Annotated in this window: 49 protein-coding genes and 2 tRNA genes (2 of these 51 cut by a window edge); 31 read left to right on the forward strand and 20 right to left on the reverse strand. The window is 61.7% G+C overall.

Annotated elements, in window-relative coordinates; all coding sequences use genetic code 11:
* Window positions 1-1,179, forward strand: partial view of a class I SAM-dependent methyltransferase gene (locus EV674_RS04790; protein ID WP_119012247.1) — the 3' portion only. 105 nt of this gene lie to the left of the window's left edge; 1,179 of the gene's 1,284 nt are visible here — the last part of the coding sequence; its start codon lies off the left edge, out of view; the stop codon is at window positions 1,177-1,179.
* A 101-nt stretch (window positions 1,180-1,280) separates the two neighbouring features.
* Here the strand turns inward: EV674_RS04790 and EV674_RS04795 are convergent, their stop codons facing one another.
* Entirely contained in the window at window positions 1,281-1,781 is a 501-nt protein-coding gene (locus EV674_RS04795; RefSeq protein WP_119012248.1) for a DUF192 domain-containing protein, read from the reverse strand.
* A 314-nt stretch (window positions 1,782-2,095) separates the two neighbouring features.
* On the opposite strand from EV674_RS04795, the gene EV674_RS04800 reads away from it, so the two are divergent.
* Both EV674_RS04800 and icd read left to right on the forward strand, forming a co-directional pair.
* Complete coding sequence (locus EV674_RS04800) at window positions 2,096-4,333, forward strand: NADP-dependent isocitrate dehydrogenase (RefSeq protein WP_119012249.1); 2,238 nt, start codon at window positions 2,096-2,098, stop codon at window positions 4,331-4,333.
* A gap of 85 nt (window positions 4,334-4,418) precedes the next feature.
* The gene (gene icd, locus EV674_RS04805) at window positions 4,419-5,678 is read left to right on the forward strand and encodes an NADP-dependent isocitrate dehydrogenase (protein WP_119012250.1); all 1,260 of its coding nucleotides are present in this window, start codon (window positions 4,419-4,421) and stop codon (window positions 5,676-5,678) included.
* Window positions 5,679-5,684: 6 nt separating this feature from the next.
* Here icd and EV674_RS04810 read toward each other — a convergent pair whose 3' ends face one another.
* Window positions 5,685-7,763, reverse strand: coding sequence for a sodium-translocating pyrophosphatase (locus EV674_RS04810; RefSeq protein WP_119012251.1), 2,079 nt, complete (start codon window positions 7,761-7,763; stop codon window positions 5,685-5,687).
* Between the two features lie 228 nt (window positions 7,764-7,991).
* Here EV674_RS04810 and ppa point away from each other — a divergent pair, with 228 nt between their 5' ends.
* Window positions 7,992-8,528, forward strand: coding sequence for an inorganic diphosphatase (gene ppa / locus EV674_RS04815; protein WP_119012252.1), 537 nt, complete (start codon window positions 7,992-7,994; stop codon window positions 8,526-8,528).
* Window positions 8,529-8,631: 103 nt separating this feature from the next.
* Here ppa and EV674_RS04820 read toward each other — a convergent pair whose 3' ends face one another.
* Window positions 8,632-9,822, reverse strand: coding sequence for a GNAT family N-acetyltransferase (locus EV674_RS04820; RefSeq protein ID WP_119012253.1), 1,191 nt, complete (start codon window positions 9,820-9,822; stop codon window positions 8,632-8,634).
* Window positions 9,823-9,911: 89 nt separating this feature from the next.
* Here EV674_RS04820 and EV674_RS04825 point away from each other — a divergent pair, with 89 nt between their 5' ends.
* Both EV674_RS04825 and EV674_RS04830 read left to right on the forward strand, forming a co-directional pair.
* Window positions 9,912-11,570: an NAD+ synthase gene (locus tag EV674_RS04825; protein ID WP_119012254.1), complete on the forward strand. Its 1,659-nt coding sequence runs from the start codon at window positions 9,912-9,914 to the stop codon at window positions 11,568-11,570.
* A 54-nt stretch (window positions 11,571-11,624) separates the two neighbouring features.
* Window positions 11,625-11,963 carry a P-II family nitrogen regulator gene (locus EV674_RS04830; RefSeq protein WP_119012255.1) on the forward strand — a complete coding sequence of 113 codons (339 nt, stop codon included), beginning with the start codon at window positions 11,625-11,627 and terminating at the stop codon, window positions 11,961-11,963.
* Window positions 11,964-11,967: 4 nt separating this feature from the next.
* Here the strand turns inward: EV674_RS04830 and EV674_RS04835 are convergent, their stop codons facing one another.
* The 6 genes from EV674_RS04835 to EV674_RS04860 are packed head-to-tail and all read right to left on the reverse strand — an operon-like array spanning window position 11,968 to window position 15,462.
* Complete coding sequence (locus tag EV674_RS04835; protein WP_119012256.1) at window positions 11,968-12,561, reverse strand: LOG family protein; 594 nt, start codon at window positions 12,559-12,561, stop codon at window positions 11,968-11,970.
* Entirely contained in the window at window positions 12,554-12,964 is a 411-nt protein-coding gene (locus EV674_RS04840; protein ID WP_119012257.1) for a diacylglycerol kinase, read from the reverse strand. Before EV674_RS04840 ends, EV674_RS04835 begins: the two co-directional genes overlap by 8 nt.
* 53 nt (window positions 12,965-13,017) lie before the next feature.
* Window positions 13,018-13,584 (reverse strand): RDD family protein, encoded by a 567-nt coding sequence (locus tag EV674_RS04845; RefSeq protein ID WP_119012258.1) that lies wholly within the window; start codon window positions 13,582-13,584, stop codon window positions 13,018-13,020.
* Between the two features lie 8 nt (window positions 13,585-13,592).
* Window positions 13,593-14,435, reverse strand: coding sequence for a DUF3106 domain-containing protein (locus EV674_RS04850; protein ID WP_119012259.1), 843 nt, complete (start codon window positions 14,433-14,435; stop codon window positions 13,593-13,595).
* 17 nt (window positions 14,436-14,452) lie between these two features.
* A complete protein-coding gene (locus tag EV674_RS04855) occupies window positions 14,453-14,896 on the reverse strand; it encodes a DUF3619 family protein (protein WP_119012260.1) in 444 nt (147 codons plus the stop codon).
* Window positions 14,893-15,462: an RNA polymerase sigma factor gene (locus EV674_RS04860; RefSeq protein WP_119012261.1), complete on the reverse strand. Its 570-nt coding sequence runs from the start codon at window positions 15,460-15,462 to the stop codon at window positions 14,893-14,895. Before EV674_RS04860 ends, EV674_RS04855 begins: the two co-directional genes overlap by 4 nt.
* A gap of 275 nt (window positions 15,463-15,737) precedes the next feature.
* On the opposite strand from EV674_RS04860, the gene EV674_RS04865 reads away from it, so the two are divergent.
* The 6 genes from EV674_RS04865 to pbpG all read left to right on the forward strand — a co-directional run bounded on the left by EV674_RS04865 (window position 15,738) and on the right by pbpG (window position 23,251).
* Entirely contained in the window at window positions 15,738-17,516 is a 1,779-nt protein-coding gene (locus EV674_RS04865) for an acetolactate synthase 3 catalytic subunit (RefSeq protein ID WP_119012262.1), read from the forward strand.
* A gap of 140 nt (window positions 17,517-17,656) precedes the next feature.
* Window positions 17,657-18,148, forward strand: coding sequence for an acetolactate synthase small subunit (gene ilvN / locus EV674_RS04870; protein WP_119012263.1), 492 nt, complete (start codon window positions 17,657-17,659; stop codon window positions 18,146-18,148).
* 53 nt (window positions 18,149-18,201) lie between these two features.
* Window positions 18,202-19,218, forward strand: a complete 1,017-nt coding sequence (ilvC, locus tag EV674_RS04875; RefSeq protein WP_119012264.1) for a ketol-acid reductoisomerase — start codon at window positions 18,202-18,204, stop codon at window positions 19,216-19,218.
* Window positions 19,219-19,394: 176 nt separating this feature from the next.
* Window positions 19,395-20,231, forward strand: a complete 837-nt coding sequence (gene pssA, locus EV674_RS04880) for a CDP-diacylglycerol--serine O-phosphatidyltransferase (RefSeq protein ID WP_119012265.1) — start codon at window positions 19,395-19,397, stop codon at window positions 20,229-20,231.
* A 214-nt stretch (window positions 20,232-20,445) separates the two neighbouring features.
* Window positions 20,446-21,984, forward strand: a complete 1,539-nt coding sequence (locus EV674_RS04885; RefSeq protein ID WP_119012266.1) for a 2-isopropylmalate synthase — start codon at window positions 20,446-20,448, stop codon at window positions 21,982-21,984.
* A 154-nt stretch (window positions 21,985-22,138) separates the two neighbouring features.
* Window positions 22,139-23,251 carry a D-alanyl-D-alanine endopeptidase gene (gene pbpG / locus EV674_RS04890; protein ID WP_119012267.1) on the forward strand — a complete coding sequence of 371 codons (1,113 nt, stop codon included), beginning with the start codon at window positions 22,139-22,141 and terminating at the stop codon, window positions 23,249-23,251.
* Window positions 23,252-23,287: 36 nt separating this feature from the next.
* Here pbpG and EV674_RS04895 read toward each other — a convergent pair whose 3' ends face one another.
* From EV674_RS04895 to aat, 3 genes are read right to left on the reverse strand one after another with little or no spacing between them, the layout of a single operon-like run.
* Complete coding sequence (locus EV674_RS04895) at window positions 23,288-24,088, reverse strand: IclR family transcriptional regulator (RefSeq protein ID WP_119012329.1); 801 nt, start codon at window positions 24,086-24,088, stop codon at window positions 23,288-23,290.
* Window positions 24,089-24,146: 58 nt separating this feature from the next.
* Entirely contained in the window at window positions 24,147-24,899 is a 753-nt protein-coding gene (locus EV674_RS04900) for an arginyltransferase (RefSeq protein WP_119012268.1), read from the reverse strand.
* The gene (gene aat / locus EV674_RS04905; protein ID WP_119012269.1) at window positions 24,896-25,651 is read right to left on the reverse strand and encodes a leucyl/phenylalanyl-tRNA--protein transferase; all 756 of its coding nucleotides are present in this window, start codon (window positions 25,649-25,651) and stop codon (window positions 24,896-24,898) included. The genes EV674_RS04900 and aat overlap by 4 nt, the downstream gene beginning before the upstream one ends.
* 156 nt (window positions 25,652-25,807) lie before the next feature.
* Here aat and phaR point away from each other — a divergent pair, with 156 nt between their 5' ends.
* Together phaR and rimO are read left to right on the forward strand one after the other, a co-directional pair.
* On the forward strand, window positions 25,808-26,374 hold the full coding sequence (gene phaR / locus EV674_RS04910; protein WP_119012270.1) for a polyhydroxyalkanoate synthesis repressor PhaR: 567 nt from the start codon (window positions 25,808-25,810) through the stop codon (window positions 26,372-26,374).
* A gap of 43 nt (window positions 26,375-26,417) precedes the next feature.
* On the forward strand, window positions 26,418-27,809 hold the full coding sequence (gene rimO, locus EV674_RS04915) for a 30S ribosomal protein S12 methylthiotransferase RimO (protein ID WP_119012271.1): 1,392 nt from the start codon (window positions 26,418-26,420) through the stop codon (window positions 27,807-27,809).
* Between the two features lie 244 nt (window positions 27,810-28,053).
* Here the strand turns inward: rimO and efp are convergent, their stop codons facing one another.
* Together efp and earP are read right to left on the reverse strand one after the other, a co-directional pair.
* Window positions 28,054-28,608 carry an elongation factor P gene (gene efp, locus EV674_RS04920; RefSeq protein ID WP_056642658.1) on the reverse strand — a complete coding sequence of 185 codons (555 nt, stop codon included), beginning with the start codon at window positions 28,606-28,608 and terminating at the stop codon, window positions 28,054-28,056.
* A 139-nt stretch (window positions 28,609-28,747) separates the two neighbouring features.
* On the reverse strand, window positions 28,748-29,944 hold the full coding sequence (earP, locus tag EV674_RS04925) for an elongation factor P maturation arginine rhamnosyltransferase EarP (RefSeq protein WP_119012330.1): 1,197 nt from the start codon (window positions 29,942-29,944) through the stop codon (window positions 28,748-28,750).
* 93 nt (window positions 29,945-30,037) lie between these two features.
* Between earP and uvrC the strand changes: the two genes are divergently transcribed.
* From uvrC to sbcB, 7 genes are all read left to right on the forward strand, one after another.
* Window positions 30,038-32,155 (forward strand): excinuclease ABC subunit UvrC, encoded by a 2,118-nt coding sequence (uvrC, locus tag EV674_RS04930; RefSeq protein ID WP_119012272.1) that lies wholly within the window; start codon window positions 30,038-30,040, stop codon window positions 32,153-32,155.
* Window positions 32,156-32,209: 54 nt separating this feature from the next.
* Entirely contained in the window at window positions 32,210-32,776 is a 567-nt protein-coding gene (pgsA, locus tag EV674_RS04935) for a CDP-diacylglycerol--glycerol-3-phosphate 3-phosphatidyltransferase (protein ID WP_119012273.1), read from the forward strand.
* A 275-nt stretch (window positions 32,777-33,051) separates the two neighbouring features.
* Window positions 33,052-33,351 (forward strand): HU family DNA-binding protein, encoded by a 300-nt coding sequence (locus EV674_RS04940; protein ID WP_374761666.1) that lies wholly within the window; start codon window positions 33,052-33,054, stop codon window positions 33,349-33,351.
* Window positions 33,352-33,366: 15 nt separating this feature from the next.
* A tRNA-Val gene (locus EV674_RS04945) sits at window positions 33,367-33,442 on the forward strand.
* Window positions 33,443-33,502: 60 nt separating this feature from the next.
* Window positions 33,503-35,428 (forward strand): SurA N-terminal domain-containing protein, encoded by a 1,926-nt coding sequence (locus EV674_RS04950; protein WP_119012275.1) that lies wholly within the window; start codon window positions 33,503-33,505, stop codon window positions 35,426-35,428.
* A 46-nt stretch (window positions 35,429-35,474) separates the two neighbouring features.
* Window positions 35,475-35,550 (forward strand) — tRNA-His (locus EV674_RS04955).
* 87 nt (window positions 35,551-35,637) lie between these two features.
* Complete coding sequence (sbcB, locus tag EV674_RS04960; RefSeq protein WP_119012331.1) at window positions 35,638-37,080, forward strand: exodeoxyribonuclease I; 1,443 nt, start codon at window positions 35,638-35,640, stop codon at window positions 37,078-37,080.
* A 21-nt stretch (window positions 37,081-37,101) separates the two neighbouring features.
* Here sbcB and EV674_RS04965 read toward each other — a convergent pair whose 3' ends face one another.
* Window positions 37,102-39,384, reverse strand: coding sequence for a TonB-dependent hemoglobin/transferrin/lactoferrin family receptor (locus tag EV674_RS04965; RefSeq protein ID WP_119012276.1), 2,283 nt, complete (start codon window positions 39,382-39,384; stop codon window positions 37,102-37,104).
* Window positions 39,385-39,602: 218 nt separating this feature from the next.
* On the opposite strand from EV674_RS04965, the gene EV674_RS04970 reads away from it, so the two are divergent.
* Window positions 39,603-41,336: a nitrite reductase gene (locus EV674_RS04970; protein WP_119012277.1), complete on the forward strand. Its 1,734-nt coding sequence runs from the start codon at window positions 39,603-39,605 to the stop codon at window positions 41,334-41,336.
* A gap of 197 nt (window positions 41,337-41,533) precedes the next feature.
* Here the strand turns inward: EV674_RS04970 and EV674_RS04975 are convergent, their stop codons facing one another.
* Window positions 41,534-42,763 (reverse strand): nucleoside recognition domain-containing protein, encoded by a 1,230-nt coding sequence (locus EV674_RS04975; RefSeq protein ID WP_119012278.1) that lies wholly within the window; start codon window positions 42,761-42,763, stop codon window positions 41,534-41,536.
* 267 nt (window positions 42,764-43,030) lie between these two features.
* Between EV674_RS04975 and EV674_RS04980 the strand changes: the two genes are divergently transcribed.
* The 3 genes from EV674_RS04980 to EV674_RS04990 all read left to right on the forward strand — a co-directional run bounded on the left by EV674_RS04980 (window position 43,031) and on the right by EV674_RS04990 (window position 45,410).
* Entirely contained in the window at window positions 43,031-43,735 is a 705-nt protein-coding gene (locus tag EV674_RS04980; protein WP_119012279.1) for a YebC/PmpR family DNA-binding transcriptional regulator, read from the forward strand.
* 67 nt (window positions 43,736-43,802) lie between these two features.
* The gene (locus EV674_RS04985) at window positions 43,803-44,963 is read left to right on the forward strand and encodes a GGDEF domain-containing protein (protein WP_119012332.1); all 1,161 of its coding nucleotides are present in this window, start codon (window positions 43,803-43,805) and stop codon (window positions 44,961-44,963) included.
* Between the two features lie 60 nt (window positions 44,964-45,023).
* Window positions 45,024-45,410 carry a VOC family protein gene (locus EV674_RS04990; protein WP_119012280.1) on the forward strand — a complete coding sequence of 129 codons (387 nt, stop codon included), beginning with the start codon at window positions 45,024-45,026 and terminating at the stop codon, window positions 45,408-45,410.
* 73 nt (window positions 45,411-45,483) lie between these two features.
* Here the strand turns inward: EV674_RS04990 and upp are convergent, their stop codons facing one another.
* The 3 genes from upp to hmpA form a co-directional block, all read right to left on the reverse strand.
* A complete protein-coding gene (upp, locus tag EV674_RS04995; protein WP_119012281.1) occupies window positions 45,484-46,113 on the reverse strand; it encodes a uracil phosphoribosyltransferase in 630 nt (209 codons plus the stop codon).
* A gap of 39 nt (window positions 46,114-46,152) precedes the next feature.
* Entirely contained in the window at window positions 46,153-47,127 is a 975-nt protein-coding gene (locus tag EV674_RS05000; protein ID WP_119012333.1) for a threo-3-hydroxy-L-aspartate ammonia-lyase, read from the reverse strand.
* 198 nt (window positions 47,128-47,325) lie between these two features.
* Window positions 47,326-48,507, reverse strand: coding sequence for an NO-inducible flavohemoprotein (hmpA, locus tag EV674_RS05005; protein WP_119012282.1), 1,182 nt, complete (start codon window positions 48,505-48,507; stop codon window positions 47,326-47,328).
* A 203-nt stretch (window positions 48,508-48,710) separates the two neighbouring features.
* On the opposite strand from hmpA, the gene norR reads away from it, so the two are divergent.
* Entirely contained in the window at window positions 48,711-50,306 is a 1,596-nt protein-coding gene (gene norR / locus EV674_RS05010) for a nitric oxide reductase transcriptional regulator NorR (RefSeq protein WP_119012283.1), read from the forward strand.
* A 228-nt stretch (window positions 50,307-50,534) separates the two neighbouring features.
* Here norR and EV674_RS05015 read toward each other — a convergent pair whose 3' ends face one another.
* Window positions 50,535-52,046, reverse strand: coding sequence for a helicase HerA-like C-terminal domain-containing protein (locus EV674_RS05015; RefSeq protein ID WP_119012284.1), 1,512 nt, complete (start codon window positions 52,044-52,046; stop codon window positions 50,535-50,537).
* 66 nt (window positions 52,047-52,112) lie between these two features.
* Here EV674_RS05015 and EV674_RS05020 point away from each other — a divergent pair, with 66 nt between their 5' ends.
* The 5 genes from EV674_RS05020 to siaB form a co-directional block, all read left to right on the forward strand.
* Window positions 52,113-52,832, forward strand: coding sequence for a YebC/PmpR family DNA-binding transcriptional regulator (locus tag EV674_RS05020; RefSeq protein ID WP_119012285.1), 720 nt, complete (start codon window positions 52,113-52,115; stop codon window positions 52,830-52,832).
* A complete protein-coding gene (gene purD, locus EV674_RS05025) occupies window positions 52,829-54,112 on the forward strand; it encodes a phosphoribosylamine--glycine ligase (RefSeq protein ID WP_119012286.1) in 1,284 nt (427 codons plus the stop codon). The genes EV674_RS05020 and purD overlap by 4 nt, the downstream gene beginning before the upstream one ends.
* The gene (hemF, locus tag EV674_RS05030; protein WP_119012287.1) at window positions 54,109-55,050 is read left to right on the forward strand and encodes an oxygen-dependent coproporphyrinogen oxidase; all 942 of its coding nucleotides are present in this window, start codon (window positions 54,109-54,111) and stop codon (window positions 55,048-55,050) included. The genes purD and hemF overlap by 4 nt, the downstream gene beginning before the upstream one ends.
* Window positions 55,051-55,129: 79 nt before the next feature.
* Complete coding sequence (gene siaA / locus EV674_RS05035; RefSeq protein WP_306418961.1) at window positions 55,130-57,139, forward strand: biofilm regulation protein phosphatase SiaA; 2,010 nt, start codon at window positions 55,130-55,132, stop codon at window positions 57,137-57,139.
* A gap of 27 nt (window positions 57,140-57,166) precedes the next feature.
* Window positions 57,167-57,208 carry the 5' end (the start) of a biofilm regulation protein kinase SiaB gene (siaB, locus tag EV674_RS05040; protein WP_119012288.1) on the forward strand. 513 nt of this gene lie beyond the right edge of the window, so the window shows 42 of its 555 coding nt (coding positions 1-42); it begins with the start codon at window positions 57,167-57,169; its stop codon lies off the right edge, out of view.

The following is a 57,208-nucleotide window of genomic DNA, read 5'->3' on the forward strand; positions in this document are numbered from 1 at the left end:
CAACTCAAACTGCGCGAATGGCACCAGCTCGCTGCATTGCTCATGGGCCGCATCGGTAGTGTGGGCAACGCCTACGTCCGGGGTGAGCTCGACATTGAAGGGCGCTTGCGCGATGTGATGGACGTTGCCGCCGAACTGGCGCACAGCCCACTGCAGACTGCGCCTCCGACGCCCTGGACCCGCGTGCTCCGGCGGGCTCGCTCACGCCGCCTGCACCAGCGGCACCGCGATGCCGAACAGGTGCGTTTTCATTACGACCTGAGCGACGACTTCTTCGCGCTGTGGCTGGACTGTCGGCGGGTGTATTCGTGCGCCTACTACCAGAATCCAGCCATGACGCTGGCCCAGGCCCAGGAGGCGAAGCTCGAACACATCTGCCGCAAGCTGCAGCTCCAGCCTGGGCAGCGCTTCCTCGACATCGGCGCAGGCTGGGGCGGCTTGCTGCTGTGGGCTGCCGAACACTACGGTGTGCAGGCTCTGGGCATCACGCTCTCGCGCGACCAGCACGCCCATGTGCAGCGTCTGATCGAACAAAAGGGCCTGCAAGGCCGGGTGGAGATCCGGTTGCTGGACTACCGTGACCTGCCACCCACCGAGCGTTTTCACCGCATTGCCTCCATCGGGATGTGCGAACACGTCGGCATGGCCAATCTGGACGGTTACTTCGTACAGCTTTGGCAGTTGCTGGAGCCTGGCGGTCTGCTGCTCAACCACAGCATCACGGCGGGCAGCGTGCACAGCAACCCGATGGGGGCGGGTTTGAGCGAGTTCATTGAAACGCACATCTTCCCGGGCGGGGAGCTGGTGCATGTGTCGGAGCAGGCGCGCAGCCTCAGCGCCTGTGGTTTGGAGTTGCTCGATGCCGAGAACCTGCGGCCCCACTACGCGCGCACGTTGTGGGACTGGTCCCTTGCGCTGGAAAGCCAGCTGGGCCGGGCACGCGAACTGGCTGGTGAAACCGCTGTGCGGGCCTACCGCCTGTACCTGGCGGGCAGCGCCACGGCTTTCGAGCGCGGCTGGCTGTCGCTCTATCAGTTGCTGGCCTCACGGCCAGACGGCAATCTCGGCACCGGCGAGCTGCGCGGCGCGCAGTGTGGCTACCCTTTCAACCGTGCCCATATGTACAGGGAACCCCCTTTGCCCATGTTCTGCGGTGCGGGCCAAGCCACCAGCGTGTAAAGGGCGGGTTTTGATTGGCGGTGGTTGGTGGCCCGGTGGGCCGCAAACGCCTGATCCCTGCTGGCTTGGTGCGGATGTTGCAGCGCCACACGCTTTCAGCCTCAGCGCTTGAATGGTGCGCCGCTGAGCTTGAAGCCTGCCTTGATGTCTTTGTGCGCAAACCAGCCTTGGTTCATCTCCAACACGTAGCGCACCGGCTTGGTCGAGCAGTGCGAGTCCAGCGTCTGGGGCTGCATGTCAGCCAGATTGACGATGGTGCCATCGTCGGCCACAAACGCGGTGCTCAGGGGCAGTAGCGTGTTCTTCATCCAGAAGCACTGCGTGGCGGGCTGCTCAAAGACGAACAGCATGCCCTCGTGCAGGGGCATGTTTTGCCGGTGCATGAGCCCGGTCTGGCGCTCTTGCGGTGCCTGGGCCACTTGGGCATCAATGCGGTGCATGCCTGCGTTGAGTTCCACGCGGGGCAGGTTCAGTTGCGGGCCGTCTTGCGCGCTGGCGGTGGCCAGGGTGAAGGGCAGCACGCTGGCCAGCACGGCGGTGCGGACATGGGAACGCCAGGAGCGCGACGCGGCAGTGCGGGAGGCTGCGGTTGACAAATACATGGTGCAGGCTTTCAGGCAAAAAGTGCTGGCAGGAAGGGGTAACAGCGCCACCAGCACAGTGGCTGGTACGCAGGCGTGCCATTGTGAATCAGGCATGCCAGCGGCGTCTGGGTGGGCGTAGGCACGGCTTGGGTGAGTTGGGTGCAAAAAAATTTCGCCAGAAATATGACAAATTTCATATCGTAAGATTGGGGCGCCCGAAAACCGGTTTGCGTGCTGGCCCCTGAAGCAAAATCAGCCCGCATTCCGCGCCCCTGACTGCCGGCCTGTGACGCAGACGGTAGCGTTTACATACTTATTCCTGGAGATAAGCGATGAGTACCCAGCAACCCACCATCATTTACACCCTGACCGACGAGGCGCCTCGTCTGGCCACGGCATCCTTTTTGCCCATCGTGCGCACGTTTACCGCACCCGCAGGCATCAACGTGGTCGAGAGCGATATTTCGGTCGCTGCCCGGGTGCTGGGGGAGTTTCCTGAATACCTGGCAGACGATCAGAAGGTGTCCAACAACCTGGCCGAACTCGGTCGCCTGACGCTGCTGCCCGACACCAACATCATCAAGCTGCCCAACATCAGCGCCTCGGTGGGCCAGCTGATTGCCTGTATCAAAGAGCTGCAAAGCAAGGGCTACGCGGTGCCCGACTACCCCGAAGATCCCAAGACCGACGAAGAAAAAGCCATCCGTGCGCGCTACGCCAAGTGCATCGGCAGCGCTGTGAACCCCGTGCTGCGCGAAGGCAACTCTGACCGCCGCGCACCCAAGGCCGTCAAGGAATACGCCCGCAAGAACCCGCACAGCATGGCCGAGTGGAGCCAGGCCTCGCGCTCGCACGTCTCGCACATGCACGCTGGCGACTTCTACCACGGCGAAAAGTCCATCACCCTGGACCGCGCCCGTGACGTGAAGATGGAGCTGATTACCAAGAGCGGCAAGACCATCATCTTGAAGCCCAAGGTGTCGCTGCTGGACCGCGAAATCATCGACAGCATGTTCATGAGCAAGAAGGCGCTGGTCGAGTTCTACGAAAAAGAAATCGAAGACGCGCACAAGACGGGCGTGATGTTCTCGCTGCACGTCAAGGCTACGATGATGAAGGTGTCGCACCCCATCGTGTTCGGCCACTGCGTGAAGATTTTCTACAAGGATGCGTTTGCCAAGCACGGCAAGCTGTTTGAAGAGTTGGGCGTGAACGTGAACAACGGCATGGCCAACCTGTACGAAAAAGTGGCCACCTTGCCCACAGCCCAGCGCGAAGAAGTGCTGAAAGACCTGCACGCTTGCCACGCCACCCGCCCTGAACTGGCCATGGTGGACTCGGCCAAGGGCATCACCAACTTCCATTCGCCCAACGACATCATCGTGGACGCCTCCATGCCCGCCATGATCCGCAACGGCGGCAAGATGTGGGGCGCCGATGGCCGCCTGAAGGACGTGAAGGCCGTGATGCCCGAATCGACCTTTGCCCGTATCTACCAGGAGATGATCAACTTCTGCAAATGGCACGGCGCCTTCGATCCCAAGACCATGGGCACCGTGCCCAACGTCGGCCTGATGGCCCAGCAGGCCGAAGAGTACGGCTCGCACGACAAGACGTTTGAAATCTCGGAAGACGGCGTGGCCAACATCACCGACTTGGCCACCGGCGAAGTGCTGCTCAGCCAGAACGTGGAAGCGGGCGACATCTGGCGCATGTGCCAAGTCAAAGACGCCGCCATCCGCGACTGGGTGAAGCTGGCCGTGACGCGGGCGCGCAACTCGGGCATGCCGGTGGTGTTCTGGCTGGACGCCTACCGTCCGCACGAAGCGCAGCTCATCACCAAGGTCAAGATGTACCTGCACGAGCACGACACCACCGGTCTGGACATCCAGATCATGAGCCAGGTGCGCGCCATGCGCTACACGCTGGAGCGCGTGATCCGTGGTCAGGACACCATCAGTGCCACCGGCAACATCCTGCGCGACTACCTCACCGACCTGTTCCCCATCATGGAGTTGGGCACCTCGGCCAAGATGCTCTCTATCGTGCCCCTGATGGCTGGTGGCGGTATGTACGAGACCGGCGCGGGCGGCTCTGCGCCCAAGCACGTACAGCAGCTGGTGGAAGAAAACCACCTGCGTTGGGACTCGCTGGGTGAGTTTTTGGCGCTGGCCGTGTCGCTGGAAGACCTGGGCATCAAGAAGAGCAATCCCAAAGCCAAGGTGCTGGCCAAGACCCTGGACGCTGCCACAGGCAAGCTGCTGGACAACAACAAAAACCCATCGCCCAAAACCGGCCAATTGGACAACCGTGGCAGCCAGTTCTACCTGGCCATGTACTGGGCCCAGGAACTGGCAGCGCAGACCGACGACGCCGAGTTGGCACAGCAGTTTGCCCCGCTGGCCCAGCAGCTGGCTGACAATGAGGCCAAGATCGTCGAAGAGCTGAACGCCGTGCAGGGGCACCCCGCTGACATTGGCGGCTACTATCAGCCTGACTTGGCCAAACTGGACGCGGTGATGCGCCCCAGCCCCACGCTGAACGCTGTCCTGAAGACCGTGCAAGCCTGAGCCTGAGACGGCTGTGAGATGAAGCACTTGGCCCCGCGTGTCGGGGCCAAGTGCTTGTCTGTTTGTTTTATTGGAGTCCCCATACATGACCACCTACCAGCACATCCAGGTGCCTGCTGAAGGCCAGAAAATCACCGTCAACGCGGATATGTCCCTCAATGTGCCGGACCAGCCCATCATTCCGTTCATTGAGGGCGATGGCACGGGTGCCGACATTACGCCTGTGATGATCAAGGTGGTCGATGCCGCCGTGGCCAAAGCCTATGGTGGCCAGAAAAAAATCCAGTGGATGGAGGTGTATGCCGGTGAGAAGTCCACCCGGGTGTACGGCCCCGATGTCTGGCTGCCCGAAGAAACCCTGAGCGCCGTGCGCGACTACGTGGTGTCCATCAAGGGCCCACTGACCACGCCCGTGGGCGGCGGCATCCGCTCGCTCAACGTGGCACTGCGCCAGCAGCTGGACTTGTACGTCTGCCTGCGCCCCATCCAGTATTTTGACGGTGTGCCTTCGCCCGTCAAAGAGCCGCACAAGACCAATATGGTCATCTTCCGTGAAAACTCGGAAGATATTTATGCAGGCATCGAGTTTGAAGCCGGATCTGACAAGGCCAAAAAGCTCATCGCGTTTTTGCAGAACGAGATGGGCAGCCAGAAAATCCGCTTCCCCGACACCTCGGGCATCGGCGTCAAGCCCGTCTCGCGCGAAGGCACAGAGCGCCTGGTGCGCAAGGCCATCCAGTACGCCATCGACAACGACAAGCCCAGCGTGACCATCGTGCACAAGGGCAACATCATGAAGTTCACCGAAGGCAGTTTTCGGGATTGGGCCTACGCCCTGGCCGCCAGGGAGTTTGGCGCTGAACTGATCGACGGCGGCCCGTGGATGAAGTTCAAGAGCCCCAGAACGGGCAAAGACATCACCATCAAAGACAGCATTGCCGATGCCTTCTTGCAGCAGATTTTGCTGCGCCCGGCGGAATATTCGGTCATTGCCACGCTGAACCTGAACGGCGACTACATCTCTGATGCCCTGGCTGCGCAGGTGGGCGGCATTGGCATTGCGCCGGGCGCCAACCTGTCTGACACGATTGCGATGTTCGAGGCCACCCACGGCACCGCACCCCGGTACGCGGGCAAAGACTACGTCAACCCCGGCTCTGAAATTTTGTCCGCCGAGATGATGCTGCGCCACATGGGTTGGACGGCGGCGGCTGACCTCATCATCAGTGCCATGAAAAAGTCGATTGCCAGCAAAAAGGTGACCTACGACTTTGCCCGCCTGATGGACGGTGCCATGCAGGTGAGCTGCTCGGGTTTTGGCAAAGTAATGATCGATAACATGTGAGCCCCTTCAACCCGCGTGGAGCTTCACCACCAACGGCACGATGAGCAGTGCCACGATGTTGATGATCTTGATGAGCGGGTTGATGGCCGGGCCAGCGGTGTCTTTGTAGGGGTCGCCCACCGTGTCGCCGGTGACGGCGGCCTTGTGCGCCTCTGAGCCCTTGCCGCCGTGGTGGCCGTCTTCGATGTATTTCTTGGCGTTGTCCCAGGCGCCGCCGCCGGTGCACATCGAAATGGCCACGAACAAGCCGGTGACGATGGTGCCCATCAGCAGCCCGCCCAATGCTTTCGGGCCCAGCAGCAGGCCGACGGCAATCGGCACCACTACGGGCAGCAGGCTGGGGACGACCATTTCCTTGATGGCGGCGCTGGTCAGCATGTCCACCGCACGGCCATATTCAGGCTTGGCCGTGCCTTCCATGACGCCGGGGATGTCGCGAAACTGGCGCCGTACCTCGACCACCACGGCGCCAGCCGCGCGGCCTACCGCTTCCATGGCCATGGCGCCAAACAGGTACGGAATCAGCCCGCCGATGAACAGGCCGACGATGACCATCGGGTCACTCAGGTTGAAGCTGATGGCCTGGCCGTAGCTCTCGAGCTTGTGCGTGTAGTCGGCAAACAGCACCAGCGACGCCAGACCCGCCGAGCCGATGGCGTAGCCCTTGGTGACGGCCTTGGTGGTGTTGCCGACGGCGTCCAGCGGGTCGGTCACGGCGCGCACCTCGGGGGGCATGTCAGCCATTTCGGCGATGCCGCCGGCGTTGTCGGTAATCGGCCCGTAGGCATCCAGTGCCACCACGATGCCGGCCATGGAGAGCATGGCGGTGGCGGCGACGGCAATGCCATACAGGCCCGCCAACTGGTACGACACCAGGATGGCGATGCAGACAAAAATCACCGGCCAGGCGGTGGAGCGCATCGACACGCCCAGGCCCGCAATGATGTTGGTGCCGTGGCCGGTGGTCGATGCCTGCGCGATGTGCTGCACCGGGGCGTATTGCGTGCCGGTATAGAACTCGGTGATCCAGACCAGCGCGGCCGTCAGCACCAGGCCAGTGGCGCAGGCGCCAAACAGCCGCAGCTGGCTGGCGCTGACGGCAATGGCGTTGTCGGGTATGAGCCAGTGGGTGACGAACCAGAAGGCGATCAGCGAGAGCACGCCGGCCACGGCCAGGCCTCGGTACAGCGCGGGCATGACGTTTTTCATGCCGGGCGAGGCCTTGACGAAAAAGCAGCCGATGATCGACGCGACGATGGACACGGCGCCCAGCGCCAGCGGGTAGAGCACGGCGCTGACCGGGGCGCTGGCCACCATCAGCGCGCCCAGCACCATGGTGGCGATCAGGGTGACGGCGTAGGTCTCGAACAGGTCGGCCGCCATGCCGGCGCAGTCGCCCACGTTGTCGCCCACGTTGTCGGCGATCACGGCAGGGTTGCGCGGGTCGTCCTCGGGGATGCCGGCCTCGACCTTGCCCACCAGGTCGGCGCCCACGTCGGCGCCCTTGGTGAAGATGCCGCCGCCCAGTCGGGCAAAGATGGAAATCAGCGACGAGCCAAAGGCAAAACCAATCAAAGGGTTGAGTTGGCTGGCCAGCGTGGCATCGGCCACCGGGTGGTTGCCCACCAGGTACCAGTAAAACCCGGTCACGCCCAGCAGGCCCAGGCCCACGACCAGCATGCCCGTGATGGCGCCGCCGCGAAACGCCACGTCCAGGGCCGGGCCGATGCCTTGCGTGGCCGCCTGCGCGGTGCGCACGTTGGCGCGCACCGATACGTTCATGCCAATAAAGCCGCAGGCGCCCGAGAGCACAGCGCCAATGATGAAACCGACGGCGGTTTTAACGTCCAGAAAGACGCCGATGAGGAGGGCCAGCACCACGCCGACGATGGCAATGGTTTTGTATTGCCGCGCCAGGTAGGCCGCAGCGCCCGCCTGGATGGCGGCGGCGATCTCTTGCATCCGGGCGTTGCCCGGGTCTTTGGCAAGGATCCAGCCACGGGCCCAGATGCCGTAGGCCACCGCGATCAGCCCACACACCAGGGCCAGGAGAAGGGGGGAAGTCAGCGCTGTCGTGGCGGCCATGCTTTGCTCCGGTGGTATCGCGGGAACCGCGAAACGGGAGCCACAACGCACGGGTTATGCCTCCGCTGCGTTGCTTCCTCGCCCACCATGCCGGGGGGCGATTGGCCAACCGGGCCAATTTACCGCTGAAATCGGGCTTTGCAAGCGGGCTGAAAGGGGCGAGCCGGTAAAATCAGGGTTAATCCCGACGGGGATTCTTGGCCTTTATCAACCACACGACCGACAACCATGTCCCTCAACAACGTCACTCCCGGCAAAAACATTCCCGAGTCTTTCAACGTGGTCATTGAAATCCCCATGGATTCTGACCCGATCAAGTACGAAGTGGACAAGGAATCGGGCGCTATTTTCGTGGACCGTTTCATGACCACGGCCATGTACTACCCCTCCAACTACGGCTACGTGCCCCAGACCCTCAGCGGCGACGGCGACCCGGTGGACGTGCTGGTCATCACCCCCTACCCACTGCTGCCCGGCGTGGTGGTGCCCTGCCGTGCGCTGGGTATCCTGAAGATGGAAGACGAAGCTGGCATCGACGGCAAAGTGCTGGCCGTTCCCACCAACAAGGTGCTGGCCATGTACTCGGCCTGGAAAGACATCGGCGATGTGAACCCCATGCGCCTCAAAGCCATCAGCCATTTCTTTGAGCATTACAAAGACCTGGAAGAAGGCAAGTGGGTCAAGGTGCTGGGCTGGGAAGGCATTGAGGCCGCCCACAAAGAAATCACCGACGGTCTGGCCAACTACCAGCAGTCCCAAGCCTGATCCTGGGCGGCGCAGACTGCCCGCCACATCCCCCAAAAAAAGCCTGCCGGCCTGTGCCCGCAGGCTTTTTTTCATGGGTGCAGGCCAGTAATGGCGGGGCAGGTTATGGCTGTTTCAGCGGGCTGCGCGATTGCAAATGTTCCAGGTACTGCGCAACGCCAGTGCTTTCGCGCTCCAGAAAGCGATCCACCGCGTCGGCGAAGGCCGGATGTGCCAGCCAGTGTGCGCTGTGGGCGGGCACTGGGAGCAGGGCGCGGGCCATTTTGTGTTCGCCCTGGGCGCCGCCTTCAAAACGCTGTATCCCGTGCGCGATGCACCACTGCAAGGGCTGGTAGTAGCAGGCCTCAAAGTGCAGGCAGTCCACGCGCTCCAGGGCGCCCCAATAGCGGCCATAAGCGATGGGGGTAGGTGATTTGAGATCATTTTGGCCCCCAGCGCTTGCTGGGTCAGCGCTTACAGCTATCAAACTGCTAGCAATGGCACGACCCGCCCGCTCGGCAATGAACAGCACCCAAGTCTCTGCCATGTCGCTGTGCATGTGCGCAAAGAACGCGCGTGACAGGTAGGGCAGATTGCCGTGTTCCAGGTAGGTGCGCTCGTAGCAGCGGTAAAAGAAATCCCAGTCGGCGGGTGTGATGTCGGCACCGCGCAGCCAGCGGAAAGTGACGCCCGCTTCGGTCACACGGCGGCGCTCCTGGCGGATTTTTTTGCGCTTTTCCTGGGTCAGGCTGGCCAGGAAATGCTCAAAGTCGGTGTAGTCGGCGTTGCGCCAGTGAAACTGCACCGTGTGGCGTTGCAGCAGCCCCTCGGCAGTGCAGGCGATCAGATCGCCATCGCTGGCGAACAGCACGTGCAGCGATGACAGGCCCTGGCCTGCGCACCAGTCGCGCAGGGCCGCCACCAGAGCGCGGCGCAGGGTGGCATCGCGTGCCAACAGCCGCGCACCGGGCACGGGGGTGAAAGGCACGGCCACCACGGCCTTGGGGTAATACGCCAGACCGTGCGCGTGGTAGGCGTTGGCCCAGGCGTGGTCGAACACGTATTCGCCATACGAATGGTCTTTGATATACACCGGGCACGCTGCCACCAGCACACCCGCCTGCCAGAGGGTGAAAAACTGCGGCGCCCAGCCCGTGGCCGCAGTGGCGCTGGCGCTGGTGTGCAGGGCCGCCAGGTATTCATGGCGCATGAAGGGCGTGGCGTGTGGCTGTGCGGCCAGCAGCTGGTTCCAGGCGCTGGCGTCAATGTCCAGCACGGTGTTGAACACGCGGGTGATAATTGCGCCTTCAGCCACGGCCGCTCCTGTAGCGGCAGTCTGCCACCTGACCAGGCCCGGTGGGCAAGGCACTATCCATTTCGGCCACGGCGACCGTTTTCCATTCCATGACGCTCTCCATTTGCACTGCGCAGCTTAATTTTGTCGTGGGCGATATGCCCGGCAATGCCCAAAAAATCATTGACGCTGCCCGCCAGGCCCATGCGGCTGGCGCACAGCTGTTGCTGACGCCCGAGCTGGCCATCTGCGGTTACGCCGCTGAAGACCTGTTCTTGCGCCCGGCTTTTCTGGCCGCTTGCGATGATGCCGTGAAAACCGTGGCCCGCGAGACCGCAGGGTTGAACGGCCTGGCCATCGTGCTGGGCCACCCCCAACGCGTTACCGGCCATGCCAGCGCCCGTCCGTCTTGCCACAACGCGGCCAGCGTACTGCGCCATGGCCTGGTCGAGCACACCTACGCCAAGTGGGAGCTGCCCAATTACAGCGTTTTTGACGAACGCCGCCATTTCACACCGCTGCGCCAGCCCTGCGTTTTCGAGGTGGCGGGTGTGCGTGTGGGCTTGCTGATTTGCGAAGACGCCTGGCTGGAGGCGCCCGCGCGCGCTGCGGCACAGGCCGGGGCCGAGCTGCTGGCGGTCATCAACGCCTCGCCCTTCCACGCGGGCAAAGCCGCCGAGCGTGAGCAGACCATGCGCGAGCGCGTGCTGCAAACCGGGCTGCCACTGGTCTATGCCCATATGGTGGGCGGCCAGGACGAGTTGGTGTTCGATGGCCGCTCTTTTGCCCTGAACACCGATGGCATCGTGGCAGGCCGTGCCCCCGGATTTATAGAAAAACTGGTGTTTACGCAGGCGCAGCGGGCGCAAGCAGCTATCAAAATAGAAGCGGATGTGGCTCCCCAAGCCACGCTGCACGCCGAGCTGTGGGACGCGCTGGTGCTGGCTGTGCGCGACTATGTCGGCAAAAACCGCTTTCCGGGCGTGCTGCTGGGCTTGTCGGGCGGCATGGACTCGGCGCTGGTGCTGGCCATTGCGGTCGATGCGCTGGGGCCGCAGCGTGTGCGCACGGTGATGATGCCGTCGCCCTACACAGCGGACATCAGCGGCATGGATGCCAGCGAGATGGCGCAGCGCCTGGGTGTGCACTACGAAGAAATCGCCATTGCGCCGCAGTTTGAAGCCTTCAAAGCGGCGCTGGCCGCTGACTTTGCCGGGCGCGCTGAAGACACCACCGAAGAAAACCTGCAAGCGCGCATCCGGGGCACGCTGCTCATGGCCTTGTCGAACAAGTTCGGCGCCGTGGTGCTGACCACCGGCAACAAAAGCGAGTTGGCCACGGGCTACTGCACCTTGTACGGTGACATGGCCGGTGGTTTTGCCGTCATCAAAGACGTGCCCAAAACCATGGTGTATGCGCTGGCACGCTGGCGCAACCTCAACGACCCCTACGGCACCGGCCACAACCCCATCCCCGAGCGCATCATCACCCGGCCCCCCAGCGCCGAGTTGCGTCCCGACCAGAAAGACCAAGACAGTCTGCCGCCTTATGAAGTGCTCGACGCGATCGTGGAGCGTTATATGGAAAATGACGAGCCCATAGCGGCCATCATTGCTGCCGGATTTGCGTCCGCCGATGTCGAGCGTGTCACGCGCCTGATTCAGGTGAATGAATACAAACGCCGCCAGGCGCCGCTGGGGCCCCGGGTGACGCAGCGCAGTTTTGGCAAAGACTGGCGCTACCCCGTTACCAACCGCTTTCGCGCCTGAGCGCACGCAGCCCGTGGCGCTGCACCGAATTACATGTTCCCAGGAGTTCTCACTATGAAAATGATCACCGCCGTCATCAAGCCCTTCAAACTGGAGGAAGTCCGTGAGGCATTGGCCGATTGCGGCGTCACGGGCCTGACGGTCACGGAAGTCAAAGGCTTTGGCCGGCAAAAAGGCCACACCGAACTGTACCGGGGTGCCGAGTACGTGGTGGACTTTTTGCCCAAGGTAAAAATTGAAGTGGTGGTCAAGAGCGAGGACCTGGATCGCTGCGTGGACGCCATCGTGAATGTGGCCCGCACCGGCAAAATCGGCGACGGCAAGATTTTCATTACCCAGGTGGAGCGCGTGGTGCGCATCCGTACCGGCGACCTCGACGAATCGGCGATTTAAGCCCTCAAATCACTGCTTGCAGCGCTGTCTCTGGTGCATCGGTGCGTATGTCTTGCACCAGAGAGCGCAGCAGGACATCGGTTTCCTGGCCGGTTTGTACCAGTCCCATTTGCCATTCACCGATGAAGCCGCTGGCAACGCTGTGCTGCAGAAAGGCCAGCATGGCGTCGTAATAGCCCGCCACGTTCAGCAGCCCGATAGGCTTGTCGTGGTAGCCCAATTGGCGCCAGGTCCAGACTTCAAACAGTTCTTCAAAGGTGCCTATCCCGCCGGGCAGGGCCAAAAAGGCATTGCTGCGCTCGGCCATCAAGGCTTTGCGTTCGTGCATGGTGCGCACGATGTGCAACTCGTCGCAGGCGTGGCGCGCATGTTCTTTGTCCACCAGCGATTGCGGGATCACGCCCACCACGCGGCCACCAGCGGCCTGGGTGGCATCGGCCACGGTGCCCATCAGCCCGCTGCGCCCGCCGCCATACACCAGTTGCCCACCGTTGGCACCTATCCAGGTGCCGACAGCGCGCGCCGCCTGGGCAAACAGTGCGTTCTCGCCAGGGCGCGAGCCGCAATAAACACAAATCGAAAAAGCCGGTTCAGCCATGGAGAAACCTCTGGTAAATCGCGCTGGCCCAAATGCCCACGCACAGCAACAAACTGAGTAAAACGGCGGCGCTTCCCATGTCCTTGGCCCGTTTGGACAGTGCGTGCCATTCGGGCCCGATGCGGTCAATGGCCGCTTCAATGCCACTGTTGAGCAGCTCTACCACCATCAGCAGCACAACCGAGCCTGCCAGCAGGGCCACTTCAGTCCAGCCACGACCCAGCCACACCGACAAGGGCAACAGCACCAGCGCTGCGCTGGCCTCTTGGCGAAAGGCCGCTTCACCCCAGCCAGCGCGCAGCCCGTCCAGCGAATAGCGCGTGGCATGCCACAGGCGGTGCAGGCCGGTGCGGTTTTTCTGGGCGTTGGTGGGTTCGTGTGGAGCGGGAGGGGGGTGCGACATGGGCGGAGTTTTGCGCCAGCTGCCTGAAGGTGCTGGAGGCCGTGAAGGTGTTTTCAGACGGGTTTGTTTCTTCGGGCCGCATCGAAATGCACCAGCCGGGTGCCTGCCAGTGCATCGTGCAAAAACTGGCGCTGCGGATGAAAGCGGCTCAGAATGGCCCAAACCGCTACCCAGCCCAATACGATGACCGTGATTTCCGGGCCTGAAAGCGCAAAGGGCGCAACGCCCAGCAAGGGTGGCAGAAACCACAGCCAGCTCAAGACGTAGCGCCACAGTGCGCGCCCTTGGCTCAGTGGTTGGCCTTGTGCATCAACTGCGCGGATGTGCCAGGTTTTCATGGCCAGTGTTTGCCCTTTGGCCCAAAACCAGGTGAAGTAAATGCCAAACACCACAAACAAAAAGCCTTGCAGTGCGTGCCGGTTGTCCAGCGCGTGGCGCGTTTGGCTGAGGGTGCTGAACAAATAGCCCGCAATGAAGACCACGCCAAACATCAGCAGCCCCTCGTAGAGCCAGCATGCCATGCGCCGTGGCAGGGGCGGAGCTTGCAGCAAGGTGGATTCAGGGGCTGTCGGCCCAGCCTGGGGGTGCTGCCGGGATGGGCGCGATGGCGAGGCGTGCATTCAGAAAGTCAGTGGAAATTAGGCGAATCGGGCTCGGAGGGAGGCGGTAGCTCCGCAGGGGCAGAACCCGATGGTAATGGGGGCAGTGGCAGTGGCGTAGCGATAGGGACAGAAATCGGTACGGTTTCAACCACGATGGGTTCTGCCGTGTGTGTGCGTGTGTCCGTGGCTGGCTGGGATGGTGCAGTGCGCGCTATACGGCTGGGCGGGGGAGGAATTTTGGGGGGGTTCAGCGGATTGGCATCGCTGGCAGTGGCCGCGGGCACCTGGGCCAGTTTGCGTGCAGGCACAGGTCGCAGCGCTGTGGCAGCCCCCGTAGGACGGGGGGTAGCGCCCGCAGCCAAACGCTTTTTTTCTTCGCTGCTCAAGGCTTGGTAAGCCTCCCACTGCGCACGTTTGTTGTCGGGAGCCAGTTTGTTGGCAGTTGCGAAATTCAGACGCGCCTGGTTGCGCTGCTGCGCACTGAGATTGGCCCATTCGGTCATGCGCTCATGCAGCTTGGCTTGCTCGGGGGCAGGCAAACTGGCGAAACTTTGTGCCAACACCAGCCAACGGCGTTTTTGCAGCTCACTCAGAAAAGACCAGCGCTCTGCCAATGGGCGCAGCGCCAGTTTTTGTGCCGCCGTGAGTTCCATCCAGCCGGGGCCAGAGGCGGGGACGGCTGCATCTGTGGGACGCATATCGTTGGTGGCTTGCTTGCTGGTCAGGGCCCCTACAGGCAGCACGGTGCCAGGGGCCATGCGTACTTGCTGCAAGACTTGCCAGCCACACAGGGTCAGCGCACCCAGCAGCACCAAGGCTGCGCAGATGCTGGGGCTAAAGCGGGAGGGGGCGGAGTCCAGTACGTGCATGCAGGCGTGCGCAGTTGTCAGTGGTTTTGTGTGCCGCCTGCTTTGAGGAATTGCACAAATCCAGGGTCTGCGTAGGCTGCGGGCGGCAAATCATCGGTGAGCAAGGCGGCATCCACTTCGGCTACTTCTGCCGTGCTGTATGCGTCTTGCGAAAAGTTGATGACCACCAGACCCACCATCAGTGCCATGGCCGGAACTGCGCCTAGCAGGGAGCGCCACCAGCCACTGCCACCGCCCAGCCAGCCCAGCGCGGCGCTGGCGCCTGTTTGCACCACTGTAGGTGCCGTCTGGTGTACTGGAACGGCTTTTTTGCGTTGGGCCAGTGCCTGTACGCGCGCCGCCCGCAGGCGCTCCGAAATATCGTGGGGTAGCTCTCCTGTGCTGTCGTCCAGGCGCGCAGCCAAGCGGCGTGCATAGACGTCGCAGGCAGATTCGTGGGGGTGCGATTGCAAAGTGTTCATGGTTCTATTCCTTTGGCCTTCAGGGCTTTGCTGAGGGCTTGGACGGCGCGAAAGCAATGGGTTTTGACACTGCCCTCAGAGCAACCCATGGCGGCTGCGGTTTCAGCCACGTCCATCTCTTCCCAATAACGCATCAAAAACGCCTCCCGTTGACGTGGAGGCAGTGCCTGGATTTCTATTTCAATATCGCGCAACGTTTGACTGCGCCGGGCCAAGTCTTCAGCGCTTTGGGCGCGCTCGCCATCGTCAGGCCCTGCCCATGCTTCCAGCAGGTCGAAGTCGCCGGCATCGTCACCGGGCGCTTCAAAGTCACTGAGGTGGGAAAACAGGGCGTTGTGCCTTTTTTGGCGCCTAAACCAGTCCAGCGTGCAGTTGGACAAAATGCGCTGAAACAGCATTGGCAGCTCGTTGGCGGGTTTGTCGCCGTAATGCTCCGACAGTTTCATCATGCTTTCCTGCACGATGTCCAAAGCCGCTTCCTCGTTGCGCACGTGGTAATACGAACGCTTGAACGCGCGTTTTTCCACGCTTTTAAGGAAATCGGAAAGTTCTTGTTCGGTAGCCAAGAGGTGTCGCTGAAAGAGGTCGTCTGGCGCGCGGCGGGCCTGGGGCGCACAAGCACGGGATTATCGCACCGGGATGGCTTTTTTTGGCGCCCGTCCCATATTCGTATGTTGCAGTGCGATAATCCGCGCCGTACATCAAAAAAGCAAACGGGTCACGGTCCGGCGGGGCACTCTTCTCGTCCATGGCCTTGGTCTCAAGTTCCAAGCCGGCTTCACAAGAGTTCGCGCAAGGAGCACCGAAGGTTTTTCGTTAGAGAAATTCACAAAGGTTCATCATGGAAATCACCAAAGCGGAAATCTCTTCCGCGGCTGCTGCTCAAAACGCATCCAATACCCCCGAGCTCATGGGCTCCGAGATTCTCGTCAAGTCGTTGCAGGCTGAAGGCGTGCAGTACATCTGGGGTTACCCCGGCGGCGCAGTCCTCTACATCTACGACGCCATTTATAAGCAAGACACCATCCAGCACGTGCTGGTGCGCCACGAGCAGGCAGCGGTGCATGCTGCCGATGGTTTTGCCCGCGCCACTGGCGAGGTGGGCGTGGCCCTGGTGACTTCTGGCCCCGGCCTGACCAACGCCGTCACCGGCATAGCCACCGCTTACAGCGACAGCATCCCGATGGTCATCATCTCGGGCCAGGTGGCCACGGCAGCCATTGGCTCCGATGCCTTCCAAGAGTGCGATACCGTGGGCATCACCCGCCCCATCGTCAAGCACAACTTCCTGGTCAAGGATGTGCGTGACATGGCCGACATCATGAAAAAAGCCTTCCACATTGCCCGCACCGGTCGCCCCGGCCCGGTGGTGGTGGATGTGCCCAAGGATGTGTCGTTCAACAAGACCGCCTACCATGGTTACCCGGAATCGGTCGCCATGCGCTCGTACAACCCGGTGCGCAAGGGGCACGGTGGCCAGATTCGCAAGGCACTGCAATTGCTGCTGAATGCCAAGCGCCCCTACATTTACACCGGCGGTGGTGTGTTGCTGGGCAATGCCTGCAACGAACTGCGCACGCTGGTCGATATGCTGGGCTACCCGGTCACGAATACCTTGATGGGGCTGGGTGCTTACCCCGCCACCGACAAGAAGTTCCTGGGCATGCTGGGCATGCACGGCACCGTCGAGGCCAACTACGCCATGCAGCATTGCGATGTGCTGTTGGCCGTGGGCGCCCGCTTTGACGACCGCGTGATTGGCAACCCCAAGCACTTTGCCTCGGTGGAGCGCAAGATCATCCACATCGATATCGACCCCTCCAGCATCGCCAAGCGCGTGAAGGTGGATGTGCCGATTGTGGGCGACGTGAAAGACGTGCTGACCGAACTGATCACCATGATCAAGGAGGGCCAGCAGCGCCCTGATGCCCAGGCTCTGGGTGCCTGGTGGGACACCATCGAAGGCTGGCGCGTCAAGGATTGCCTGGCTTACGACCGCGCCAACACTGAGGTCATCAAGCCGCAAGCTGTGGTTGAAACCCTGTGGAACATGACCAAGGACGATGACTGCTACATCACCTCGGACGTGGGCCAGCACCAGATGTTTGCCGCGCAGTTCTACAAGTTCAACGAGCCGCGCCGCTGGATCAACTCGGGTGGCCTGGGCACCATGGGCGTGGGCCTGCCGTATGCGATGGGCATCAAGCTGGCCAAGCCGCAGGCCGATTGCTGGTGTATCACCGGCGAAGGCTCCATCCAGATGAACATCCAGGAGCTGTCCACCTGCCAGCAGTACGGTACGCACGTCAAAGTGATTTCGCTGAATAACCGCTACCTGGGCATGGTGCGCCAGTGGCAAGAGCTGATCTACCAAGGCCGCTACAGCCACAGCTACATGGATGCGCTGCCCAACTTCGTCAAACTGGCCGAGGCCTACGGCCACGTCGGCATGCTGATTGAGCGCCCTGAAGACGTGGAGCCCGCCCTGCGCGAGGCCCGTGCCATCAAGGACCGCACCGTGTTCATGGACTTCCGCACCGACCCGACCGAAAACGTCTGGCCCATGGTGGAGGCGGGCAAGGGCATTACCGAAATGCTGCTGGGTTCGGAAGAGCTTTAAGCTAAATCGGCCTCCAGCGCTTATCTAGTAAGCGCTAGCAGCTATCATTTTGATAGTTATTTTTTAGACGAATCTATTGCCTGCCAAGCCCGCTGTTTACCGGCAGCGGGGGAGGGCAGCAAAAAGAGGAATCCATTGCCATGAAACACATCATTGCCGTCCTGCTCGAAAACGAACCTGGCGCGCTGTCGCGCGTGGTGGGCCTGTTTTCGGCCCGTGGTTACAACATCGAGTCGCTGACCGTTGCGCCCACCGAAGACCCCTCGCTGTCGCGCATGACCATCCAGACCACTGGCTCGGATGACGTGATCGAACAGATCACCAAGCACCTCAACCGCCTGATCGAAGTGGTCAAGGTGGTCGATCTGACCGAAGGCGCCTACACCGAGCGCGAGCTGATGATGGTCAAGGTGCGCGCTGTGGGCAAGGAGCGCGAAGAGATGAAGCGCATGGCCGACATTTTCCGTGGCCGCATCATCGACGTGACCGACAAGAGCTACACCGTCGAATTGACCGGCGACCAGAGCAAAAACGATGCTTTCCTGCAAGCGCTGGACCGCACCGCCATTCTGGAAACCGTGCGCACCGGCGCCAGCGGCATTGGCCGTGGCGAGCGCATCCTGCGCGTGTGAGTTGTGCCTGTTTTGACTTTCCGTTTTTAACGATTTAACCCCCTGGAGCCAACATGAAAGTTTTCTACGATAAAGACTGTGACCTGAGCCTGATCAAGGGCAAGACCGTGGCCATCATCGGTTACGGCAGCCAAGGCCATGCCCACGCCCAGAACCTGAACGAAAGCGGCGTGAAAGTCGTGGTCGGTCTGCGCAAAGGTGGCGCTTCCTGGGACAAGGTCGCCAAGGCTGGCCTGACCGTGATGGAAGTCAACGATGCCGTCAAAGCCGCTGACCTGGTCATGATCCTCTTGCCCGATGAGAACATCCCCGAGGTGTACAACAACAACGTCGCCCCGAACATCAAGCAAGGCGCTACGCTGGCTTTTGCCCACGGTTTCAACGTGCACTACAACCAGGTGGTGCCCCGCGCCGATCTGGACGTGGTCATGGTCGCCCCCAAGGGCCCTGGCCACACCGTGCGTTCCGAATACCTCAAAGGCGGCGGCGTGCCCACGCTGATCGCGGTGTACCAGGATAAGTCCGGCAAGGCCCGTGACCTGGCCCTGTCCTACGCTTCGGCCAACGGCGGCGGCAAGGGCGGCATCATCGAAACCAACTTCAAGGAAGAAACCGAAACCGACCTGTTCGGCGAACAAGCCGTGCTGTGCGGCGGTGCCGTCGAGCTGGTGAAGATGGGTTTCGAGACCCTGACCGAAGCTGGCTACGCCCCTGAAATGGCCTACTTCGAATGCCTGCACGAGCTGAAGTTGATTGTTGACCTGATGTACGAAGGCGGCATTGCCAACATGAACTACTCCATCTCCAACAACGCGGAGTATGGCGAGTACGTGACCGGCACTGAAGTCATCAACGACAAATCGCGCGAAGCCATGCGCGCTGCCCTGAAGCGCATCCAGACCGGCGAATACGCCAAGATGTTCATCTTGGAAGGTAAGACCAACTACCCGAGCATGACGGCCCGCCGCCGCCTGAACGCCGAGCACCAGATCGAAGTGGTGGGCGAGAAGCTGCGCGCCATGATGCCCTGGATCGCCAAGAACAAGCTGGTGGACCAAACCCGCAACTGATCCGGGCTGCTTGCTGTCCTGATTGCCAAAGGCCACTTCGGTGGCCTTTTTCATTGGCCGACGTGCCCTTGCGCGGCGCTACACTGCGATCTGCCTCCAGCACCGACTGGTGGGTTAAGATACTATGATTTTTATAGCTGCTCGCGCACGATGGACGTGCGCTGGAGGTCAATTTGATGCATGACGGCAATGGAGCCAAAGACGTCCCTGAGGTTCTGGTGCGCAAGCGCCGCAAAGGGATTTACATCTTGCCCAACCTGTTCACCCTGGCGGCGCTGTTTGGGGGGTTTTATGCGATTGTCATGGCCGTCGACGGGCGTTTTGACATGGCTGCTATCGGTGTGTTTTGTGCCATGGTGCTCGACAGCCTCGATGGCCGCGTGGCTCGCATGACCAACACGCAAAGCGCTTTTGGCGAGCAAATGGACTCACTGTCCGATATGGTGTCTTTTGGCGCGGCGCCTGCGCTCATCGCTTACGTCTGGGCGCTCAAGGATTTGGGGCGCTGGGGCTGGATTGCTGCTTTTGTGTATTGCGCTTGTGCGGCGCTGCGTCTGGCGCGTTTCAATGTCAACACCGGGGTGGTGGACAAGCGTTACTTTCAGGGGTTGCCATCGCCGGCGGCGGCCGCGCTGGTGGCTGGTTTGATCTGGCTCATGAGCGAACTGGGCGTGCACCGGGGGGCTGATGCCGCCTGGCTGACGTGGCGGCAGATTGCCTGGGTCATGTTTGGATTTACGTTGTACGCCGGCCTGACCATGGTGACCAATGTGCCGTTTTACAGCTTCAAAGATGTGCAGATGAAGAAAAGCGTGCCTTTTGTCGTGATTGTGCTGATCGCACTGGGTATTGCGGTGATCAACATCCATCCGCCGATTGCCTTGTTCGGGGTGTTTGTGCTGTACGGCCTCAGTGGTTACGGCGTGTACGCCTGGCGCAAGGCCAAGGGGGTGCAAACCAGCGTCATCAGTACGTCCACGGATGAACCCGACGAGCGGGGGCTGCACAAGTAAGCAGTGCGGCACTGCAGCAACTGTGCTACATTGGAACGCATGAAAACGTTTGCTCTGGCCCTACTGCTATCTTCCTTCGGGCGGAGGCAGTAAGGCGCGTGCGCACACTTTTTCCTCAAAGGCCCGTATGCACCCGCAACGGGCCTTTTTGTTTTGGGCACCAGAATTTTTGACCTTGCGGGCAACCCGTTAACAAAACACCAGGAGAAAACACATGGCCGACCAATTGATCATTTTCGATACCACCTTGCGCGATGGCGAGCAGTCACCCGGTGCGTCGATGACCAAAGACGAGAAGTTGCGCATTGCCCGCCAGTTGGAACGCTTGAAGGTGGACGTGATCGAGGCAGGTTTTGCTGCCAGCTCCAACGGCGACTTTGATGCCGTGCAGTTGATTGCCAACCACATCAAGGATTCCACCATCTGCTCGCTGTCGCGCGCCAACGACCGCGACATTGCACGTGCTGCCGAGGCTTTGCAAGGTGCCAACCGGGCACGCATCCACACTTTCATTGCCACCTCGGCGTTGCACATGGAGAAAAAGCTGCGCATGACGCCCGAACAGGTGCTGGAGCAAGCCAAGCAATCGGTACGTTTTGCCCGCAACCTCTGTGGCGATATTGAGTTCAGCCCTGAAGATGGCTACCGCAGCGATCCGGATTTTTTGTGCCGCGTGATCGAGGCGGTGATTGCTGAAGGCGCCACTACCATCAACGTGCCCGACACGGTGGGTTACGCCGTTCCCGAGTTGTACGGCAATTTCATCAAAACTTTGCGTGAACGTGTGCCCAACAGCGACAAGGCCATCTGGTCGGTGCATTGCCACAACGACTTGGGCATGGCGGTGGCCAACTCGTTGGCTGGGGTCAAGATTGGAGGTGCGCGCCAAATTGAATGCACGATCAATGGTCTGGGTGAGCGCGCTGGCAATTGCGCCCTGGAAGAAGTGGTCATGGCTGTCAAAACGCGGCGCGATTATTTCAACCTTGATCTGAATATTGACCCCCAGCACATCGTTGCTGCCAGCCGCATGGTCAGCCAGATCACCGGGTTTGTGGTGCAGCCCAACAAAGCGGTGGTGGGAGCCAACGCCTTTGCCCATGCCAGCGGTATTCACCAGGACGGCGTGCTCAAGGCGCGCGACACCTACGAAATCATGCGCGCCGAGGATGTGGGTTGGAGCAACAACAAGATTGTGCTGGGCAAGCTCAGCGGTCGCAATGCGTTCAAGCAGCGCTTGCAAGAGCTGGGGGTGAGTCTGGACAGTGAGGCTGAAATCAACTCTGCCTTCGCACGTTTCAAAGAGCTGGCCGATCGTAAAAGCGACATTTTTGACGAAGACATTCTGGCGTTGGTCAATGACGAGAGTGTGAGCGCGGAGAAGGAGCAGTACGGTTTTGTTTCGTTGTCGCAGCACAGCGAAACGGGCGAGATGCCGCACGCCTGTGTGGTTTTCACCGTGGGTGGTAAAGAGGTGAAAGCGGAGTCGGTTGGCAATGGGCCGGTGGATGCATCCCTCAAAGCCATTGAATCCCATGTGCAAAGCGGCGCCGAAATGGTGCTGTATTCGGTCAACGCTATCAGTGGCTCCACGGAGAGCCAAGGGGAAGTGACCGTGCGCTTGCAAAACAGCGGTCGGGTGGTCAATGGTGTGGGCGCTGATCCCGATATCGTGGTGGCCTCGGCCAAGGCTTACCTCAGTGCGCTCAACAAGCTGCACAGCAAGGCCGATCGTGTGGCCGCGCAGGGTTGAAAGCGCTTAGGTCACTACAGTAAGTGTCGTGTCAATCGGGGTTTCAGCCCTATAATTTGACACAATCGATTCAAAAGTCAGGTGAGGCATAAGCCTCACCTGACTTTTTGATTGCAATACATTGACACATTTTGCCGTTTGGAGACACGTCGTGATGCTCCGCCGTCCTAACGCAGTGCTGCGTTCTTTCTTTCAAGCATTGACCATCGGTGTGCTGGGTTTGGCGATTTCGCTGCCCACTGCGCATGCGGCAGAGCGCAAAAAATCGCCTTCCAAAAAACAACAGGTCAGTTCTGCTGCGGCCAAGCAAGCCAAGCGCACGCCCGTGCGTGTGGTTGCGCGTAAAGCCGCTGTTGGTGTCAAGGCTTCGCGTGTTGCTGCGGCCAGTGCCAGAACCCCCGTGCGCGCGGTGGCTGCTGCGGCGGCGGTGGAGCCAGCCCGGCTTTCGTTTGGTGAGCTGGCAGGTTTGCACAAGGTCAGTGATCCGCTTGATCTCAAATCGAGTGTGGCCTTGGTGATTGATCAAGATACACACGAAGTTCTGCTCAGCAAAAACGACCATGCGGTCTTGCCCATTGCATCGCTGACCAAGCTCATGACGGGGTTGCTCATCATGCAAGCGCGTTTGTCGATGGATGAGCACATCACCATTACCCAGGATGACGTTGATACAGAAAAAGGCAGTCGGTCACGCCTGATGGTAGGAACTACGCTGACCCGTCGGGAGATGCTGCATCTTGCGCTGATGTCGAGTGAAAACCGTGCTGCCCATGCGCTGGGGCGCACCTATCCTGGCGGGTTGGCCGTATTTGTCAACCAGATGAATGCCAAGGCGCGCGCTTTGGGCATGATGGACACCCGTTTTGTGGAGCCTACCGGACTGTCCAGCAACAACCAGTCCAGTGCGCGTGATCTGGCTGTGCTGGTGAACGTTGCGCACAGCGATCCTATATTGCGTGAGTTTTCCACTTCGCCCGGCTACGAGGTGGCGGTGGGCAGCAGAACATTGCAATACAACAACACCAACCGTTTGGTAAAGAGCCCTTCGTGGGACATTGGCTTGCAGAAAACCGGCTATATCTCTGAGGCAGGACGTTGCCTGGTGATGCAGACGCAAATTTCCGGGCGCAAGCTGATCATGGTGTTCTTGGACTCTGCTGGAAAATTCAGCCGTCTGGGAGATGCTGAGCGAGTACGCAATTGGGTGGAGTCTATGCCCGCACTGCGCTCCACCGTGTCTCAAGCGCAGATGCGCAGCGCCAACTGACACAATACCAAAGCTGCGCTGTGCCGCAGCTTTGGTTTATCGCAATTGGGTGGGGGCGCCAGGGCCGGGATAGCCCAGTGCCAGTGAAATTTCGTTGGCTGTTGCCTGTAGTTTAGAGAGCCAGCCTTCGTCCAGCCTGTCTGCAGGGGCTGAGATCGAGAGTCCTGCCACCAGCTTGCCTTGGTCGTCGTAAACGCCCGCAGCCATACAACGAACACCCAGCTCAAGCTCCTCGTTGTCCCGGGCTACGCCATGTTGGCGTGCCTTGGCCAGTTCGCGCTCCAGTGTCGGCAATTGTGTGATGCTGTTGCGGGTGTGGCCTGCGAGGCCGGTGCGCATGGCGTAATTGCGCACATGTTGGGGGTCGTCTGCTGCCAGAAAAAGCTTGCCGGTGGAGGTCAGGTGCAGTGGTGCACGGCCACCAATGGCGCGCACCACCTGCATGCCAGATCGCTCGCTGTAAGCGCGTTCGACATAGATAATTTCATCGCCCTGGCGCATGCTCAGGTTAACGGGCTGCTGTATCAGTTTGTGCAGATCGCGCATGGGCGCCAGGGCCGCATCGCGCACGCTCAGCCGCGCTTTGACCAAATTGCCCAGTTCCAGCAGGCGCATGCCCAGTCGGTAGCTGCCGGCTTCCGGCCTGTCCACAAAGCGCCCTGTGGCCAAATCGTTGAGGATGCGGTGGGTGGTCGAGGGGTGCAGGCCTGTTCTTTCGCTGATTTCTTTCAGCGATACCGCTTCTTCTTTGGAGGCCAGCACATCGATCAGTGCAAAGATACGTTCAATGACCTGAACGCTGGGTTTATGGTGAATTCCGGGATCTGTTTTTTTCATGGGCAACGAACTCGCACAGCGTTCGTGCATTTTATAGAGTGAAATTGCATGGGGTGGGCTAAAAGCCGGTAGCGTGGGAAACCCGTTTCCATTGCTGCTGGTGCAGCACTTCATGCGGGAGGTAAGAGGCCTTGTAGCTCATTTTGGGGCTGGCCTGTATCCAGTAGCCCAGGTACACATGCGCCAGGCCCAGCGCACGCACCTGCTCAATTTGCCACAGCACGCCGTAGGTGCCATAGCTACAGTGGGTTTCAGGCTCGTAAAAGGTATAGACCGCAGACAGCCCGTCGTCCAGCAAATCAAGGATGGAAACCATTTTGAGGATGCCGTGAGGGTGGTTGTCGCTGGGCTGGCGAAACTCCACCAACCGTGTATTGACCCGGCTTTGCAATAAAAACTGCGTGTATTGGTCAATGCTGTCGTGGTCCATGCCGCCGCCTGCATGGCGACCGTTCTGGTAGCGCAGATACAGCTGGTAATGCTCTGGCACAAAGCAAGGGTTCATCACCCGGGTTTGCAAGGTGTTGTGGCGTGCCCAGGCGCGCCGCTGGCTGCGGTCTGGTGTGAACTCTTGCGCCAATACGCGCAGCGGTGTGCAAGCATCACAGCCGTCGCAATAAGGACGGTACGTGAACATGCCACTGCGCCGAAAGCCCTGCTGTACCAGGCTGGTGAAGTTATCGCTGCACACCAGATGCCCTGGCGTTGCCACCTGTGAGCGGGCCTGGCGCTCCGGGAGGTAGCTGCACTGGTAGGGGGCGGTGGCGTAAAACTGGAGTTTTTGGGGGGGGAGGTCGTTGAGTTGCGTCATGCCGCAATGGCTTCAGGAGGCAAAAGCGCGTTCCAGTATACGGGGTCAAATTGCCACCGCAGTGGTGGCTGGCTGCGCGTTTGCCGCACATGCTGCAAAAAGAGGTCGCGCGCAATTTCACGGGCGCCCAGAGACGCCAGATGCCGTGTGTTTTGCTGGCAATCGATGAGTGTGACGCCCTGCTGTCGGCACAGACACACCAGCGCGGCCAGCGCAATCTTGGAAGCATCGGTCTGGTGCGCGAACATGGATTCGCCAAACACTGCCCGGCCTATTCCCACGCAATACAACCCGCCCACCAAACGGCCATCGATCCAGGTTTCCACGCTGTGGGCATGGCCTGCGGCATGGAATGCGGCGTAAGCCTGGATAACGCCGGGAACAATCCAGGTGCCGTCCTGGCCTGGGCGAGCGGTGTTGGCACAGGCACGCATCACCTCCTCAAAGGCACTGTCCACGCGGATTTCGCAACCACGCTGGGCGCGAAACTTCAGCAGCGTGCGGCGCAAAGAGCGGTGCAATCGAAACTCCTGAGGGCGCAGCACCATACGCGGGTCGGGGCTCCACCATAAAACCGGCTGGCCTGTGCCAAACCACGGAAAAATCCCCTCGCTGTAGGCACGTTGCAGGTGTTCTGCATCCAGGTGATGGCCCGCTGCGAGCAGGCCCGGTGCGGGATCTTCCGGGCCCCAGGCCAATGTGGCGGATGGAAACGGGTCTTGGGGCTCCAGCCAGTGCAGGTGGGGGGGCATTGATTTACCGGGTAGTCACAGCGCCTGCATTGTCTTTCAGAACGTGTCTGCCGGGGTGCAGGCTTGTGGGGTGCGGCTTGGCGGCTCGTTGCGCTGGAGGGTAATTCCGTGCCTGTGCCCAAGGCGGGCACCCTAAAATCTGTTGCGACGCAATCAATGAATGGGCCACTGCCCGAGGAGCCAGTAGTGCAAGACCCCCAAACGGTGCCCGTGACCAAAGCGGCGCAGCGTGTGATCAAGAAATACCCCAACCGCCGCCTCTACGACACCGCGACATCGACGTACATCACCTTGTCCCAGGTCAAGCAACTGGTCATGGAGCGCCAGCCGCTGGTGGTACGCGATGCCAAAACTGGCGAAGACATCACGCGCAGCATCTTGCTGCAAATCATTCTGGAAGAGGAGGCCGGCGGCGCGCCACTGTTCACCGAGGCGGTGCTGGCCAACATCATCCGCGCCTATGGCCACGCCATGCAGGGCTTCATGGGCAACTACCTGGAAAAAAACGTGCAGGTCTTCACCGACATGCAAACCAAGTTGGCTGAGCAATCGCAAACCATGACCCCCGAAATCTGGGCCCAGTTCATGAGCGCGCAGTCGCCCATGCTGCAAGGTCTGATGGGCAACTACGCCGAGCAGTCGCGCAGCATGGTGACCCAGATGCAGGAAAAAATGCAAAAGCAAACCGAGCAGATGCTGGGTGTGCTGGGCCTCAAGCGCTGACCCTGCGCGTGCCCCGGGGGGCCAATGCTGGGACAATACGCCCATGATTGAAGCCCCCACTCCCACCAAAATACCCAAAATCGGGTTCGTGTCACTTGGATGCCCCAAGGCGCTCACCGACTCCGAATTGATCCTCACGCAGCTCAGCGCCGAGGGTTACCAAACCTCCAAAACCTTTGACGGTGCCGATTTGGTCATCGTCAATACCTGCGGCTTCATCGACGACGCCGTGCGCGAAAGTCTGGACACCATCGGCGAGGCCCTGGCCGAAAATGGCAAGGTCATCGTCACCGGCTGCCTGGGCGCGCGCGCGGGCGAGGGCGGTGGCAATCTGGTGCGTGAGATGCACCCCAGCGTGCTTGCCGTCACCGGGCCGCACGCCACGCAAGAAGTGATGGACGCCGTCCACCAGAACCTGCCCAAGCCGCACGACCCCTTCATCGACCTGGTGCCCGGCAGCTTTGGCGTGGCCGGTATCAAGCTCACGCCCAAGCACTACGCCTACCTGAAAATCAGCGAGGGCTGCAACCACCGCTGCACCTTCTGCATCATCCCGTCCATGCGCGGCGACTTGGTATCGCGCCCGGTGGGTGATGTGCTCTCCGAGGCCAAGGCGCTGTTCGAGGGCGGCGTCAAAGAGCTGCTGGTGATCAGCCAGGACACCTCGGCCTATGGCGTGGACGTGAAGTACCGCACCGGCTTCTGGGACGGCAAACCCGTCAAGACGCGCATGCTTGAACTCGTGCAGACGCTGGGTGAAATCGCCGCACCCTACGGCGCTTGGGTGCGCCTGCACTACGTGTACCCGTACCCCAGTGTGGACGAGGTGATTCCGTTGATGGCCCAGGGCCTGGTGCTGCCCTACCTGGACGTGCCGTTCCAGCACAGCCACCCCGATGTGTTGAAGCGCATGAAGCGCCCGGCCAGCGGCGAAAAGAACCTGGAGCGCATCCAGCGCTGGCGCGAGGCCTGCCCCGACATCGTCATCCGCAGCACCTTCATCGCCGGTTTTCCGGGCGAGACGGAAGAAGAATTCCAGCACCTGCTCGACTTCCTGCGCGAGGCGCAAATCGACCGCGCAGGCTGCTTTGCCTACAGCGATGTCAACGGCGCCGCTGCCAACGAGCTGCCCGGCATGCTGCCCCTGGAAGTGCGTGAGGAGCGCCGCGCGCGCTTCATGGCCGTGGCCGAAGAGGTGTCGATTGCCAAGCTGCAACGCCGCGTGGGCGCCACCATGCAGGTGCTGATCGACTCGGCGCCCGGCCTGGGGCGCAAGGGCGGCGTGGGCCGCAGTTACGCCGATGCCCCCGAGATTGACGGTACCGTGCAACTGCTGCCACCCGAGAAAATCAGCAAGCAGCTCAAGGTGGGCGAGTTCACCCGGGCGCGCATCGTCGGCGTGCGCGGCCACGATCTGGTGGCGCAGCCCATTTGAGGCGCGCTCGGTGCTTCAGGTGCTTCAAAAAAGTGAGCTGCTTGCGCACATGCGGCGCAGTTTTTACAGTGTTTTGATACTGAAAACCTTTCGCAGTCAGCGCGAGCAGCTATCTTTTTGATACCGACCGCCGAGAGCACCGTGCGATACAACGGGCGCCGCGCCCACAAAAAAAGGCTTCCCTGGGGAAGCCTTTTTGCTGGGGGTGTCTGCACCGCAGCCAGCGGCACGCGGCCCGTGGGCATTACACGCGCTTGCGGTATTCGCCGGTGCGGGTGTCGATTTCGATCTTGTCGCCTTGGCTGACGAACAGGGGCACGGGCACTTCAAAGCCGGTAGCGATCTTGGCGGGCTTGAGCACCTTGCCGGACGTGTCGCCCTTGACGGCGGGCTCAGTCCAGGTGATTTCGCGCTCCACGCTGGTGGGCAGTTCGACCGAGATGGCCTTGCCGTCGTAGAACACCACTTCCACGGTCATGCCGTCTTCGAGGTAGTTCAGCGAGTCGCCCATGTTTTCGGCTTCGACTTCGTACTGGTTGTACTCCGTGTCCATGCAGACATACATCGGGTCGGCAAAGTAAGAGTAGGTGCACTCTTTCTTGTCGAGGATCACGTTGTCGATCTTGTCGTCGGCCTTGAACACGACTTCGGTGCCGAAGTTGCCGATCAGGCTTTTCAGCTTCATGCGCACGGTGGCGGCGCCGCGGCCACCACGGGCGTATTCGGTCTTCAGGACGACCATGGGGTCTTTGCCGTGCATGATGACGTTGCCGGCGCGGATTTCTTGAGCGATTTTCATAGCATTTGCTGGGGGTTGGGCCGCTCTATGCGAGGGCGGGACGCCGGTGGGCGACCTGTGCCGGTGCATGTTCCGCGGCAGGGATGCGCGCTGCCGGTGCAAACATTGCAATCGGCGCTTTTGCGCAAAGCCCGCCATTTTAGCGTTTCTGCTCGCACCACCCCATGAGCTGGCTGACCAAATCGCTTTGCGCCAGCAGCCGGGTGCGTGCCGCCTGTATGCAAACGGCCCATTCGTGCAGCGTGGCGTCGTCCAGCGATGGCAGTGGCAGGGCTTCTATGCCGTTCCAGGCGGCGTGGAACTGGCGCAGCGAGGGCGGTGCCTGCAACCAGTCGAGAAACGCTTGCAGCTTGTCGTGGTGGGCGTTGTCGTCTTGCGGGTAAATCTGCCAGACCAGCGCTTGCCCGGCCCACAGTGCGCGCACGAGCGAGTCCTCGCCGCGCACCAGGTTCAGGTCGCAGGCCCAGAGCATCTCGTCGAATGCGCTGTGTGGCACGGGTGGTAGATATGAAATTGATAGCTGGTTGCGCTTGTCTGGCGGGGCCTGGAGGCTGTTTTGGTGCTTTATTTGCGCTAACGCGGCTTGCGTGGCTGCTGTGGCCCGACCGGGCGTGACCAGCAGGCGGGTGGGGTGGTCGGCCTGTGCGCATTGGGCCAGCAGCGCGGGCAGGGCCGGTGGCTCGTAGCAGAACAGCGAAATCCAGCGCCCATGCGCTGGCGCTGGGTTGGCCGCTGTGCTGCATTCGGCCACATGCGCGTGGCGCCAGGCGCTGCGGTCAAACTGCGCCTGGCGCGCCAGCAGATCGGTCTCGCGCAACAGGCCGCCCGTGGCCGGGGTGAAGCCGGGGTAGAAAAACCACTTCGTCCAGCCCGCCGCCGGGCCGTGCAGCACGGGCGAGGGCAGGGCATGGCAGCGCTCGACATACGATTCGGCGGACAGGTATTCCAGGTTGATCCATACAGGTTTTTGGCCTCTGACGCCCGCCTGTATTGCGCAAGCAGCTATGAAATCAGGAGTAATTTCGCAGCCAAAGGCTTCGACCAGCACGTCGGTGGGTGCATCGTGCGCTGCCAGAGCGCCGCCCCAGGCGCGCACCTGCACGCCCGGGCAGCCTTGCGGCGCCATCCAGTGCAGTGCAGAGGCGTCGTCAGTCCACAGGCGCACCTGCTGGCCGCGCTGGGCCAAGTCCTGTGCCAGGCGCCAGCACACGCCGATGTCGCCATAGTTGTCGATCACGCGGCAAAAAATGTCCCATTGGCGGGGCGGAATCGGGGTGGGTGCGCTGGCGCTGGCAATAGCCAAAGGTGTGGAAGGTGCAGTGGGTACAGTGCTCATGCGCGGATTGTCCATGCCGCTGCCGTGTCGATGCGCCACCCCGCTGCCGGGGCACTGGCACGGTGCAGGCGCGCAAATTTGCACAATAGCGCCATGTCTGAATCGCACTCTGAAGAATTGCTCGCCCAAGTGGCTGCGTTGCCCGCGCTGCCCGGCGTTTACCGCTACTTTGACGCCCAGGGCGCGCTGTTGTACGTGGGCAAGGCGCTGCACCTCAAGCGGCGCGTGTCCAGTTACTTCCAGAAAAACCACGGCGGCACCCGCATTGGCCACATGGTCAGCAAAATCGCCCGGCTGGAGACCACGGTGGTGCGATCAGAGGCCGAGGCGCTGCTGCTGGAGAACAACCTCATCAAGTCGTTGCAGCCCAAATACAACATCCTGTTCCGCGACGACAAGAGCTATCCCTACCTGAAAATCACCGGCTTGGCCGCCCAGGATGGCACCAGTAGCGTGCCCACGCAGGCCTTTGCCCGCATCGCCTACTACCGGGGCGCAGTGGACAAACACCACCGCTACTTCGGCCCTTACCCCAACGGCTGGGCGGTGAAAGAGACGATTTTGCTTCTGCAAAAAGTGTTTCGCCTGCGTACCTGCGAAGACACGGTGTTTGCCAACCGCACACGGCCCTGCCTGCTCTACCAGATCAAGCGCTGCACGGCGCCTTGTGTGGGGCTGATTTCCGGGCCCGCCTATGCGCAGGATGTGGCGCACGCGCAGGCCCTGCTGCGCGGCGAAACCCAAGACCTGCTCAAAGAGCTGGAGGCGCGGATGATGGCGCACTCCGAGCGGCTGGAGTTTGAGCAGGCGGCCGAGCTGCGCAACCAGATCACGGCGCTGGCGCGTGTGCTGCACCAGCAATCGATAGAAACGGTGTCGGACAAGGATGTGGACATCCTGGCCGTCAAGGTGCAGGGCGGACGCGCCTGCGTCAACCTGGCCATGGTGCGCGGCGGGCGCCATTTGGGCGACCGGGCGTACTTCCCGGTACACATCGAAGACGCCCAGGCCCTGTTTCAGCCCGAGGCCGACGGCGCGGAGGCGGGGCAGGGCGATGCTTCGGACGCGGGTCCGGGCCACAGTGAGGGGCAAAACCAAGGCGAGGGCCAGGGCTACGGTGACAGCGAAAGTGAAGGTGCTGAGGGGCTTGACCGCGCAGGCCACCCGGCGCTGCCCGCCCCGGCCATAGAAGCCCGGGTGCTGGAGGCCTTTATCGCCCAGCACTATTTGGGCGTGCCAGTGCCGCCCGTGCTGGTGGCCAGCGCGCCCGTCAGCAAAGCCTTGCTGGACGCACTGAGTGCGCAACAGGGCGTGCGCATTAACCTGGTGCAGCAGCCGCGCGAACAGCGCCGCGCCTGGCTGGAGATGGCGCAAAAAAACGCCGATTTGCAACTGGCCCGCCTGCTGGCCGAGGAGGGTTCCCAGCAGGCGCGTACCCGTGCGCTGGCACAGGCGCTGGATTTACCGCAAGACGACCTCGACAGCCTGAGCATCGAGTGCTTCGACATCTCGCACACGGCGGGCGAGGCCACGCAGGCCTCGTGCGTGGTGTTCCACCACCACAAAATGCAGGCCAGCGAATACCGCCGTTTCAACATCGACGGCATTACCGGCGGCGATGATTACGCTGCCATGCGCCAGGTGCTACAGCGCCGCTACAGCAAGGTGGCCGAGGCCCAGCGCGAGGCCGGTGGTATCGATTTTGGCGCCGCTGCGCCCGATGCAGCGGGCGCCGCGTCTGCATCGCCCAAAGGCCAAGCGCGCTTGCCCGATCTGGTGCTGGTCGATGGCGGTGTTGGCCAGGTGGCCGTGGCGCGCGAGGTGTTCGTGCAGCTGGGGCTGGATGTATCGCGCATCGTGGGCGTGGAAAAAGGCGAAGGCCGCAAAGTAGGGCTGGAGGAGCTGGTCTTTGCCGATGGGCGCGAAAAGGTCTATCTGGGCGCAGACAGTGCCGCGCTGATGCTGGTGGCGCAGATTCGCGACGAGGCGCACCGCTTTGCCATCACCGGCATGCGCGCAGCACGCGCCAAGGTGCGCGTGGGCGGTGGGCAGCTGCAAGAGATTGCGGGCATTGGCCCCAAAAAGCGTGCCCGCCTGTTGCAGCGCTTTGGCGGGGTGCGCGGCGTGGCAGCGGCCAGCGTGGAGGATTTGATGACGGTGGAAGGCATATCGCACGCCTTGGCGCAAGAGGTTTACCGCGCCTTGCGCTGAGCGCTGGCAGCGTGCAAGCCTTTCAAGCGCGTTGGCCGTGACACAATCGCGGCCATGTTCTGGACTATCCCCACCATCATGACCTGGACGCGCATCGTCGCGATACCTTTGATCGTGGGGGTGTTTTATGCGCCCCTCGATCCGGCCACGCGCAACCTGGTAGCCACGGTGATGTTCGTCGTCTTTGCCGCCACCGACTGGCTCGACGGTTATCTGGCGCGCAAGCTCAACCAGACATCATCGTTTGGCGCTTTTCTGGACCCGGTGGCCGACAAGTTTCTGGTGTGCGCTTCGCTGTTGGTACTGGTGCATTTGCAGCGTGCCGATGTGTTTGTGGCGCTCATCATCATTGGCCGCGAAATCGCCATTTCAGCACTGCGCGAATGGATGGCACAGATTGGCGCAGCCAAAAGCGTGGCCGTCCATATGCTAGGCAAGCTCAAGACGGTGGTGCAGATGGTGGCCATTCCCTTCTTGCTGTATGACGGGCGCTTGTTTGGCGCCGTGGACACAGGCGTCTGGGGTACTTGGCTGATCTGGATTGCAGCGGTGCTGACGGTGTGGTCGATGGTGTATTACTTGCAAAAAGCCGTTCCTGAAATCCGTGCCCGTGTGCAGTAAGGGTGTGACCGCACAGCCGAGACGTGCTGGCTCAGTGAAGGGATCGCATGGGCCTATAGACAAAAAACCGGGGCAAGTCCGGCAGCAGAGGCAATTGCGACTAGAATCGCGGCCAACGCCACTGCAAAGTGGCGTACTGTATTGACACCTGAATGTCGATGGCTTTTGTTTGAAACGGCAAGTTTTCTGCCCTTATCGCCCGCTTTTTCCTGCATGCCCGGCGCATGCCCGCTCAAGCCATTAGTGCGTGAAAATCAGACAGCCCGGAGACATTCATTCACGCTTATACCAAGAGGCTGCTTGTGAACAAAACCGAATTGATTGAGCATATAGCGAACAACGCTGACATCTCCAAGGCAGCAGCTGCGCGCGCGCTGGAGTCCACGATTGATGCAGTCAAGAAAACCTTGAAAAAAGGCGGTACAGTATCGCTGGTTGGTTTTGGCACGTTTGCAGTGGGCAAACGGGCAGCACGCACAGGCCGTAATCCACGCACCGGTGCAGCGATTAACATCAAGGCTGCTAAAGTACCGAAGTTTCGTCCGGGAAAAGCATTGAAAGATGCGTTAAACTAATACTTGATTCAGGTGGGGTGCTTAGCTCAGTTGGTAGAGCGGCGCCCTTACAAGGCGTAGGTCAGCGGTTCGACCCCGTTAGCACCCACCACCACCGAAACAAAGGCGAACGAAAGTTCGCCTTTTGTTTTTTGTCATTGAAAGATTGACTATGTTTGAATCTATCCGCAAGCATTCCAAGATCGCGATGTTCTTGCTGTTCTTGCTGATCATTCCGTCGTTCGTGCTCGTGGGCATTGATTCCAGTTATTTCTCTGCCGGTAGCCCAGTGGTGGCTCGGGTGGATGGCCAAGACATTACCCAGGAAGAATGGGACAACGCCCATCGCCAAGAGTCTGATCGCATTCGTGCACAGCGACCTGGCGTGGACGCAGCGCTTCTGGACTCCGCACAAGCGCGCTATGCCACGCTGGAGCGTATGGTGCGTGATCGTGTGCTGCAAGCCGCAGTGAAAGAATTTCGGATCACCACCAGCGATGCTGAGTTGGCACGTGCTTTGAACGAAATTCCACAAATTGCTGCACTTCGCCGTGCCGACGGCACACTGGATGTTGAGGCCTACAAGGCCTTGGTCGGTTCCCAAGGGATGACGCCGGAAAGCTTTGAGGCCTCCATGCGCAGAGACCTGGCGGTCAACCAGGTTTTGGGCAACATCGCGGAAACTGCTTTTGCCAGCAAGGCACAAGCGAACATAGCGCTGGATGCACTGTTCCAGCGCCGTGAGATTCAAACGGTCAAAATCAATCCGGCCGATTACGCTAGCAAGGTGCAGCCCACCGACGAGCAGCTGCAGACTTATTACAAAGCGCATCCAGCACTGTTCCAGCAGGCAGAGCAGGCCACGATCGAGTACGTGGTGCTTGATCTGGACAGAGTGCGTGCAGGCATTTCGCTCAATGAAGACGACTTGCGCACCTACTACAAAGAGAATGTCTCTCGCTTGGCTGGCAAGGAAGAGCGTCGTGCCAGCCATATCCTGATTGCCTCTCCCAAAGATGCACCTGCTGCAGACCGCGAGAAAGCCAAAGCGCAGGCGGCGCAATTGCTGGAGCAGGTGCGCAAGAGCCCAGGAAGTTTTGCGGATGTGGCGAAAAAGTCTTCCCAAGATCCCGGGTCTGCGGTGCAGGGCGGGGATTTGGGGTTTTTTGCGCGTGGGGCTATGGTCAAGCCTTTTGAGGAGGCTGCCTTTGCCTTGAAAAAAGGTGAAATCAGCGATGTCGTCGAGAGTGATTTTGGCTATCACATCATTCTGCTGACTGACACCAAAACGCCGCGTCAACCAAGTTTTGATGAATTGCGTGTTTCCTTGGAGGCGCAGTTGCGCCAGGAGCAGGCACAACGTAAGTTTGCCGAGGTGGCCGAAGCGTTCGCCAATGGGGTGTATGAACAATCCGATAGTTTGCAGCCTGTTGCAGAAAAGCTGAAACTGAAGCTCCAGTCTGCTAGCAATGTCACTAGAGTGCCTGCATCTGGTGTATCTGGTGCATTGGCCAACAGCAAGTTTTTGCAAGCCCTTTTCTCTGCGGAGTCTCTGGAGCAAAAACGCAATACCGAGGCAGTAGAAGTCGGTACCAGCCAGCTTGCGGCAGGCCGTGTTGTGCAATACACACCAGCACTTACTTTGGCATTTGATGCAGTGCGCACCCAAGTGCACAAGCTTTACGTGCAAGAGAAGTCTGCCGAGTTGGCTCGCCTTGATGGGGAGGCCAAACTCGCTGCCTGGAAAGCCAACCCAGATGCAGCAAAAGGCTTGTCTTCTCCTATTGTGGTTGCCCGTGATCAGCTGCAGGGGCAGCCATCTGCCTTGGTTGATGCGGTATTGGCTGCCAGTGCAGACGTATTTCCGGCTTGGGTGGGCGTTGATCTGGGGGCAGGTGGCTATATCGTATCGCGCGTCAACCGTTTGGTGCCTGCGCCGGCTGTGGATGAGCAATTGATGGCGCAGCGCCAACGTCAATATGTGCAATGGCTGGCGGATGCTGAAGTTTGGGCCTACTATGAGTCGCTGAAAAGCCATTTCAAGGCTCAGATCAAGGTGCCAAAGCCTTCAAACGAAAAAATGTCGGCAGAAAATTAATTTTTTCTTCTAAAGAAGGTTTTTTGACATATAATTTATGTCTACGGTGGCTGTAGCTCAGTTGGTAGAGTCCAGGATTGTGATTCCTGTTGTCGTGGGTTCGAGCCCCATCAGCCACCCCAAGTAAATAAAAACCCTGCTACCTGCAAAGTAGCAGGGTTTTTTGTTTTTGCCGGTTGTTGTTTGGAGCGCTTCTGGCGCTGCGCCCTATGTCTTCCCATACCTTTCTCTGGCACGACTACGAAACCTTTGGCGTCAACCCCCGGCGCGACCGGCCAGCGCAGTTTGCTGCCATTCGCACCGATGCACAGTTGAATGAGGTTGGCGAGCCGTTGATGCTCTATTGCCAGCCCGCCAATGATTACCTGCCAGACCCGCAATCGTGCCTTATCACTGGCATCACGCCGCAACTGGCCTGGGAGCGTGGCGTGCCCGAGCGCGAGTTTGCCGCCCGCATTGAGGCCGAAATGGCCCGGCCCGGCACCGTGGGCGTGGGTTACAACACCATCCGTTTTGACGATGAATTCACGCGCTTCATGTTCTGGCGCAACCTCATTGATCCCTATGCCCGCGAGTGGCAAAACCAGTGCGGTCGCTGGGATTTACTGGATGTGGTGCGCATGGCCTATGCACTGCGCCCGGATGGCATCGTCTGGCCGACCAAGGAAGACGGTACGCCCAGCTTCAAACTCGAAGACCTGAGCTTGGCCAACGGCTTGGTACATGAGGCTGCGCACGATGCGCTGTCGGATGTGCGCGCGACGATTGCACTGGCCCGGCTGGTCCGCGACAAGAACCCGCGCCTGTTCGACTTTTGCTTCACGTTGCATAAAAAAGACCGCGTGGCTGCCGAGTTGCACCTGCCGGTTACGGCCCTGACGGCACGGCCTTTCTTGCACGTCTCCGGCATGTACGGTGCCCAGCGCGGTTGTCTGGCTGTGGTGTGGCCGCTGGCCAACCACCCCACCAATAAAAACGAAATCATCGTCTGGGATTTGGCCCATGATCCGAGCGAGCTGGCCACCATCAGTACCGAGACACTGCGCCAGCGTATGTTCACCCGCGCCGCCGATTTGCCCGAAGGCGTGACACGCCTGCCCATCAAAACCATTCATTTGAACAAGTCGCCCATGGTGGTGGGCAACCTCAAAACGCTCACACCGGCCCTGGCGCAGCGCTGGAGTATTGATATGGAGCAGGCTTTGCAGCACGCAGCCATCGCCCGCGATCTGCCTGATATGAGCGCTATCTGGCCCGCTGTGTTTGCCCGTCCGGCTGAGCCTGCACTGGATGTGGAGCAGGACTTGTACGCCGGTTTTGTCGGCAACCAGGATCGCTACAGGCTCCATGAATTGCGGGCCCTGTCGGGCGAGGCGCTGGCGCGTGCCAAAGGTAGTTTTGACGACCCGCGCCTGCAAGAGATGCTGTGGCGCTACCGCGCGCGCAATTTTCCGCAGACGCTGGACGAGGCCGACCAGGCGCGCTGGGAGGCACACCGCGCGGCCCGTTTGTTCGATGGTGCGGGCGGCGCGCGCACCGTGGAGCAACTGTTCACCGAAATCGACCAGCTCTCTGAAACCGCCGATGAGCGTGCCGAAAGTATTCTGGGTGCGCTCTACGATTGGGCCGAGGCCATCGCGCCCGAACGCTGAAGCCGCGCCTTCAGGCCATTTTTAAAAATCCACCACCAGCGACAGCTGCGCGCTGCGGCCTGGCTGGGTATAGGCATCGGCAACCGTGCTGCTGCTTTCCAGGCCACGCACGTCAGACCACATCCAGTATTTGCGGTTGGTGAGGTTGACGATGCCGACATTCAGCCGCACATCCTTGCGCAGGCGCCACTGTGCAAACCAGTCCAGTGTGGTGGCCGCTGGCACGGTGATTTGTACCTTGGGTGCTTTGACAGTTTCGCTGCTGTCGATGTCCTGGGCGCGTTTGGCCGCATGGTGGCGCACCACCAGCCGGGTAGACCAGGTGGCGGTTTGGTAGTCCAGGCCCAGACTCAGTTTGGCGGGCTCTACCGAGCTCAGGGGGGTGCCGGTCAATGTGTTTTTACCCCGGGCCTGACCGTAAGAAAATGGCGTGCCCCAGCGGCCACCAGCCCACAGGCCCCAGTCGTAATGCCCTTTGACCTCAAAGCCGTGGATACGTGCCTGGTCGATGTTCACGGTTTGAAAAACTTTGGGGTCGGCCAGCGTACCTGCGCCCGAGATAAAGCGCTGTTCCTGAATCAGCTGGCTGAAGCGTCCGGAAAACACGGCTACATCGGCCTGCAGCCGGTTCAGGCGGGTGCGCAGACCCAGTTCCAGATTGCGGCTTTTTTCGGGGCGCAGGTTGGGGTTGGGTGCAATAACGACGTGCTCGGCCAGGTTTTCGTAATAGCCGTTGACCTGGTACGCACTGGGCGCACGGAAACCCCCTGCGTAGTTGCCAAACAGGCTCCAGCCGGGCCGGACTTGGTACATCACCCCCAGTTTGGGCGATACGGCAGAGCCTGAGAGGGAGCGGGCCGGGCGTTTGGCGGGCGGGTAAAAGCCCTCTTGTGTGCGCACATCCACGGCAAACCAGTCCAGCCGCACGCCGGGTACGATGCTCCAGCGCTCGTTCATCCACTCACTTTGGGCATAGAGGGCACTGCCGGACTCGCGCGTGTCCGGAAAGCGTTTGAGTGGGAAAACTTCCGGCGGCAGGGGGTTGACGCCCGTATAGAGGTTGCTCAGATCGGCGCTCTGGTAATCCAGGCCGTAGGTCAGCTTGCGTGCCCAGCCGTTGTCCAGGCTGGTCGATTGGCTGGCCTGTATGCCCGCTTGCCAGGTGGTTTCTTCATAGAAAACATCGCGCACACGGTCGGGGTTGCGGTACAGGTCGGACGTTCCCAGCTGCCGGGCAGAGGCACGTTGCACGCCCAGCACCGTGCGCACTTCGTTGGCCAAGGCGGTGTTGATCTGGTAGCGCGCGTCCCAAGTCAGGCGCTGGCGGGTGCTGGTGCTTTCAGCGCGCTCGTCCATCACGGCGGCGGCTTGTTGTGCGGGCGTGCCACCCAATGGCAGTGGTGCGCGGCTGGAGAGCAGGTTGACGCTGGATTCCTTGTCCACCTGCTCCAGCGTGAATACGTGTTTTTGCCAGCCATCGGGTTGAAAGACCAGCTTGCCCAGCAGGGCGGTATCGCGGTCGTGCTGCGGGTTGGCGGTGGTGCGGCGGGTGTCGGGGGTGTCGATATCGCCCCGGGTTTGCAGGCCGTGGGCCCGGTGTCCGGATGCCGTGAGCAGCCATTGCACCGAATCGCTGGCACGGCCCGCCACGGTGGCGCTGAGGCCACGGCCCCTGTCGTCCCCACTCCAGGCCGTGGAGATGCGCCCGCCCAGCGATGTGGCCTCGCCCGTGCTGGAGTGCAAAAAGTCTGCCGGTTCATGGGTGATAAGGTTGACCAGGCCCGCCAGCCCGTCCGAGCCGTACAGCGCCGACGACGGCCCGCGCAGCACCTCCAGGCGCTTGAGCAAGTCCATGGACAGGTAGTCGCGCCCAAAAGCGTTGCTGCCAAAAATGTAGCTGTGCGGTACGCGCACGCCATCGACCAGCATCAACACCCGGTTGCCACCCAACCCCCGGATCTGAAAGCCTGCGTTGCCATCGCGCCCGGTGCTGCGGGCCGGGCCGGTGATGGCAAAGCGCGATGGCCCGCGTGGCACCGACAGATTGGGCAAATCCCGCACGGCATCGCGAATGTCCTGCATCTGGCTGAACTCGGCCTCTTGCTGGTTCACCACGTCCAGCGACACGGGCAACTCGTCGCCCAGTTGTTCGCTGCGTGAGCCGCTCACCACCACCTCACGCAGCGTGGCGGCGGCGTTGGTTGGCTTGTCCTGGGCATTGGCCTGGCAGGCCAGACAAGCCAGCCAGGCCAATGGAAGGAGTGCGTGCCGGGATGGGCGGCGGGTGCGCAGAGGGTGTGGCATGGTCGGGCCCTGGGTGAGAGAAATGTCTTTCCTGCACGATCGGCAGGGACTTTTAACAAAGTTTCACGTTAAATGACTGTTTGACATTTATTAAAGAATAACCCCATCATCCGTTCAAATAATGAAGAAATCCCGCTGAAACCTTGTCGCAGCCCGCAGCGGGCTCTTTTTTAAGGGTAGACCACTACCTGGGCGGCGGCATTCAAGAGGAGTCCCACATGAAACATTACAAGCTGACCCGCCTGGCTGCCCTGGTTTTTTCCACACTGGTGTGGAATGCCGTTGCCCAGCACAAAGAGGGTGTCACGGCCCCGGAGTTGAACTATCAGGCGGGCTCCTCGCCGCTGGCCAACACGCCCATGTACCAGAGCATGAACCCCAATGCGCCCAAGATGACGCAGGTGGAGTTCGACAAGGCACGGCAAACCTACTTTGAGCGCTGCGCTGGCTGCCACGGTGTGCTGCGCAAAGGCGCTACGGGCAAGCCACTGACGCCTGACCTCACGCTGGCCAAGGGCACCGACTACCTCAAGGTGTTCATTGCCTACGGCTCGCCTGCGGGTATGCCCAACTGGCAAACCTCGGGCGAAATGACCGAGGCCGAGGTGGACATGATGGCCCGCTACATCCAGCAAGACCCGCCCCAGCCGCCCGAGTGGGGCATGGCCGACATGAAAAAAACCTGGAAGGTGATTGTTCCCCCCAAGGATCGCCCGACCCGGAAGATGAACAACTACAACATCGCCAACATTTTCTCCACCACGCTGCGCGATACCGGCGAAGTGGCGCTGATTGACGGCGACACCAAGCAGATCATCAACATCGTCAAGACGGGCTACGCGGTACACATCTCGCGCACCTCGGCGTCGGGCCGCTACCTGTTTGTGATTGGCCGCGATGGCCGCGTCAACATGATCGACCTGTGGATGCCCACGCCCGACAACGTCGCTGAAATCCGCATGGGGCTGGAGGCGCGCTCGGTGGATACCTCCAAGTACAAGGGCAAAGAAGGCGATTTCACCGACAAACTGGCCATTGCCGGTGCCTACTGGCCACCCCAGTTCGTCATCATGGATGGCAACACGCTGGAGCCGATCAAAATCGTTTCTACGCGCGGCATGACCGTGGACACCCAGGAGTACCACCCCGAGCCGCGCGTGGCCTCCATCGTGGCCTCGCACTTCAAGCCCGAGTTCATCGTCAACGTCAAGGAAACCGGCAAGACGCTGATGGTGGATTACTCCAATCTGGACGCGCTCAAGATTACCGAGCTGGGCTCGGCACGCTACCTGCACGACGGCGGCTGGGATTCGACCAAGCGCTACTTCATGGTGGCGGCCAACAACAGCAACAAAATTGGCGTGGTCGATGCCAAAGAAGGAAAAATGGAAGCCGTGGTGGATGTGGGCAAGACACCGCACCCCGGGCGTGGCGCCAACTTCATCCACCCGCAGTTTGGCCCCGTCTGGGCTACGGGCCACCTGGGTGACGAAACCATTTCGCTCATTGGCACCGACCCGAAAAAGCACAAGCAATACGCCTTCAAGGAAGTGGCCAAGCTCAAGGGCCCGGGCGGTGGTGCGCTGTTCATCAAGAGCCACCCCCAATCGTCGCACTTGTATTCGGACGCGCCGCTGAACCCTGACCCGAAAATCTCGCAGTCGGTGGTGGTGTACGACATCAAGAACCTGGACAAGGGCTATACCGTGCTGCCGATTGCCGAATGGGCCGGTCTGGCCGACGACGGCGGTGCCAAGCGCGTGGTGCAGCCCGAGTTCAACAAGGCGGGCGATGAGGTGTGGTTCTCGGTCTGGTCGGCCAAGGACAAACAGTCGGCGCTGGTGGTGGTGGACGACAAGACGCTCAAGCTCAAGGCCGTGATCAAAGACCCGCGCATCATCACGCCCACGGGCCATTTCAACGTGCATAACACGCAGCACGACGTGTATTGAGTGCAGCGCGCGGCAGCTTGCTGCTGCGCCTGTGCAGTCACACCGCTGGCAGGGTTGGTTCCCGCCGGCGGTTTTTTTGTGGCCCAGGCAGCGGTGCTGGGGAGGTGTGCCCCACGGGTTCTCAGATTTTTAACTACTGAATTGATAGCTGGTAGCGCCCACTGTGCGGGCGCTGAAGGCCGATTTGGCTTGCATTTTTAGCCAAAAAACTGATAGCACACGGCAATCGCTGCCACCACACCGGCCAGTTCGGCCAGCAGGGCGCAGGCCACGGCGTGGCGCGCACGCTGTATGCCCACGGCGCCAAAATACACGGCCAGCACGTAAAACGTGGTTTCGGTGCTGCCCTGGACGGTAGCGGCGGCCAGGGCGGCAAAGCTGTCCACGCCCTGGGTCTGCATGGTTTCGATCAGCATGGCGCGCGCGGCGCTGCCCGAAAACGGCTTGACCAAAGCGGTGGGCAGCGCCTCAACAAAGCGGGCATCCAGCCCCAGCAGCTCCACGCCCCAGCGGATGGCATCCAGCACATAGCCCAGCGCCCCCGAGGCCCGAAACACCCCCACCGCGCACAGCATGGCCACCAGATAGGGCAGCAGGCCACGGGCCACGTCAAAGCCCTCTTTGGCGCCCTCGATAAACGCCTCATAGACAGCCACCTTGCGCCAGGCTCCCACGCAGACAAACAGCAGCACCAGCGCAAACAGCGTCAGGTTGCCCAGCAGGGACGACAACTGCGCCAGCGCCGCTGCGCTCAACGTGGTCAGCAGCGCCATAAAGCCCGCCAGCAGCAGCGCCACCGGCAGCAAATAGGCCAGCACCACCGGGCTGAACAGGGGCAGGCGCTGCACAGCGGCCACGCTCAACAGCCCCACGAGCGTCGATGCCGAAGTGGCCAGCAAAATCGGCAAGAACACCAGCGTCGGGTCGCTTGCGCCCTGCTGCATGCGGTACATGAAGATGGTGACGGGCAGCAGCGTGAGCGACGAAGCGTTCAGTACCAGAAACAAAATTTGCGCATTGGTGGCGGTGTCGGGCCGGGGGTTGAGCGTTTGCAGCGCGTGCATGGCTTTCAGGCCCATGGGTGTGGCCGCGTTGTCCAGGCCCAGGGCGTTGGCGGCAAAGTTCAGTGTCATCAGGCCCAGCGCGGGGTGGCCGCGCGGCACCTCGGGCATGAGCCGGGCAAACAGCGGCGCCAGCCAGCGCGCCAGTGCATCGACGATGCCGGCTTTTTCTGCGATGCGCAAAAACCCCAGCCACAGCGTGAGCGTGCCAAACAGCAGCACCATGACCTCGACCGAGAGCTTGGCCATGGCAAACAGCGCCTCGACCATGGCGGCAAAAATCTGTGCGTTGCCGCCCAGCAGCCACTGGCTGCAGGCGGCGAGGGCGGCGGTGATGAAAAACCCCAGCCACAGGGTGTTGAGCATGGCTTCTTCCTTGAATAGATTTTGGCAACCCTGCGATGGTGGCATGCGCTGGGGGCGTTTGGCGCCAGGTGGTGCCCGGTCGCCGCTGGCAGCAGTGCCCGGTAGTGGCGGGTAAAACTGGCGGTTGCATTGGCTTTGACCTGCACATGCCAGTGGTAATCTCCCGGCCTTGCGGCATACGCCCTCTTTGTCAGCAGTGCGTATGCCACCAGCCGCCCCGGCTATCCAAGGGCCAGGGGCGGTACCACACCTGGAAAGACAGAGAACATGGGCGCGCAGTGGAAAGCAAAAGGCAAAGCACAGGTTGCAGATGCCAGAGGAAAGTTGTTTGGCAAGTTGGCCAAGGAAATCATGGTGGCCGCACGCGGCGGCGCTGACCCGGCGGGCAACTCCAAGCTGCGCCTGGTGCTGGAGCAGGCACGCAAGGTGTCCATGCCCAAAGACACGCTGGAGCGGGCCATCAAAAAAGGCGCCGGCATCGGTGTGGAGGCTGCCAGTTTCGAGCATGTGATCTACGAAGGCTTTGCCCCGCACCAGGTGCCGGTGATGGTCGAATGCCTGACCGACAACGTCAACCGCACCGCCCCCGAAATGCGCGTGCTGTTTCGCAAAGGCCAGCTCAGCCCCGTTGCCTGGGACTTTGACCACGTGGGCATGATCGAGGCCGAACCCGCCAGCGCAGGCGCTGACCCCGAACTGGCCGCCATCGAGGCCGGTGCGCAAGATTTTGAGCCGGGCGAAGAAGAAGGCCAGACCCTGTTCATCACCGACCCCGCCGACCTCGATCTGGTCAGCCGCGCGCTGCCTGCGCAGGGCTTCACGGTGCTGTCGGCCAAGCTGGGCTACAAGGCCAAGAACCCCATTGACCCAGCCAGCCTGAGCCCTGAAGCGCTGGAAGAAGTGGAAGCCTTTTTGGGTGCCATCGATGCCAACGACGATGTGCAGAACGTGTTTGTCGGCCTGGCTGGCTGATTCATTTGCCAGCAGCTGGGGTTGGGCCAGTTTGCGGGCCCCTGCCTTGGCCTGATGAATGTTTTCCATGCACAGCCCTACGCTTTTTATCCTCAGCGCCGTTTTGATGGCGTTGGTGAGTACGGTGCTGTGCGCCGTGTGGCATTTCAACAAGCAGATTCCCGGCCTGCGGCTGTGGACGCTTTCTTATAGCCTGGGTTTTTTAGCTTGCCTCAGTTTGCTGGTGCGCGACTATTTGCCTGAGCCCCTGTCCGTGCTGCTGACCCAGGGCACCATGCTGTGGGGGGCCTGTTTGTACCTTTTGGGCTGCATTGCCCATACGGGCAAGCGGCTGGTGTCGCTGCGCCATGCCACCGTTTTCATTGCGGCACTGATCGGGCTGAACCTGTATTTCACGGTGGTTCATCCTGATCTGCAAATGCGCTTCGTGCTGGCGGGCCTGGGCAACGGTATTTTCTTTTTGTTGACTGCGCGCACGCTGGCCTCCGGCGAGCGCCAGCAAGTGCCCATGCGCTATCTGGTGGCCTTGGTGGCAGGCTTGCATGGCGTGTTTTTGTTGCTGCGGCCTTTGCTGTTCAAACTGGGCCCGGTGCAGCCAACGGATGTGGAGCTGGTGGCGCTGCTGTCCCAGTTTGTTCTGCTCGAATTCATTGTGGCGCTGGTGTTCATGGCTTTTGGCACGCTGATGCTGGCCAATGAGTTCATCACCAACGAGTTGCGCCACCTGGCAGAAGTCGACCCGCTCACCAGCGTGTTCAACCGCCGGGCGTTTTTGATGTCGCTGGACAAAGCCATCCACCAGGCGCAGCGCACAGAAGCCAGCTTGGCCGTGCTGGTGATTGACCTGGATTACTTCAAGAAAATCAACGACACCTGTGGGCACCAGGGCGGTGATGAGGTGCTGCGCCATTTTGTGCAAATCAGTGCCCAGTGCCTGCGCCAGCAAGATGTGATGGGCCGCCTGGGGGGCGAGGAATTTGCCATTTTCCTGCCCGGCTCCGATGGGGCAGGCGCCCGCACAGTGGCCGAGCGCCTGCGTGCTGCGGTGGCTGCCCGGCCCGCCGCCACGCACCAAGGCAGCGTTGCCCTCACGGTCAGCATTGGCCTGACGCTGTGCGGGCGGGGCGACTCATCAGATGCTGCCCTGCGTCGCGCCGACCAGGCCATGTACCAGGCCAAAGAACACGGGCGCAACCGGGTCGAATTCATGGCCCAGGCGCCCGCCTGACGGGGTCGGACGCTGCCGGTCGGCGCCCGATCCTGGTGGAATTTTTACCAAGGAGTTTTCATGCAGTTCGGCTACACCATTCTCTATGTCGAAGACGTGACCCAAACCATTGCCTTTTATGAGGCTGCTTTTGGCTTTCAGCGCCGTTTCATCCACGAGGCGGGTGATTTTGGCGAGCTGGAGACGGGGGCCACGGCCCTGGCTTTCTCATCGCTGCGGCTGATGACCGAGTTGGGCAAGAACCCCCAGCGTGCTTCGGCCAGCGCACCGAGTTTTGAAATTGCCTTCACCACCGCCGATGTGCCAGCTGCCGTACAGCGGGCGGTGGCCGCAGGCGCGCGCCTGGTGCAGGCGCCCGAGAAAATGCCATGGGGCCAGACCGTGGCCTATGTGGCCGATCTGAACGGCGTCTTGGTCGAGCTGTGTACGCCCGTGGCCGGGGCGTGAGCTGGGGCAGGTGATGCCCCATTTTGCTATTAAATAAAGAGCTGCTCGCGCTTATCCAGCGGGCGCTAGGGCCTTATTTGGTGCCAAAAATCCGGTCGCCTGCATCGCCCAGGCCGGGCAGGATGTAGCCGTGGTCGTTCAGCTCGCGGTCGATAGCGGCGGTGTAGATGGGCACGTCGGGGTGGGCTTTTTGTAGCGTGGCCACGCCTTCCGGGGCGGCCAGCAGGCAGACGAACTTGATCGACTTGGGCTGCAGCTGCTTCAGTCGCGCCACGGCCGCAGCGGCTGAGTTGCCGGTGGCCAGCATGGGATCGACCACGATGATGTCGCGCTCGGCCATCTCGGAGGGCATCTTGAAGTAGTACTCCACCGGTTGCAGCGTGTCGGGGTCGCGGTACAGGCCGATGTGGCCAATGCGCGCACCGGGCACTACGTTGAGCATGCCGTCCAGAAAGCCGTTGCCGGCGCGCAGGATGGACACCAGCACCAGCTTTTTGCCATCAATGACCTTGCCGGTCATGGTCTCCAGCGGGGTTTCGACCTGGATGTCTTGCAGCGGCATATCGCGCGTGACTTCGTAGGCCATCAGGGTGGACAGCTCGCCCAGCATGCGGCGAAAGCTGTTGGTGCTGGCGTCTTTGCGGCGCATCAGGGTGAGCTTGTGCTGCACCAGGGGGTGATCGATGACGTGGACGTTGCTCATGGGGAGGGGCAGAAAAAAAGGATCGAAAAAAAAGGGCGCTCAGTCTGCCAGAAAGCGCGCGTAACGCGCCAGATCGACGTTGCCGCCACTGATCACAATGCCCACGCGCTTGCCACGGATATCCACGCCGCCGTGCTGCGCGCCTGCAAAAGCCAGCGCGCCCGTGGGTTCGACGACGATTTTCATGCGCTCGGCAAAAAAGCGCATCGCCTGCATCAGGTGCAGGTCGCTGGTGGTCGTGATGTCGTGGCCCTGGCGGCGCACGATGTCAAACACCAGCGGCCCCAGGCTTTGCGCCTGGGCGCCGTCGGCAATGGTGCGTGGCGTGGCAATGCGCACGATGTGGCCGCTGCGCAGCGATTGCTGTGCGTCGTTGGCGGCTTCGGGCTCCACGCCCACCACCTGGCACTGGGGCGCGCGTGCCTGCGCTGCCAGCAGGCTGCCCGCCATCAGGCCGCCGCCGCCCACGCCCACGAACAGGTAGTCCAGCCGGGGCACCTCTTCAAACAGTTCCAGCGCCGCCGTACCCTGGCCTGCAATGACGTGAGGGTGCTCGGAGGGGCCCACCAGCGTCATGCCGCGCTCTTGGGCAATGCGCTGGCTGATGGCCTCGCGGTCTTCGGTGTAGCGGTTGTAGGTGACGACCTGGGCGCCGTATTCGCGCGTGGCGGCCATTTTGGATGCGGGCGCATCTTCGGGCATGACGATCAGCACGGGCATGTCCAGCAGGCGCGCAGCCAGTGCAATGGCCTGGGCGTGGTTGCCTGCTGAAAAAGCCAGCACGCCGTGGCGGCGCTGCTCTGGCGTGAATTGGGACAGGGTGTTGAAAGCGCCACGAAACTTGAACGAGCCTGCGCGTTGCAGGTTCTCGCATTTGAAGAACAGGTGCGCGTGCAGCAGCCGGTCGGCGGTGCCCGAGCGCAGCACGGGCGTGCGGTGCGCCGGGCCTTGCAGGCGCAGAGCAGCCTGGATGACGTCTTCCGGTACGGGCGGGGGCAGGGCAGGTGGGGTCATGGCGGCATCCTTGATGGCACTCAATGCATGGCAGCGCACCACGGCGTGGCTGCATCATGGGTGGCACTGATTATCATGCAAAGAATCGCCTGCCAGCGCTTGTCCTGTGTGCGCTTTCAGCTATGCTTTTTGAAATGGCGCAGCCCTGTCTGTGCCCGCTGCCGGTGGTTTTTTGGGGGGGCTGCGCCGCTGGCCGCTTTACTCCAGCGCGGCGGCGGGGCCGAAGAACTCGTAGCGCGTCTGTGCCTCGGGCACGCCCAGTTCACGCAGCTGCTGTTTCACGCGCCGCATGAACGGCTTGGGGCCGAGAAAATACGCATCCACATCGCGCGATGGGGGAAGCCACTGCGCCAGTTGCTCGTTGCTGAGCAGGCCGGTGGCGTGGGGGGCGTCGGTGTCGGCGGCGTGCTCGTCATAGACATAAAAGCGCTGCAACTGGGCATGGCGGGATTGGTGCGCGTCCACCACGTCGCGGAAGGCATGCACTGCGCGGTTGCGCGCGAAGTGGATGAAATGCACGGGCCGCTGGCTGGCCAGGGCCGCATCCAGCATGGCCAGCGTGGGGGTAATGCCCACACCGCCGCTGATCAGCACCACCGGCTTGCTGCCTTCGGCCAGCACAAAATCGCCAGCGGGCGGGAACACGTCCAGCGCATCGCCCACTTGCACTTGTTCGTGCAGGTAGCCCGAAGCCACGCCGCCGGGCTCGCGTTTGACGCTGATGCGCAAAAACTGCCCGTTGGGCGCTGCCGACAGCGAGTAGTTGCGGCGGATTTCCTGGCCATCCACCACCAGGCGCAGGCCGATGTACTGGCCGGGCACAAAGCCGGGCACCGTGCCGCCGTCTTGCGGCTCCAGGTAGAACGAGGTGATTTCAGCGCTTTCGGCCTCTTTGCGCGCTACCCGGAAGGCCCGCGCACCGCGCCAGCCACCGGGTGCGGCGGCGGTGTCGGCATAGACCTTTTCTTCGGCGCCGATCAGGATGTCGGCCAGCTGCTGGTAGGCGGCGGCCCAGGCGGCAATCACGGCGTCGGTGGCAATCTCGGCGCCCAGTACCTCCCGGATGGCGCGCAGCAGGCAGCTGCCCACGATGGGGTATTGCTCGGGCTGGATTTGCAGCGACACATGCTTATGGACGATTTGCGACACCAGCGGGCCCAGGGCTTCGAGCCGCTCGATGTTGCGCGCGTACATCAGCACGCTGTTGGCCAGTGCGCGCGGCTGGTCGCCATTGGCCTGGTGGGCCTGGTTGAAGAAGGGGCGCACTTCCGGGTACTCGGACAGCATGATTTTGTAGAAGTGCGTGGTCAGTGCTTCGCCGCCTGTCTCCAGCAGGGGGACGGTGGCTTGGACGATGGCGCGGTGTTCAGGGCTCAGCATGGGATCGGTCTCCGGTGGTTGAAAAGAGAGCAGCGCCGCCCCCGCTGCGTGGGAGGTGGGGCGCATGTTCTGCCCATGCTTTCATCAAGATGCGTGCCAGATCAATGCTTGATATAAATCAATGGCTTGCAAGGTTTCTATTCTGAATACAGTCAAAAAGATACTTTGTTAAAGTAGTCAAAAAGACTCTTGAAAGCATCACATTGACTGCCAATCCGATATTGCAAGCCTTGGTGCCATTGCTGGACGATCTGGCGCGCGAGCTGCCCGATGGCGAGCGCTACCGCCGCCTGCTCCAGGCCATGCAGGCCCTGTTGCCCTGTGATGCTGTGGCCTTGCTGCGGCTGGAGGGCGATGTGCTGGTGCCGCTGGCCACCCGTGGCCTGAGCCGCGACACGCTGGGCCGGCGCTTTCGGGTGCAGGAGCACCCGCGCCTGGGCCTGCTGCTGGCCGCGGGTGGCCCCTTGCGCATTGCCGCCGACAGCCCGCTGCCCGATCCCTACGACGGGCTGGTGGAAGGCGTACATGGCCACCTGGAGGTACACGACTGCATGGGCTGCGTGGTGCAAGTGGGTGAGAAGCCCTGGGGCCTGCTCACGCTGGATGCGCTGGGCAAAGAGCGCTTGTCGGCGGTGGACTTGGCCGATGTGCAGGCCTTTGCCAGCCTGGCGGGCGCCACCGTCAGTGTGGTGCAGCGCATGCAGGGGCTGGCGCTGCGCGCCGAGGATGAGCGCCAGCGCGCCGACAGCTACCGCGCCCTGGCAGCGCAAACCGCCGCACCGCCCGTGCTGATGGGACAGAGCACCGCGCACCAGCAGTTGCTGCAAGAAATAGCCAGCGTGGGCGACAGTGCGCTGACGGTGCTGGTCACGGGCGAAACCGGCGTCGGCAAAGAGCTGGTGGCGCAGGCGCTGCATGCAGCATCACCGCGCGCGGCGCGCCCGCTGGTGAGCCTGAACTGCGCAGCCCTGCCCGAAACGCTGGTCGAGAGCGAGCTGTTTGGCCATGTGCGCGGCGCCTTCTCGGGTGCGGTGGCCGAGCGGCGCGGCAAGTTTGAGCTGGCCGATGGCGGCACGCTGTTTTTGGACGAGGTGGGCGAGTTGCCGCTGGCCGTGCAGGCCAAGTTGCTGCGCGTGTTGCAGGGCGGGCAGTTGCAGCGCCTGGGCTCTGACCGCGAGCACCAGGTGGATGTGCGGGTGATAGCCGCCACCAACCGCGAGCTTGCGCAGGAGGTGCGGGCCGGGCGCTTTCGGGCGGATTTGTACCACCGCCTCAGCGTCTATCCGCTGGTGGTGCCACCGCTGCGCGAGCGTGGCCAGGATGTGCTGCTGCTGGCCGGGCATTTTCTGGAGCAAAACCGTTCGCGCCTGGGGCTGGGCAGTGTGCGGCTGGACGCCAGCGCGCGCGCTGCGCTGCTGGCCCACGACTGGCCCGGCAATGTGCGCGAGCTGGAGCACCTGGTGGGCCGCAGCGCACTCAAGGCGCTGGCCGGTTTGGCCACGCGCCCGCGCATCCTCAGTTTGACCGCTGCGCATTTCGACTTGCCCACGCGCCCGGGGGGCATCGCGCCGGGGCCTGCCGCAGCGGCGCCAGACGGCGGTGCCCTGGCGCAGGCCGCAGCGCTGGTGGCCGAGGACTTGCGCAGCTCCACCGAGTCACACCAGCGCCAGCGCATTGCCAGTGCGTTGGCACTGCACCATGGCAACTGGGCTGCAGCGGCGCGCACGCTGGGTTTGCACCGCGCCAACCTGGTGCGGTTGGCGCGCAGGCTGGGGCTGCCAGCCCAAGGCCCGGCGTGATGCAGGGCGGTTATTGAAGGTAAAAAGTGCCTTCAGACCGCACCAGTCAAGCGCAAGCAGCTATCAAAATAGAATCTTTTTAACCCGTGACCAGCCAGTTTGATGCGGGGCAGTGTTTTGAAAGCCAAAAGTGCCTCTAGGCCCCGCTAATCAAGCGCCAGAAGCTATCAAAAAAGGAGCTTTCGTGGCGCTTGCGCCCCGCCGGTGCAGCGGGGCAGGGCGCCGCCTTCAGCGCCGGCGCCCGCCCAGCAGGCTGCCCAGTACGCCGCGCAAAATCTCGCGTCCCAGCGTGGTGCCCATGGTGCGCACGGCCGATTTGGCCATGGTCTGGGCCAGGCCATCGCGCTGGCCGCCACGGGGGCCAGTGCTGCCAAACAGCATGTCTTTGAGCCCGCCCATCAGGCCCTCGTCGGCCGTTTGGCCGGGCGCGGTGCCGTTTTTGCCGTTGCCCTCGGGGGCGTTGGCAGAGCGGTTTTTCAGGATTTCGTAGGCCGATTCGCGGTCTACCACCTGCTCATACACACCGGCCACCAGCGAACTGGCGCGCAGCGCCTGGCGTTGGGCGGCATCGATGGGGCCAATCTGGCTGCCAGGGGGCAGCACATACACGCGCTCGGTCACGCCGGGGCGGCCCTTGGCGTCCAGAAAGCTCACCAGCGCCTCGCCCACGGCCAGCTCGGTGATGGCGGTTTCGATGTCGAGGCCCGGCTTTTGCCGCATGGTGGTGGCCGTGGCCTTGACGGCTTTCTGGTCGCGCGGGGTAAACGCCCGCAGCGCGTGCTGCACGCGGTTGCCCAGCTGGGCCAGCACGCTGTCGGGGATATCCAGCGGGTTTTGCGTGACGAAATACACGCCCACGCCCTTGGAACGCACCAGCCGCACCACCAGTTCGATGCGCTCGATCAGCACCTTGGGCGCTTCGTTGAACAGCAGATGGGCCTCGTCGAAGAAGAACACCAGTTTGGGCTTTTCAGGGTCGCCAATCTCGGGCAGCTGCTCAAACAGCTCGGACAGCATCCACAGCAAAAAGGTGGCGTACAGGCGCGGCGAGTTCATGAGCTTGTCGGCTGCCAGGATGTTGACCACGCCGTGGCCTGCGGCATCGGTCTGCATGAAGTCCTGGATGTTGAGCATGGGCTCGCCAAAGAACTGGTCGCCGCCTTGCTGCTCGATTTGCAGCAGCCCGCGCTGGATGGCGCCCACGCTGGCGGCGCTGACGTTGCCGTAGCCGGTGGTGAACTCTTTGGCGTTGTCGCCCACGTACTGGAGCATGGCGCGCAGGTCCTTCAGGTCCAGCAGCAGCATGCCGTTGTCGTCGGCAATTTTGAACACCAGGTTGAGCACGCCCAGTTGGGTTTCGTTCAGGTTCAGCATGCGTCCCAGCAAGAGCGGGCCCATGTCAGAGATGGTGGCGCGCACCGGGTGGCCTTGTGCGCCAAATACGTCCCACAGGGTGACGGGGCAGGCCAGCGGCGTGGGCAGCGCAATGCCGCGTTCGTGCAGCGCGTGCGCCATCTTGTCGCTGACATGGCCAGCCTGGCTGATGCCGGTGAGGTCGCCCTTCACGTCGGCCATGAATACGGGCACGCCAATGCGCGAAAAACTCTCGGCCAGCGTCTGTAGCGTGACGGTCTTGCCCGTGCCAGTCGCTCCCGTAATCAGACCATGGCGGTTGGCCAGTGCGGGCAGCAGGTGGCACTCGGTGGAAGGGTTCTTGGCAATCAGCAGGGAGTCGGCCATGGCGGGGGGTACGGAAAAGTAGAATCGGAGGCGTAGATTAAATCAGGATAAGTAAAAGGACTTCCCATGGCCGGACACAGCAAATGGGCGAACATTCAGCACCGCAAGGGTCGCCAGGACGAAAAGCGCGGAAAAATCTGGACGCGCATCATCCGCGAAATCACCGTGGCCGCGCGCGCCGGTGGCGGTGACCTGGGCGCCAACCCGCGCCTGCGCCTGGCGGTAGAAAAGGCCAAGGCGGCCAACATGCCCGCCGACCGCGTCAAATACAACATTGACAAGGCCACCGGCAATGCCGAGGGCGTGAACTACGAGGAAATCCGCTACGAGGGCTACGGCATCGGTGGCGCCGCCATCATCGTGGACACCATGACCGACAACCGTGTGCGCACCGTGGCCGAGGTGCGCCATGCTTTCAGCAAGCACGGCGGCAACATGGGCACCGAGGGCTCGGTGGCTTTCCAGTTCAAGAACGTGGGCCAGATCATTTTTGCCCCAGGCGCCAATGAGGACAAGATCATGGAGGTAGCGCTCGAAGCGGGCGCCGAAGATGTCATCACCGATGACGACGGCGCCTTGGAGGTGCTGACCGCCGCCACTGACTTCGAGGCCGTGAAAAACGCCCTGGAAGCCGCTGGCTTCACGCCCGACGCCGCCGATGTCACCATGCGCCCCGATGTCACCATCGAACTTACTGGGGAAGACGCTGTGCGTATGCAAAAACTGCTTGATGTACTAGAGGATCTGGACGACGTACAAGAAGTCTTCCACAACGCTGCACTATGAAGGTTTTAGTTATTGGCGGCGGTGGCCGCGAACACGCCATCGCCTGGAAACTCAGCCAGTCGCCCAAAGTCACGCGCATTTTTGTTGCGCCCGGCAACGGCGGCACGGCGCTGAACCCCAAGTTTGAAAACCTGCCCATCACCAACGTGGTGGCCCTGCGCGAGTGGGCGCAAAAAGAAAAAATCGGTCTCACCGTGGTCGGCCCCGAAGCGCCACTGGCCGCTGGTGTGGTCGATGAGTTCCGTGCCCACGGTCTGCGTATTTTTGGCCCTACCAAGGCGGCAGCGCAGCTGGAAAGCTCCAAAGCCTTCTCCAAGGCATTCATGCGCCGCCACGGTATTCCCACGGCGGATTACGACACCTTCACCGATCCGACCCTGGCCCACGCTTTTGTCGATCGCCTGGGCGCGCCCATCGTTATCAAGGCCGACGGCCTGGCCGCAGGCAAGGGCGTGGTGGTGGCCATGAGCCTGCAAGAAGCGCACGACGCCGTGGACTTCATGCTGGTGGACAACAAGTACGGCGTGACACACAACGAGGGCGGAGCCCGTGTTGTCATTGAGGAGTTCCTTGAAGGCGAAGAAGCCAGCTTCATCGTGCTGTGCGACGGCAAGAATGTGGCCGCCCTGGCCACCAGCCAAGACCACAAGCGCCTGAAAGACGGCGATGAAGGCCCCAACACCGGCGGCATGGGCGCGTATTCGCCCGCGCCGGTGGTCACTGCCGACGTGCATGCCCGCGCCATGCGCGAAATCATCCTGCCCACCATCCGTGGTATGGAAAAAGACGGCATTCCGTTCACCGGCTTTTTGTACGCAGGTCTGATGATCGACGCCCAGGGTCGCCCCAAGACGCTCGAATTCAATTGCCGCATGGGTGATCCCGAAACCCAGCCGATCATGATGCGCCTGAAAAGCGATTTGCTGGATCTGCTGGGTGCCGCCATTGACGGCAAGCTCGATCAGGTCGATTTGCAATGGGACCGGCGCCCGGCGCTGGGCGTGGTCATGGCTGCGCACGGCTACCCCGAAGACCCGCGCAAGGGCGACGCCATCACCGGCTTGCCTCCCGAGGCCGACGATGCCATGGTGTTCCATGCAGGCACCGTGCTCGAAGACGGTGTGGTGCGTACCAGTGGTGGCCGCGTGCTCTGCGTCACGGTGCTGGCTGACAGTGTGCGCTTGGCGCAGCAACGTGCCTACGACGTGGCACGCGGCATCCACTTTGATGGCGCCCAGTACCGCCGCGACATTGGCTACCGCGCCATCAAAAATCCATGACCCCGGCCTTCAATACCGAGAGCACCGTCGCGCAGGTGCGCCAGTATCTGGTGGGCTTGCAGGCACGCATCATCGGCGCGCTCGAAGCCATAGAGGGGCCAGAGGGTGCCCGCGCGGTGGTTGATCCCTGGCACAAGCCTGCGGGCGAGTTGCTGCAAGGCGATGGCATCACGCAAATCATCGAAGGCGGGCGTGTTTTTGAGCGCGCGGGCTGTGGCTTCTCGCACGTGCGCGGGCCGCAACTGCCGCCCTCGGCCACCCAGCACCGGCCCGAGCTGGCAGGTGCGCCCTTTGAGGCCATGGGCGTGTCGCTGGTGTTTCACCCGCGCAACCCTTACGTGCCTACCGTTCACATGAATGTGCGCATGATTGCCGCAGGCCACCCCGGCCAGGCACCCGTGTGCTGGTTTGGCGGCGGCATGGACTTGACGCCCTACTACGGCTTCGAGGAAGACGCGGTGCACTTTCACCGCACCTGCCACGGTGCGCTGGCTCCCTTTGGCGAGGACAAGTACCCACGCTTCAAGCAGTGGTGCGATGAATATTTCTTTTTGAAGCACCGCAACGAACAACGCGGCGTAGGCGGCGTGTTTTATGACGACTTTTCCGAGCTGGGTTTTGAACGCAGCCTGGCCATGACGCAGTCGGTCGGCGATGCTTTTTTAGATGCCTACCTGCCCATCGTGGAGCGACGCCAGCACATGGCCTATGGTGAGCGCGAGCGCGAATTTCAGCTTTACCGGCGCGGTCGTTATGTGGAGTTCAATCTGGTCTGGGACCGGGGAACGCACTTTGGCCTGCAGTCGGGCGGGCGCACCGAGTCGATTTTGCTGTCCATGCCGCCGCTGGCCAGTTGGTCGTACCAGCGCGTTCCTGAGCCTGGTTCGCCTGAGGCCGCCCTGACGCAGCACTACCTACAGCGCCGCGACTGGCTCTGAAGTGCCTGGCCTGTGCCGGAGCATCTGCTTCAGCATGGGCCGCCACGCACAGCACCAGGCTTCACCCGGGATACACAACGTGAAACAGACAGCCACCTCCTGGATGGGGGGCCTTCGGGCCAAGTCGATGTTGGCCTTGGCGCTGGCGTGTCTGCTGGCCCTGCTGCCAGCGGTTTTGATTGGCTGGCAGGTACTCGATGGCGTGCGCAATTACTTTGGCGAGAACTACGCGCGCAACTACACCCAGCTCAAGCGGCAAAGCATTCTGGCCCCGGTGGCGCGCGAACTGGCACTGTCTTTGCGCCTGGCCGATTCGGTCGTGACGCGGCAATGGTTGCTGGACGAAGGCAATGCCGCCAAAAGAGCGCTGTTTTTTGAAGAGGCCGAGGGCTACCGCAAAGACTTTCGCGACCACGCTTATTTTTTGGCCAGCGTCGGCAGTCGGTACTTTTATTTCAATGACAACACCAAGCCGTTCAGTGATGGGCCCCGCTATACGCTGGATTTGACCCAGAAAAAAGACGCATGGTTTGCCGGCACCCTGAGCCAAACTGGGAGCCACTACAACATCAACGTGGACGACAACGTCCAGTTGCAAACCACCAAGGTCTGGTTCAACGTCATTGTTCGCAGTGGCGATCGCAAGATCGGCGTGACCGGGGCCGGACTGGATTTGACGGGTTTTCTGAAAGACTTCATTGCCACCAGCGACCCGGGCGTCACCCCCATGATCCTGACGGCTGCCGGAGAAATCCAGGCCCACCCCAACCGCCAGCTGATTGCCATCAATATGGCGGCCGGGCGTGCCAATCTGGCGCAAACCCTGGCCGGGCAGTTGCCTGCGGGTGCGCAGCGCGATGCGCTGGCGGCGGCCATGGCGCAGGCAGTGGCCAAGCCGGGCGAAGTACGCAGCTTCAAAGCCACGCTGGATGACAAGGCGCAGCTGCTGGCCGTGTCTTACATCCCTGAGCTGCAATGGCACATCGTCACGGCGGTGGATCTGAAGGCGGCCCAGGTGATTGACCAAGGCTGGCTGCGCGCCGTGATGGCCGCTGTGGCCGTGGTGCTGGGGGTATTGCTGCTGGTATTTGGCTACGCAGTGGAAAAACTGGTTCTGCAACCGGTGCGCAAGCTGCAGAAGTCGGCGTCGGCCATGGCACAGGGCGATTTCAGCGTCTCTTTGCCTCCCGATGGTCAGGACGAGCTGGGTGACCTGACCCGGGCTTTTGGCACCATGGCCCGCCAAATTCGCAGCAATACCGAAGAGCTGGAGCACAAGGTACAGGCCCGCACACTCGCTTTGGAAGAGGCCAACCGGGACATGCGGCGGGCACACCAGCAAATCAACGATTCCATCGACTATGCCAGCCTGATCCAGCAAGCCACCTTGCCCAGCCAGCAGCTGACGCAGCTGCTGGGCCCGCAGCAATTTGTGCTGTGGCGGCCCCGCGACGTGGTGGGCGGCGATTTTTATGTGTTCCGCGCCGAAGGGCAGCGCTATCTGCTGGGCGTGGTGGACTGCGCGGGCCATGGCGTTCCCGGTGCGCTGATGACCATGCTGGCGCGCTCGGCTCTGGACCATGCCATGGCGCACGTCGGCATCAGCGCACCGTCTGCCATCCTGAGCCACACCGACACCACCATGCGCGCCATGCTGCAACACAGCGAGTTGCCCCGCGCCATTGCCACCAACATGGACGTGGGCCTGGCCTGCGTGGACCGCGAGGCCCGCACCCTGCATTACGCCGGTGCCAAAATCAGCCTGTACTGGAGCGACGGCCAGACGGTGCATGAGGTCAAGGGAGGGCGCCGGGCACTGGGCGATCGGCGCCAGGGCAGCTACACCGACACCCAGGTAGAGATCGTTCCCGGCGCCACCTACTACCTGACCACCGATGGTTTTCTCGACCAGGCTGGTGGCGAGCTGGGCTACGGCTTTGGCGACACCCGCTTTGCCCAGCTGCTGCTGGCGCACGCCCGTTTGCCCATGGAGCAGCAGGCCAGCGCACTCAACCAGGTGCTGGAGGCGTACCGGGGCGACTACCCCCAGCGCGACGACATCACGCTGCTATCCTTTCGCATAGCCTGAAAATTGCCCCGCCACCACAGGATTTCCATGCAAGACATCAACCTATTTGAGCTTCGGGCCCACTTCAAC

Source organism: Simplicispira metamorpha, from assembly GCF_004341365.1.
Lineage (GTDB): Bacteria > Pseudomonadota > Gammaproteobacteria > Burkholderiales > Burkholderiaceae_C > Simplicispira > Simplicispira metamorpha.

Excerpts from the sequence above, each read along its gene's own strand:
- EV674_RS04795 (WP_119012248.1), bottom strand. The coding sequence starts at position 1,781 with ATGTATTTGTCAACCGCAGCCTCCCGCACTGCCGCGTCGCGCTCCTGG.
- EV674_RS04800 (WP_119012249.1), top strand. The coding sequence starts at position 2,096 with ATGAGTACCCAGCAACCCACCATCATTTACACCCTGACCGACGAGGCG.
- icd (WP_119012250.1), top strand. The coding sequence starts at position 4,419 with ATGACCACCTACCAGCACATCCAGGTGCCTGCTGAAGGCCAGAAAATC.
- EV674_RS04810 (WP_119012251.1), bottom strand. The coding sequence starts at position 7,763 with ATGGCCGCCACGACAGCGCTGACTTCCCCCCTTCTCCTGGCCCTGGTG.
- ppa (WP_119012252.1), top strand. The coding sequence starts at position 7,992 with ATGTCCCTCAACAACGTCACTCCCGGCAAAAACATTCCCGAGTCTTTC.
- EV674_RS04825 (WP_119012254.1), top strand. The coding sequence starts at position 9,912 with ATGACGCTCTCCATTTGCACTGCGCAGCTTAATTTTGTCGTGGGCGAT.
- EV674_RS04830 (WP_119012255.1), top strand. The coding sequence starts at position 11,625 with ATGAAAATGATCACCGCCGTCATCAAGCCCTTCAAACTGGAGGAAGTC.
- EV674_RS04835 (WP_119012256.1), bottom strand. The coding sequence starts at position 12,561 with ATGGCTGAACCGGCTTTTTCGATTTGTGTTTATTGCGGCTCGCGCCCT.
- EV674_RS04840 (WP_119012257.1), bottom strand. The coding sequence starts at position 12,964 with ATGTCGCACCCCCCTCCCGCTCCACACGAACCCACCAACGCCCAGAAA.
- EV674_RS04845 (WP_119012258.1), bottom strand. The coding sequence starts at position 13,584 with ATGCACGCCTCGCCATCGCGCCCATCCCGGCAGCACCCCCAGGCTGGG.
- EV674_RS04850 (WP_119012259.1), bottom strand. The coding sequence starts at position 14,435 with ATGCACGTACTGGACTCCGCCCCCTCCCGCTTTAGCCCCAGCATCTGC.
- EV674_RS04855 (WP_119012260.1), bottom strand. The coding sequence starts at position 14,896 with ATGAACACTTTGCAATCGCACCCCCACGAATCTGCCTGCGACGTCTAT.
- EV674_RS04865 (WP_119012262.1), top strand. The coding sequence starts at position 15,738 with ATGGAAATCACCAAAGCGGAAATCTCTTCCGCGGCTGCTGCTCAAAAC.
- ilvN (WP_119012263.1), top strand. The coding sequence starts at position 17,657 with ATGAAACACATCATTGCCGTCCTGCTCGAAAACGAACCTGGCGCGCTG.
- ilvC (WP_119012264.1), top strand. The coding sequence starts at position 18,202 with ATGAAAGTTTTCTACGATAAAGACTGTGACCTGAGCCTGATCAAGGGC.
- pssA (WP_119012265.1), top strand. The coding sequence starts at position 19,395 with ATGCATGACGGCAATGGAGCCAAAGACGTCCCTGAGGTTCTGGTGCGC.
- EV674_RS04885 (WP_119012266.1), top strand. The coding sequence starts at position 20,446 with ATGGCCGACCAATTGATCATTTTCGATACCACCTTGCGCGATGGCGAG.
- pbpG (WP_119012267.1), top strand. The coding sequence starts at position 22,139 with ATGCTCCGCCGTCCTAACGCAGTGCTGCGTTCTTTCTTTCAAGCATTG.
- EV674_RS04895 (WP_119012329.1), bottom strand. The coding sequence starts at position 24,088 with ATGAAAAAAACAGATCCCGGAATTCACCATAAACCCAGCGTTCAGGTC.
- EV674_RS04900 (WP_119012268.1), bottom strand. The coding sequence starts at position 24,899 with ATGACGCAACTCAACGACCTCCCCCCCCAAAAACTCCAGTTTTACGCC.
- aat (WP_119012269.1), bottom strand. The coding sequence starts at position 25,651 with ATGCCCCCCCACCTGCACTGGCTGGAGCCCCAAGACCCGTTTCCATCC.
- phaR (WP_119012270.1), top strand. The coding sequence starts at position 25,808 with ATGAATGGGCCACTGCCCGAGGAGCCAGTAGTGCAAGACCCCCAAACG.
- rimO (WP_119012271.1), top strand. The coding sequence starts at position 26,418 with ATGATTGAAGCCCCCACTCCCACCAAAATACCCAAAATCGGGTTCGTG.
- efp (WP_056642658.1), bottom strand. The coding sequence starts at position 28,608 with ATGAAAATCGCTCAAGAAATCCGCGCCGGCAACGTCATCATGCACGGC.
- earP (WP_119012330.1), bottom strand. The coding sequence starts at position 29,944 with ATGAGCACTGTACCCACTGCACCTTCCACACCTTTGGCTATTGCCAGC.
- uvrC (WP_119012272.1), top strand. The coding sequence starts at position 30,038 with ATGTCTGAATCGCACTCTGAAGAATTGCTCGCCCAAGTGGCTGCGTTG.
- pgsA (WP_119012273.1), top strand. The coding sequence starts at position 32,210 with ATGTTCTGGACTATCCCCACCATCATGACCTGGACGCGCATCGTCGCG.
- EV674_RS04950 (WP_119012275.1), top strand. The coding sequence starts at position 33,503 with ATGTTTGAATCTATCCGCAAGCATTCCAAGATCGCGATGTTCTTGCTG.
- sbcB (WP_119012331.1), top strand. The coding sequence starts at position 35,638 with ATGTCTTCCCATACCTTTCTCTGGCACGACTACGAAACCTTTGGCGTC.
- EV674_RS04965 (WP_119012276.1), bottom strand. The coding sequence starts at position 39,384 with ATGCCACACCCTCTGCGCACCCGCCGCCCATCCCGGCACGCACTCCTT.
- EV674_RS04970 (WP_119012277.1), top strand. The coding sequence starts at position 39,603 with ATGAAACATTACAAGCTGACCCGCCTGGCTGCCCTGGTTTTTTCCACA.
- EV674_RS04975 (WP_119012278.1), bottom strand. The coding sequence starts at position 42,763 with ATGCTCAACACCCTGTGGCTGGGGTTTTTCATCACCGCCGCCCTCGCC.
- EV674_RS04980 (WP_119012279.1), top strand. The coding sequence starts at position 43,031 with ATGGGCGCGCAGTGGAAAGCAAAAGGCAAAGCACAGGTTGCAGATGCC.
- EV674_RS04985 (WP_119012332.1), top strand. The coding sequence starts at position 43,803 with ATGCACAGCCCTACGCTTTTTATCCTCAGCGCCGTTTTGATGGCGTTG.
- EV674_RS04990 (WP_119012280.1), top strand. The coding sequence starts at position 45,024 with ATGCAGTTCGGCTACACCATTCTCTATGTCGAAGACGTGACCCAAACC.
- upp (WP_119012281.1), bottom strand. The coding sequence starts at position 46,113 with ATGAGCAACGTCCACGTCATCGATCACCCCCTGGTGCAGCACAAGCTC.
- EV674_RS05000 (WP_119012333.1), bottom strand. The coding sequence starts at position 47,127 with ATGACCCCACCTGCCCTGCCCCCGCCCGTACCGGAAGACGTCATCCAG.
- hmpA (WP_119012282.1), bottom strand. The coding sequence starts at position 48,507 with ATGCTGAGCCCTGAACACCGCGCCATCGTCCAAGCCACCGTCCCCCTG.
- EV674_RS05015 (WP_119012284.1), bottom strand. The coding sequence starts at position 52,046 with ATGGCCGACTCCCTGCTGATTGCCAAGAACCCTTCCACCGAGTGCCAC.
- EV674_RS05020 (WP_119012285.1), top strand. The coding sequence starts at position 52,113 with ATGGCCGGACACAGCAAATGGGCGAACATTCAGCACCGCAAGGGTCGC.
- purD (WP_119012286.1), top strand. The coding sequence starts at position 52,829 with ATGAAGGTTTTAGTTATTGGCGGCGGTGGCCGCGAACACGCCATCGCC.
- hemF (WP_119012287.1), top strand. The coding sequence starts at position 54,109 with ATGACCCCGGCCTTCAATACCGAGAGCACCGTCGCGCAGGTGCGCCAG.